45 protein-coding genes and 1 tRNA gene (2 of these 46 running past the window's edge) are annotated in these 57671 nt (G+C 63.9%); 27 read left to right on the plus strand and 19 right to left on the minus strand.

The window, feature by feature from the left end; genetic code table 11:
• Positions 1 to 418, plus strand: the end of a protein-coding gene (gene norR, locus LQ232_RS21570; RefSeq protein ID WP_230182457.1) for a nitric oxide reductase transcriptional regulator NorR. 1118 nt of this gene lie to the left of the window's left edge; only the last 418 of its 1536 coding nucleotides appear in the window; its start codon lies off the left edge, out of view; its stop codon occupies positions 416 to 418.
• Here norR and LQ232_RS21575 read toward each other — a convergent pair.
• Positions 393 to 713, minus strand: coding sequence for a DUF2845 domain-containing protein (locus LQ232_RS21575; RefSeq protein WP_230182458.1), 321 nt, complete (start codon positions 711 to 713; stop codon positions 393 to 395). The two genes, norR and LQ232_RS21575, sit on opposite strands and share 26 nt — an antisense overlap.
• Before the next feature lie 170 nt (positions 714 to 883).
• Here LQ232_RS21575 and LQ232_RS21580 point away from each other — a divergent pair, with 170 nt between their 5' ends.
• Positions 884 to 1678 carry an EcsC family protein gene (locus LQ232_RS21580; protein ID WP_230182459.1) on the plus strand — a complete coding sequence of 265 codons (795 nt, stop codon included), beginning with the start codon at positions 884 to 886 and terminating at the stop codon, positions 1676 to 1678.
• Here LQ232_RS21580 and LQ232_RS21585 read toward each other — a convergent pair.
• Together LQ232_RS21585 and LQ232_RS21590 are read right to left on the minus strand one after the other, a co-directional pair.
• Positions 1668 to 1919 carry a hypothetical protein gene (locus LQ232_RS21585; protein ID WP_230182460.1) on the minus strand — a complete coding sequence of 84 codons (252 nt, stop codon included), beginning with the start codon at positions 1917 to 1919 and terminating at the stop codon, positions 1668 to 1670. The genes LQ232_RS21580 and LQ232_RS21585 overlap by 11 nt on opposite strands.
• Before the next feature lie 56 nt (positions 1920 to 1975).
• Positions 1976 to 2899, minus strand: coding sequence for a LysR family transcriptional regulator (locus LQ232_RS21590; RefSeq protein ID WP_230182461.1), 924 nt, complete (start codon positions 2897 to 2899; stop codon positions 1976 to 1978).
• Between the two features lie 124 nt (positions 2900 to 3023).
• On the opposite strand from LQ232_RS21590, the gene LQ232_RS21595 reads away from it, so the two are divergent.
• Genes LQ232_RS21595 through pbpC form a run of 4 tightly spaced genes read left to right on the plus strand, consistent with a single transcriptional unit; the run spans position 3024 to position 12976 of the window.
• A complete protein-coding gene (locus tag LQ232_RS21595) occupies positions 3024 to 3650 on the plus strand; it encodes a glutathione S-transferase family protein (protein WP_230182462.1) in 627 nt (208 codons plus the stop codon).
• Positions 3647 to 4588, plus strand: coding sequence for a pyridoxamine 5'-phosphate oxidase family protein (locus LQ232_RS21600; protein ID WP_230182463.1), 942 nt, complete (start codon positions 3647 to 3649; stop codon positions 4586 to 4588). The genes LQ232_RS21595 and LQ232_RS21600 overlap by 4 nt, the downstream gene beginning before the upstream one ends.
• A gap of 38 nt (positions 4589 to 4626) precedes the next feature.
• Positions 4627 to 10734 (plus strand): alpha-2-macroglobulin, encoded by a 6108-nt coding sequence (locus LQ232_RS21605; protein ID WP_230182464.1) that lies wholly within the window; start codon positions 4627 to 4629, stop codon positions 10732 to 10734.
• 4 nt (positions 10735 to 10738) lie between these two features.
• The gene (gene pbpC, locus LQ232_RS21610) at positions 10739 to 12976 is read left to right on the plus strand and encodes a penicillin-binding protein 1C (RefSeq protein WP_371820353.1); all 2238 of its coding nucleotides are present in this window, start codon (positions 10739 to 10741) and stop codon (positions 12974 to 12976) included.
• Here the strand turns inward: pbpC and LQ232_RS21615 are convergent.
• The 5 genes from LQ232_RS21615 to LQ232_RS21635 form a co-directional block, all read right to left on the minus strand.
• A complete protein-coding gene (locus tag LQ232_RS21615; RefSeq protein ID WP_371820354.1) occupies positions 12938 to 14230 on the minus strand; it encodes an RNA polymerase sigma factor in 1293 nt (430 codons plus the stop codon). The genes pbpC and LQ232_RS21615 overlap by 39 nt on opposite strands.
• Positions 14230 to 14643, minus strand: coding sequence for a VOC family protein (locus tag LQ232_RS21620; protein ID WP_230182465.1), 414 nt, complete (start codon positions 14641 to 14643; stop codon positions 14230 to 14232). Before LQ232_RS21620 ends, LQ232_RS21615 begins: the two co-directional genes overlap by 1 nt.
• Positions 14640 to 15170 carry an SRPBCC family protein gene (locus LQ232_RS21625; RefSeq protein ID WP_230182466.1) on the minus strand — a complete coding sequence of 177 codons (531 nt, stop codon included), beginning with the start codon at positions 15168 to 15170 and terminating at the stop codon, positions 14640 to 14642. The genes LQ232_RS21620 and LQ232_RS21625 overlap by 4 nt, the downstream gene beginning before the upstream one ends.
• A 14-nt stretch (positions 15171 to 15184) precedes the next feature.
• Positions 15185 to 15544, minus strand: coding sequence for a YciI family protein (locus LQ232_RS21630; RefSeq protein WP_230182467.1), 360 nt, complete (start codon positions 15542 to 15544; stop codon positions 15185 to 15187).
• Positions 15545 to 15645: 101 nt separating this feature from the next.
• Positions 15646 to 16002, minus strand: a complete 357-nt coding sequence (locus LQ232_RS21635; RefSeq protein WP_230182468.1) for a YciI family protein — start codon at positions 16000 to 16002, stop codon at positions 15646 to 15648.
• Between the two features lie 166 nt (positions 16003 to 16168).
• Between LQ232_RS21635 and LQ232_RS21640 the strand changes: the two genes are divergently transcribed.
• The 11 genes from LQ232_RS21640 to LQ232_RS21690 all read left to right on the plus strand — a co-directional run bounded on the left by LQ232_RS21640 (position 16169) and on the right by LQ232_RS21690 (position 35216).
• A complete protein-coding gene (locus tag LQ232_RS21640) occupies positions 16169 to 16381 on the plus strand; it encodes a heavy metal transport/detoxification protein (RefSeq protein ID WP_230182469.1) in 213 nt (70 codons plus the stop codon).
• 66 nt (positions 16382 to 16447) lie between these two features.
• Positions 16448 to 17056 carry a DUF2239 family protein gene (locus tag LQ232_RS21645; protein WP_230182470.1) on the plus strand — a complete coding sequence of 203 codons (609 nt, stop codon included), beginning with the start codon at positions 16448 to 16450 and terminating at the stop codon, positions 17054 to 17056.
• Between the two features lie 52 nt (positions 17057 to 17108).
• Entirely contained in the window at positions 17109 to 17696 is a 588-nt protein-coding gene (locus LQ232_RS21650) for a TetR/AcrR family transcriptional regulator (protein ID WP_230182471.1), read from the plus strand.
• A 62-nt stretch (positions 17697 to 17758) separates the two neighbouring features.
• Positions 17759 to 18466: an SDR family oxidoreductase gene (locus tag LQ232_RS21655; protein WP_230182472.1), complete on the plus strand. Its 708-nt coding sequence runs from the start codon at positions 17759 to 17761 to the stop codon at positions 18464 to 18466.
• A 30-nt stretch (positions 18467 to 18496) separates the two neighbouring features.
• A complete protein-coding gene (locus tag LQ232_RS21660; protein ID WP_230182473.1) occupies positions 18497 to 19921 on the plus strand; it encodes an MFS transporter in 1425 nt (474 codons plus the stop codon).
• 167 nt (positions 19922 to 20088) lie between these two features.
• Positions 20089 to 21342, plus strand: coding sequence for a glucose-1-phosphate adenylyltransferase (locus tag LQ232_RS21665; RefSeq protein WP_371820355.1), 1254 nt, complete (start codon positions 20089 to 20091; stop codon positions 21340 to 21342).
• 3 nt (positions 21343 to 21345) lie between these two features.
• Positions 21346 to 23502, plus strand: a complete 2157-nt coding sequence (glgX, locus tag LQ232_RS21670) for a glycogen debranching protein GlgX (protein ID WP_230182474.1) — start codon at positions 21346 to 21348, stop codon at positions 23500 to 23502.
• Complete coding sequence (gene treZ, locus LQ232_RS21675; RefSeq protein WP_230182475.1) at positions 23499 to 25373, plus strand: malto-oligosyltrehalose trehalohydrolase; 1875 nt, start codon at positions 23499 to 23501, stop codon at positions 25371 to 25373. Before glgX ends, treZ begins: the two co-directional genes overlap by 4 nt.
• Positions 25373 to 30538 (plus strand): malto-oligosyltrehalose synthase, encoded by a 5166-nt coding sequence (locus tag LQ232_RS21680; RefSeq protein ID WP_230182476.1) that lies wholly within the window; start codon positions 25373 to 25375, stop codon positions 30536 to 30538. The genes treZ and LQ232_RS21680 overlap by 1 nt, the downstream gene beginning before the upstream one ends.
• Positions 30535 to 31977, plus strand: coding sequence for a glycogen synthase GlgA (glgA, locus tag LQ232_RS21685; protein WP_230182477.1), 1443 nt, complete (start codon positions 30535 to 30537; stop codon positions 31975 to 31977). The genes LQ232_RS21680 and glgA overlap by 4 nt, the downstream gene beginning before the upstream one ends.
• Positions 31978 to 32144: 167 nt before the next feature.
• Positions 32145 to 35216 carry a transglycosylase domain-containing protein gene (locus tag LQ232_RS21690; protein WP_230182478.1) on the plus strand — a complete coding sequence of 1024 codons (3072 nt, stop codon included), beginning with the start codon at positions 32145 to 32147 and terminating at the stop codon, positions 35214 to 35216.
• Positions 35217 to 35219: 3 nt separating this feature from the next.
• On the opposite strand, the gene LQ232_RS21695 is transcribed toward LQ232_RS21690, so the two are convergent.
• Positions 35220 to 36482 (minus strand): sodium:proton antiporter, encoded by a 1263-nt coding sequence (locus tag LQ232_RS21695; protein ID WP_230182479.1) that lies wholly within the window; start codon positions 36480 to 36482, stop codon positions 35220 to 35222.
• A gap of 106 nt (positions 36483 to 36588) precedes the next feature.
• Between LQ232_RS21695 and LQ232_RS21700 the strand changes: the two genes are divergently transcribed.
• Entirely contained in the window at positions 36589 to 37950 is a 1362-nt protein-coding gene (locus LQ232_RS21700; RefSeq protein ID WP_230182480.1) for an ethanolamine ammonia-lyase subunit EutB, read from the plus strand.
• Positions 37947 to 38780: an ethanolamine ammonia-lyase subunit EutC gene (gene eutC / locus LQ232_RS21705; protein WP_230182481.1), complete on the plus strand. Its 834-nt coding sequence runs from the start codon at positions 37947 to 37949 to the stop codon at positions 38778 to 38780. Before LQ232_RS21700 ends, eutC begins: the two co-directional genes overlap by 4 nt.
• Here eutC and LQ232_RS21710 read toward each other — a convergent pair.
• From LQ232_RS21710 to ureE, 5 genes are all read right to left on the minus strand, one after another.
• Positions 38764 to 38838 (minus strand) — tRNA-Arg (locus LQ232_RS21710). The two genes, eutC and LQ232_RS21710, sit on opposite strands and share 17 nt — an antisense overlap.
• A gap of 17 nt (positions 38839 to 38855) precedes the next feature.
• On the minus strand, positions 38856 to 40076 hold the full coding sequence (locus tag LQ232_RS21715) for an acyltransferase (protein ID WP_230182482.1): 1221 nt from the start codon (positions 40074 to 40076) through the stop codon (positions 38856 to 38858).
• Positions 40077 to 40199: 123 nt separating this feature from the next.
• Positions 40200 to 40847, minus strand: a complete 648-nt coding sequence (gene ureG, locus LQ232_RS21720; protein WP_230182483.1) for an urease accessory protein UreG — start codon at positions 40845 to 40847, stop codon at positions 40200 to 40202.
• A complete protein-coding gene (locus LQ232_RS21725; RefSeq protein WP_230182484.1) occupies positions 40844 to 41599 on the minus strand; it encodes an urease accessory protein UreF in 756 nt (251 codons plus the stop codon). The genes ureG and LQ232_RS21725 overlap by 4 nt, the downstream gene beginning before the upstream one ends.
• Complete coding sequence (gene ureE, locus LQ232_RS21730; protein ID WP_230182485.1) at positions 41599 to 42225, minus strand: urease accessory protein UreE; 627 nt, start codon at positions 42223 to 42225, stop codon at positions 41599 to 41601. The genes LQ232_RS21725 and ureE overlap by 1 nt, the downstream gene beginning before the upstream one ends.
• A gap of 111 nt (positions 42226 to 42336) precedes the next feature.
• Here ureE and LQ232_RS21735 point away from each other — a divergent pair, with 111 nt between their 5' ends.
• Positions 42337 to 43113 carry a DUF72 domain-containing protein gene (locus tag LQ232_RS21735; protein WP_230182486.1) on the plus strand — a complete coding sequence of 259 codons (777 nt, stop codon included), beginning with the start codon at positions 42337 to 42339 and terminating at the stop codon, positions 43111 to 43113.
• Here the strand turns inward: LQ232_RS21735 and ureC are convergent.
• From ureC to ureA, 4 genes are all read right to left on the minus strand, one after another.
• A complete protein-coding gene (ureC, locus tag LQ232_RS21740; protein WP_230182487.1) occupies positions 43110 to 44837 on the minus strand; it encodes an urease subunit alpha in 1728 nt (575 codons plus the stop codon). The genes LQ232_RS21735 and ureC overlap by 4 nt on opposite strands.
• Before the next feature lie 22 nt (positions 44838 to 44859).
• Positions 44860 to 45165 carry an urease subunit beta gene (locus LQ232_RS21745; RefSeq protein WP_230182488.1) on the minus strand — a complete coding sequence of 102 codons (306 nt, stop codon included), beginning with the start codon at positions 45163 to 45165 and terminating at the stop codon, positions 44860 to 44862.
• An 11-nt stretch (positions 45166 to 45176) separates the two neighbouring features.
• Positions 45177 to 45815, minus strand: a complete 639-nt coding sequence (locus tag LQ232_RS21750; protein ID WP_230182489.1) for a HupE/UreJ family protein — start codon at positions 45813 to 45815, stop codon at positions 45177 to 45179.
• 73 nt (positions 45816 to 45888) lie between these two features.
• On the minus strand, positions 45889 to 46191 hold the full coding sequence (ureA, locus tag LQ232_RS21755; RefSeq protein WP_230182490.1) for an urease subunit gamma: 303 nt from the start codon (positions 46189 to 46191) through the stop codon (positions 45889 to 45891).
• Positions 46192 to 46261: 70 nt separating this feature from the next.
• On the opposite strand from ureA, the gene LQ232_RS21760 reads away from it, so the two are divergent.
• The 3 genes from LQ232_RS21760 to LQ232_RS21770 all read left to right on the plus strand — a co-directional run bounded on the left by LQ232_RS21760 (position 46262) and on the right by LQ232_RS21770 (position 52499).
• The gene (locus tag LQ232_RS21760; RefSeq protein ID WP_230182491.1) at positions 46262 to 49807 is read left to right on the plus strand and encodes an ATP-binding protein; all 3546 of its coding nucleotides are present in this window, start codon (positions 46262 to 46264) and stop codon (positions 49805 to 49807) included.
• Positions 49804 to 50763, plus strand: a complete 960-nt coding sequence (locus tag LQ232_RS21765) for a response regulator transcription factor (RefSeq protein ID WP_230182492.1) — start codon at positions 49804 to 49806, stop codon at positions 50761 to 50763. Before LQ232_RS21760 ends, LQ232_RS21765 begins: the two co-directional genes overlap by 4 nt.
• 134 nt (positions 50764 to 50897) lie before the next feature.
• A complete protein-coding gene (locus LQ232_RS21770) occupies positions 50898 to 52499 on the plus strand; it encodes a DUF342 domain-containing protein (RefSeq protein WP_230182493.1) in 1602 nt (533 codons plus the stop codon).
• Between the two features lies 1 nt (position 52500).
• Here the strand turns inward: LQ232_RS21770 and LQ232_RS21775 are convergent, their stop codons facing one another.
• Positions 52501 to 53241: a fused MFS/spermidine synthase gene (locus LQ232_RS21775; RefSeq protein WP_230182494.1), complete on the minus strand. Its 741-nt coding sequence runs from the start codon at positions 53239 to 53241 to the stop codon at positions 52501 to 52503.
• Positions 53242 to 53375: 134 nt separating this feature from the next.
• On the opposite strand from LQ232_RS21775, the gene urtA reads away from it, so the two are divergent.
• From urtA to urtD, 4 genes are all read left to right on the plus strand, one after another.
• A complete protein-coding gene (gene urtA, locus LQ232_RS21780; RefSeq protein ID WP_230182495.1) occupies positions 53376 to 54653 on the plus strand; it encodes an urea ABC transporter substrate-binding protein in 1278 nt (425 codons plus the stop codon).
• Between the two features lie 168 nt (positions 54654 to 54821).
• A complete protein-coding gene (gene urtB, locus LQ232_RS21785) occupies positions 54822 to 56384 on the plus strand; it encodes an urea ABC transporter permease subunit UrtB (protein ID WP_230182622.1) in 1563 nt (520 codons plus the stop codon).
• A gap of 80 nt (positions 56385 to 56464) precedes the next feature.
• Positions 56465 to 57520 carry an urea ABC transporter permease subunit UrtC gene (urtC, locus tag LQ232_RS21790; protein ID WP_371820364.1) on the plus strand — a complete coding sequence of 352 codons (1056 nt, stop codon included), beginning with the start codon at positions 56465 to 56467 and terminating at the stop codon, positions 57518 to 57520.
• Positions 57517 to 57671 carry the 5' portion of an urea ABC transporter ATP-binding protein UrtD gene (gene urtD, locus LQ232_RS21795; RefSeq protein WP_230182497.1) on the plus strand. The gene runs 745 nt beyond the window's last position, so 155 of the gene's 900 nt are visible here — the first part of the coding sequence; its start codon is at positions 57517 to 57519; its stop codon lies off the right edge, out of view. Before urtC ends, urtD begins: the two co-directional genes overlap by 4 nt.

Consider the following 57671-nt stretch of genomic DNA (forward strand, 5'->3'; position numbering starts at 1 on the left):
CCTGGGGGCACGCAATCTGCGTTTGTCACCCCAGGCCAAAACGGCGTTGCTGGCCTATGACTGGCCGGGCAATGTTCGCGAGCTGGAGCATCTGATCAACCGCGCTGCGCTGAGGGCCCTGTCCGAGCAAGGGCGGTCTGCAAGGTGGGTGGCCATCGACCCGGTTCACCTCAACCTGGGTGAAGCCGCCCACGCAGAGCCGGCACTGAGAGCATCAGGGCATGAAGCGCCGCCAACTGTGGTGCTGGATGGCGAAGGGCTGCGGGTTGCCACCGATGCCTTTCAGCGGCAGTGGATTGAGGCGGCCTTGGCCAAGCATGGCGGTGCCATGGCGGCGGCCGCACGCGAGGCGGGCATGGACCGCAGCAACTTCCACCGCCTGGCCACGAGGCTCAACGTGGGCTTCGGCCGTAGCTGATGGTCTGCACCACGCCGGCCCTGAAGCGCACCGTGGCCATCAGGTTGCCCTCACCGCGGTCATAGAGCCACTCCTCCACCGGTTGGCAGGGGATCACCACGCTGGCAAACGGTTGGGGTACCGGCATCAGCGTCGGGGCGTAGTACACCGGGGCGCAAAAGCTGTCGGCCAGCACCGGTTGGCCGCACTTGTACAGAACGGACATGCGGGAATCGCCTTCGGAGGCGATGTTGCCGTTGCAGCGCAGCGACTCGGCCATGGCGGGCGTGCAGTGCCCGACCGCGAGGGTGGCCATGATGAAAAGGCGGCGAAGAAAACCTGGAGCGCACGCGTCATGCATGGTGCGCAGGATACCTTTGCCGCGAAGTTGCAAGCCAGGCAGGGTTTTGTCGGGCGCAAAAGGGTGCAGTGGGCCACCACGGGCGCATCATTTGCTAGCCAAGCATGCAACCAAAGGATTCGACCATGCCACTTTCTTCTGCCGACCTGGGCGAACTGCGCCAAGCCAAGGCCTTGCTTGAAAACCCAGGCCTGGTGGCCCGGATCAGCGATGTGCTGGGCACGCCCCTGGAAAAGGGCTACGGCATGCTGCCCAAAAAATGGGCTTCGGTGGTCAACGAGGCGGCCAGCAAGGCCATTGCCAAAGCCATGGACGTGGCCCTGAGTACCATGAACAGTTTGCCCGCGAGTCATTCGTCCAACGGGTGGCACAAGCTGGCCGTGGGGGCGTCGGGCGCTTTGGGCGGTGCCTTTGGCCTGTCCACCTTGTTGATCGAGTTGCCGGTGTCGACGACGATCATGTTGCGCTCGATCGCCGATGTGGCGCGCAGTGAGGGCGAGGATTTGAGCACGCCGGAGTCGCAGCTTGAATGCGTGCAAGTGCTGGCGCTGGGGGGCCGCTCGGGCCAGGACGATGCAGCCGAGGCTGGCTACTTCGCGGCCCGTGCAGCCATGGCCCAGGCGGTGTCAGAAGCCGCTCGGCACGCGGCGCAAAAGGGTTTGGTTCAGCGCAAGGGGACCGCCTTGGTGCAGTTCATCGCGCAAGTCGCTTCGCGCTTTTCAGTCAACGTGTCTGAAAAGGTGATGGCCCAGGCCGTGCCCATCGTGGGCGCGGTGGGCGGGGCGGTGATCAACACCTTGTTCATGGAGCACTTCCAGCGCATGGCCCGTGGACACTTCATCGTGCGGCGGTTGGAGCGCACGCACGGTGTTGAAGAGGTCAGGGTGGCCTACGCCGGCATCACCGGGTTCAATGCCTGACGTGTTCCTTGTTGAAGCCGCCGCTGGGGGCGATGGTGCGGGGGCGGTCGTCGGGCGTGGAGCAGGGGGCTTGCCATTCTCGCAGTTCACGCTCGAGCAATTGGTGGCCGTGGTGCTTTGCCAAGTCAATCAGGGCGAAGACGTTGTCGTCGTTGACCAGTTCATGGCCAAGGCCCTTTTCCAGCTGGCGGTAGATGGTCTGGATCTCGGGCGTTGCAGAGTCGGGCACTGTTGTTGCCATGGCAAGTCTCCTGCTGAGGGGGTGGCCGGAATGGCCACCTGAAGCTTCAGCTGCAATCACTGTGCCCGTGGTGGATCAACATCGTTGAGAGCAGGGTGGGCGCGCAGCCGTGCCGCGGCAAAGTCCAGGAAGGCGCGGACCTTGGCGGCGGCGTGCCGGCCTTCGGGATGCACCAGGTGCACGGGCACGGGCACGGGTTCGCAGTCGGCCAGCACGATGCGCAGGTGACCACGGGCCACATCTTCGGCCACCTGGTAGGACATGGTTCGGACCAGGCCATGGCCCGACTTGGCCGCCAGGATGGCCACTTCGCTGGCGTTGACGGTCAGTTGCACGCGGGGAGTGGGCGCCGGGTGGAGATCGCGGTGGGCAGCGCCCGGTCGCGCGAACTGCCAAGGCGTGAATGGGCCACCAGATGTGGAGATGCCGATCGCATCGTGCCGCGCGAGGTCGTCGGGCGACAGTGGCTCGCCGTGGCGCGCGAGGTAGTCGGGCGAAGCCACGATCACCCGGCGCACGGTGCCGACCTTGAGGGCGGTGAGGGACGAATCGGGCAGGTGCGCGATGCGCAGGGCCACGTCCACACCTTCGTCGATCAAGTGCACCAGGCGGTCCACGAACATGGCCCTGGCGCTCAGGCGCGGGTGCTCTTTCAGAAAATCGAGCAACAAGGGCGCCATGTGGATGCGGCCAAACAGCACGGGCGCAGTGATCTTGAGCTCGCCCTGTGGATCGACGTGGGCGCCACTGGCCACGGCATCGGCTTCGTCCAGCTCGGCGAGGATGCGGCGGCAATCGGCCACGTAGCGCTCGCCGGCCTCGCTCAGGCGCAGGCTGCGGGTGGTTCGGTGCAGCAAGCGTGCGCCCAGGTGCTGCTCCAGGGCGGCCACCGCGCGGGTGACGGCGGCGGGTGAGCATTTGAGCAACCGGGCGGCGCCCGCGAAGCTTTGGGCGTCGGCCACGGCCACGAATACGCGCATTGAATCAAGCTGGTCCATCGTCCATTGTTGCGCAAATTGCAATGATGACTTGTCTGCCACGCCCATTCACATGGCCGATCTCTGGCCATAAGCTGAGGGCACTGTTCAACCAAGGAGCCCTCACATGTCCATCCGCCTGCATGATTTCGCCCTGTCTGGCCACGCCCATCGTGTGCGCTTGTTCCTGTCTTTGCTGGGTTTGTCCTTCGAGCAGGTGCCGGTCGATCTGCGCGGGGGCGAACACAAAAGCGCGGCTTTTTTGAGCAAGAACCTTTTTGGCCAAGTGCCCGTGCTGGAAGACGGCCCGCTGACCTTGGCCGACAGCAACGCGATCATCACCTACCTGGCCTTGAAGTACGACCCTCAGCGGCAATGGTGGCCCGAGGCGCCAGCGCAGATCGCCGAGGTTCAGCGGTGGCTGAGCGCGGCCGCAGGCCCATTGGCGCATGGTGCGGCCAAGGCGCGTTGGACCACGCTGGTGGGCGGCACCCCGGACAAGGCCGTGCTGGACACCGCCAGGCAATTGCTGTTGGTGATGGATCAGCGCTTGAGCGGCCAGCGCTTTCTGGCCTCCGAGCAGCACCCGACGGTGGCCGATGTGGCCATGTACAGCTACACCGCCCGCGTGCCCGAAGGTGGCATTGCGCTGGAAGACTATCCCCAGGTGCAACGGTGGTTGGCCGAGGTGGAGGCCTTGCCAGGCTTCGTGCCCATGCCATCCACCCAGCCTTTTAGCAAGCCTGCAGCATGAACGCGCCCGGGGCCGACTCGCCTTTCCATGCCGGCGAGCAGCACATGCAAACCCTGGCCGGCGTGCGCGAGGTGATGGAGTCCAGAGGGCGCCAGTTCATCCGCGATCACATGCCCCAGCAGCACCGCGACTTCTTTGCCACCTTGCCTTTCCTCATCATCGGGGCCTTGGATGCGCAAGGCTGGCCGTGGGCCTCGATGATGGCGGGGCCGCCGGGGTTCATGGTCTCGCCCGATCCCCAGGTGTTGCACTTGCGGGGCGGCTTGTTGGCCGACGACCCCCTGGCTGGCAGCTGGCAAGCCGGTGCGCAAGTGGGTTTGCTGGGCATCCAGCCACACACGCGCCGACGCAATCGCATGAATGGCGTGTTGATGGCGGTGGACGAAGTGGGCGCCTCGGTGGCGGTGCGGCAGAGTTTTGGCAACTGCCCCAAGTACATCCAACCTCGGGAAGCGGTCTGGCAGCCCGAAGGGGCGGCAGCCGGCATGGCCCAGGTGTTGACGGAGGGTGCGCATCTGTCGGCCACGGCTCGGGCCATCATCGAGCAAGCCGACACGTTTTTTGTGGCCTCGGCGTCGGCCCATGCCCAAGGTGGTGATGTGCCCCGAAGCGAAGGGGTGGATGTTTCGCACCGGGGTGGCCTGTCTGGTTTCGTGAAGGTGCGCGAAGCCACGGATGGCACGGTGTTGACGGTGCCCGACTACACCGGCAACTTCATGTTCAACACGCTGGGCAACATCGTGAGCAACCCCCGGGTCGGCTTGCTGTTCATTGACTTTGCCAGTGGTGCCTTGCTGTGGTTGCAGGGTTTGGCGAAGGTCGAGCATGACAGCCCGGAGCAAGCCGAGCATGCCGGCGCACTGCGCCTTTGGCGCATTCAGGTCAAACAAGGGCGCCTGCATGAAGGAGGGTGGCCGCTGGCCTGGTCCGAAGGCTGATATCGTGCCTGCCACGACAACACAGCAGAGGACGCCCCATGAGTCAACATTGGTTTCGCCGCAGCATGCCCAAGGCACTGGCCTGGACGGCGTTGGCCTTGACCACGGGGGTGTTGTCCGCAGCCACGGTGCAGACCTTTTCGCCGCAGGGCGAGGTGGCCAAGGTGAGGCAGGCGCGGGCCACGTTCACGGAATCGATGGTGCGTTTTGGCGATCCCAAGTTGCCATCGCCGTTCGATCTGGCTTGCCTCAACAGCACGCCGCCAGCGGGCTCGGGCCGTTGGGTGGATGACAAGACCTGGGTGCATGACTTCACGCAGGACGTGCCGGCAGGCACCAAGTGCAGCTTCAAGTTGAAGTCTGGCTTGAAGACCTTGGCCGGTGATGCGGTGCAAGGCCCGGCCGCTTACGATTTCAGCACGGGTGGCCCAACGATCGTGAGGGCCTACCCCGTGGCGGGCGAGGGCAGTCGGATCGAGGAAGAGCAAGTGTTTGCGCTGCTGCTCACTGGCGCGGCCACGGCGGCCAGCATTGAGCGGCATGGGCGCTGCGAGGTCGCGGGCCTGGGCGAACAACTGCCCTTGAAAGTGGTGACGGGTGCCGTGCGCGACGCGATTCTCAAGGCGGTTGACCTGTTGCCGCAGCAGGCCCGTGTGGCCACGGTGCAGTGCGCGCGGCCTTTGCCCAACGATGCCCGGGTTCAGGTGGTCTGGGCGCGCGGCATTGCCACGCCATCGGGCGTGCCCAATTCGAACGACCGCACCCTGGACTACGCCGTTCGCCCGCCGTTCAGCGCCAGCTTCACTTGCGAGCGCACGAGTTCGCGCGCGGATTGCCTGCCCATCAGGCCGATGCGGATCGAGTTTTCATCGCCCGTGCCCCGCAAGCTGGCCGAGCGAATCGTTCTGATCGCGCCCGATGGCCAGCGCAAGCCTGAGGTGGAGCAGCAACGTGGCGAGACCAAAGAGCAACTGCTGTCGGTGGTGCGGAACGGCATCCGCCAGTTCTTCTACCTGTTCAGCCGCAAGAAGGGTGAGGTGGGCATCGACCCGTCGGACAGTGGCGTCAGCGCCGTGGAGTTCAAAGGCCCCTTGCCTGAAAGCGCCGACATCCGCATCGAGCTGCCCGCCGACCTGCGTGACGATGCGGGCCGTGTGCTGAGCAACGCCAGCGCCTTCCCTTTGAAGACACGCACGGCCGAGGCCCCGGCCTTGGCCAAGTTCCCCGCGGCCACGTTTGGCATCTTGGAACTGAACGCCGAGCCGATGCTGCCCTTGACCGTGCGCCGCATTGAAGGTGATCTGAAGGTGAAAGGCCTGGCCACGCCGGGCAGTGCGGTGCGCGATCTGAAGCTGGCCGATGACCAGGCCATCATCGACTGGCTGGCCAAGGTCAAGCGCTACAACGAGGGGCGTTTGCCTCGCGACGAAGTCCAGTCGGAGTTGGGCATCAAGTTGCCGCCACCCGTTAAAAAAGCCAAGCCGGCGCGACCCGCCAAGCGATATGGCGAAGCGGTGCCCGAGGATGAGGAAGACGACAACGCAGATCGGCCCGATGTGGTCCAGACCCGCACGGTGAGTCTTCTCAACCGCGAAGCCGACGCGAAGAAGCTGAGCTTGCCGTCCGGCGATGCCAAGGTTGATGCCCGGCCATTCGAGGTCATCGGCATTCCCATGAACCAGCCCGGCTTCCACGTGGTGGAGGTTGAATCGGCCAAGCTGGGCCAGGCGCTGCTGGACCGCGATGCGCCCATGTTCGTGCGCACCAGCGTGCTGGTCACCAACCTGGGCGTGCATTTCAAGACCAGCACCAACAACTCGCTGGTGTGGGTGACGACGCTGGACAAAGGCAAGCCGGTGGAAGCTGCGCAGGTGCAGATCTCGGATTGCCAGGGCCAAGTGGTGTGGTCTGGGCGCACGGACAAACTGGGCTTGGCCATGGTCAAAAAAGAGTTGCCGCGCCTGACCTGGGAGTATTGCCAGAGCGGTGCTTCGCGCAACGAGAACGAAACAGGCTACTTCGTCAGTGCCCGCAAGACGGATGCGCACGGCCGTGCCGACATGGCCTTTGTGTGGTCGACTTGGAACCAGGGCATCGAGCCCTGGCGCTTTCATGTGAACACCAGCTGGTCGGACGTGCCATCGCCCAGCATCTACCACTCGGTGCTGGACCGCACCTTGTTGCGCGCTGGCCAGACCGTGTCCATGCAGCACCACGCCCGTCTTGAGAAGCTGACGGGCCTGGGCCTGGTCGACCCCCGTGAGCTGCCGCCCACGCTGACCATCGTGCACGAGGGCACGGGCCAGGAGTTCTCGCAAGCACTGAGCTGGCGCGGCCGCCATGCCGAATCCAGCTTCGCCATCCCCGAAGACGCCAAGCTGGGTGTCTACAACATCCAGTTGGTCCGCGATGGCCAGCGTGTGAGCACGGGCAGCTTCCGCGTCGAGGAGTTCCGCCTGCCGGTGATGACCGGCCGCATCATCCCGCCCAAGGCCGCGCTGATCCAGCCCAAGGACGTGAGCCTGGGTTTGCAGATCAACTACGGCAATGGCGGCGGCGCGGCGGGTTTGCCGGTGCGCGTGTCGGCCCAATGGCGTGATGCGAACCTGGAGTCGGCTTTGCGCACCGAGCGCTATCCCGGCTTCCGCTTCAACCCACCACGCGAGCCACGCGATCCCAATGCCAAGTCTTTCTTCTCGGAAGACTATGTGGACGAGGGCGATGAGGAGTCGTCGGTCTACACGCCTGAAGAGCGCGCCAAGCTGGTGGCCGACAAGCTGCCCGTGACGTTGGACAAGAATGGTGCTGGCAATGTGCTGCTGCCCAAGCTGCCCGCCACCAAGGTGCCGCGCGAGATGCTGGTGCAGGCCACCTACGCCGACCCCAATGGCGAGGTGCAGACCTTGAGCCAGACCGTGCCCGTGTGGCCCGCCGGCCTGGCGCTGGGCGTGCGCACCGAGGAATGGGTGTCGGTGAAGCAGAAGGTGGCCACGCAAGTGGTGGTGCTGGACACCGCTGGCCAGCCCAAGGCGGGCGTGAGCGTTAGTGTGCGCGCCGTCGCCCATCGCACCAACTCCACCCGCAAGCGCCTGGTGGGCGGCTTCTATGCCTATGACAATCAGAATGCCGATGAAGACCTGGGTCAGGTGTGCAGCGGCACCAGCGATGCGCGCGGCCTGGTGCTGTGCGAGGGCACGCTGAAGTCCGCTGGCGAGGTTGAACTGATCGCGCAAGCCAATGACGCCGCCGGCAACACCGCGCGCTCGGCTGCCTCTGTTTGGGTAACGCGCCAGGGTGAACTGTGGTTCGGTGGCGAGAACCAGGATCGCATGGACGTGATCCCCGAGCAGCGCAGCTACGAGCCGGGCCAGACCGCGAAGTTCCAGGTGCGCAGCCCCTTCCGCCATGCCACGGCGCTGGTCGCCATCGAGCGCAACGGCATCATCGAGACCCGCACGCTCGAACTCAACGGCAAGGACCCGACCATCTCTCTGGACGTGAAGGCCGAGTGGGGCCCTAATGTGTTCGTGTCCGTGCTGGCCGTGCGTGGCCGCGTGCACGAGGTGCCCTGGTACAGCTTCTTCACCTGGGGCTGGCGCTCGCCCACTGAATGGTGGAAGGCCTTCAATGACGATGGCCGCGACTACCAAATGCCCACCGCGATGGTCGATCTGTCCAAGCCGGCCTTCAAGTACGGCATCGCCGAGATCGAGGTGGGCACGGCGGGGCACCGCTTGAAGGTCGAGGTGCAGCCAGACAAGGCGCGTTACCCGATCCGCGCGACCAGCCAGGTGCGCGTGAAGGTCAGCTTGCCGAACGGCCAACCCGCGCCTGCCGGCACCGAAGTGGCCCTGGCCGCCGTGGACGAAGCCTTGCTGGAACTCAGCCCCAACGACAGCTGGGATCTGCTGGGCGCCATGGTGCGCAAGCGCGGCTATGGCGTGGACACCGCCACCGCGCAGATGCAGATCATCGGCAAGCGGCACTTCGGCAAGAAGGCCGCGCCACCGGGTGGTGGGGGCGGGCAGTTCCCCACGCGCGAGTTGTTCGACACCTTGCTGTTGTGGAACCCGCGCGTGGTGCTCGATGCCAAGGGTGAGGCGGTCGTCAAGGTGCCCTTGAACGATTCGCTCACGTCCTTCCGCATCGTCGTCATCGCGGATGCGGTGCAGGGCGCCAACGCGGGTTTGTTCGGCACAGGGCGCGCCAGCATCGCTGCCACGCAGGATCTGCAGATCGTCTCGGGCGTGCCGCCGCTGGTGCGCGAGGGTGACCGCTATCGGGCCATGTTCACCTTGCGCAATACCACGGCCCAGGCCATGGAGGCCTCGTTCACCGCGCAGGTCGGCACTGATACCTTGCCCGCGCAGCGCATTCGCATCGAACCCAACGCTGCTGCCGAAGCGGGTTGGGACGTGACCGTGCCCTTCAATGTCAAGCAGCAGGAATGGACGGTGTCGGCCGAATCGGGCGCCGTGCGTGACCGCATGAAGGTGACGCAGAAGGTGGCCGAAGCCGTGCCCGTGACGGTGCAGCAAGCCACCTTGATGCAACTGGACAAAGGCAGCGTCAGCATCCCCATCGGTATGCCCGCCACGGCCCTGGCCGATGCGCAAGGCGTGCCCCGCGGCGGCATCGAAGTCGCCTTCAAGCCCAAGCTGTCTGACGGCCTGCCCGGTGTGCGTGACTTCTTCGAGCGTTACCTGTGGGATTGCCTGGAGCAACGCGCCTCCATCGCCATCGGCCTGCGCGATGTCGAGGCTTGGCGCAGCCTGGCCAGCCGCATCCCGCTGTACCTGGATGACGATGGCCTGGCGCATTACTTCCCGCCTTCGGCCAGTTCGGGCCGCACCGGCAGCGACAGCCTGACCGCTTACCTGCTGGCCATCAGCGATGAAGCCAGCAAGCTGGGTTACGACTTCAGCCTGCCCGACGACACGCGCCTGCGCATGGAGCGCGGTTTGGCTGCTTTTGTCGAAGGCCGCATCAAGCGCGACTTCTGGGTGCCGGCCTTTCTGAAGAACGGTGATTTGGACGTGCGCAAGCTGGCCGCGATCGAGGCGCTGTCGCGCACGGGCAAAGTGCAAGCGCGCATGCTGGACTCGGTGCAGATCCTGCCCAACCAGTGGCCGACCAGCGCCGTCATCGATTGGCTGTCCATCCTGGATCGTGTGAAGGACATCCCCGAGCGCGACAAGCGCATGCTGGAGGCCGAGCAGATCCTGCGTGCGCGTTTGAACGTGCAGGGCACGCGCCTGGGCTTCTCGACCGAGCGCGATGACAGTTGGTGGTGGCTGATGGCCAATGGCGACGTCAACAGCGTGCGCATGATCTTGGCCACTTTGCCCAAGGCCGCCTGGAAAGACGACCTGCCGCGCCTAGTCACCGGCACCTTGCAACGCCAGCAGCGCGGCCGTTGGTCCACCACGGTGTCCAACGCCTGGGGTTCGGTCGCCATCGAGGCCTTCTCGAAACGCTTTGAGCGCGATCCGGTCACCGGTACGTCGAAGGTTGGCTTCGAGCCCGGGCCGGCGCCACAGAACTTTTCGTGGAGCCAATCGCCCGATGGCGGCAAGGTGGCGCTGGGCTGGCCCAAGCCCGTGGCTGGCAGTGCATCAAGCCCGGCAGGCAGCAACGTCAAGGTCACGCACGAAGGCACGGGCAAGCCATGGCTTACCTTCACCAGCAAGGCCGCCATCCGCCTGACCACGCCTTTCAGCAGCGGTTACCGCATCACCAAGACCATCACGCCGGTGGAGCAGAAGGTGAAGGGCCAATACAGCCGGGGCGACGTGCTGCGCGTGCACCTGCAGATTGACGCGCAGGCCGACATGACCTGGGTGGTGGTCAACGACCCTATCCCTGGTGGTTCGACCTTGCTGGGCTCGGGGCTGGGCCGCGACGATGCCATGAGCACAACCGATGAGCGGCAGGACAGCCGTGGTTGGCTGGCCTACCAGGAGCGCAGCTTCGAAGCCTTCCGTTCCTACTACCGCTACCTGCCCAAGGGCCCGTTGGTGCTGGAATACACGGTGCGCTTGAACAACCCCGGCACCTTCGGCCTGCCGCAAACGCGCGTCGAGGCCATGTACGCGCCCGAGATGTTCGGCGAGTTCCCCAACGCGCCCGTGGCGGTGGGGCCTTGAGGCCATGATGGGCAGCACTTGGCGTTCATGGTGTGTGCTGGCGGCTGGGGCCATGGCCTGCACCGCCGCGCTGGCCTTGCCCAGCTTCGAGCAGGTCAAGGCGCGGTACCGGTCGTCGGATGCCGTGCTGCTGGACCGCCATGGCGAGCCCGTTCAGCAGCTGCGCGCCGACACACGCGCCCAGCGGTCGGATTGGGTGCCCTTGGCGCAGGTGTCGCCCGCTTTCCGGCAGGCCTTGCTGTTCTCGGAAGACAAGCGCTTCTACGAGCACGGTGGCGTTGATTGGTCTTCCGTCGGTGCTGCCGCGTGGGCCAACCTGTGGAACACCCGCACGCGCGGCGCCTCTACCGTGACCATGCAACTGGCCGGCCTGCTGGACGCCGAACTGGCCACGCCCAAGGGCGGCCGGTCGCTGAGCGCGAAAGTGGGCCAGGTCAGCACCGCCTGGCAGTTGGAACGCCAATGGCGCAAGGACCAGATCCTGGAGGCCTACGTCAACCTCGTCGGCTTCAGGGGCGAGTTGGTCGGCATTGGGGCCATGTCAGCCCGCTTGTTCCAGAAGTACCCGAGTGGCCTGAACGCCCAGGAGGCGGCCATTGCCGCAGCCTTGGTGCGCGCCCCCAACGCCAAGCCCCTGGCCGTGTCCAGCCGCGCTTGCGGCATCCTCACCGCGCAAGGCCGGGCCAAGGCGTGCGTGTTCTTGTCCACCTACACGGAACAGGTCCTGGCCAGCCGCCCCGCTGAACGTCTGGACGCTGACCGCCAGATCGCGCCTCATCTGGCACGCCGGCTGTTGGCCTTGAATGCAGCCACCGCAAGCGCGGCCAAGCCAGTCTCTCTCAAGAGCACCTTGGATGCGCGTCTGCAGCGCTTCACCCGAGACACCTTGCGCCAGCACCTGGCAGGCCTGCAAGAGCGCCATGTGGAAGACGGCGCCGTCATCGTCATCGACAACGCCTCGGGCGATGTGCTGGCCTGGGTGGGCTCCAGCGGCGGCGGCCTGTCGCAAGCGGCCGAGGTCGATGGGGTGATGGCCTTGCGTCAGGCGGGTTCCACGCTCAAACCCTTTCTGTATGAGATGGCCATGGAGCAGCGCTGGATGACCGCCGCCTCCATCCTGCACGACTCGCCGGTGGACTTGTCGACACCCGGCGGCCTCTACATTCCGCAAAACTACGATCGCCACTTCAAGGGACCGGTGTCAGTGCGCACTGCCTTGGCCGCCTCGCTCAACGTGCCGGCCGTGCGCACCCTGGTCATGGTCACGCCCGAACGTTTCGCGCAGCGCTTGAAAGCCCTGGGCCTGCCTCTTAAACGCAATGGCGATTACTACGGTTACAGCCTGGCCTTGGGCTCGGCCGAGGTCACCCTGGCCGACCTGAGCAACGCTTACAGGTCCCTGGCCAATGGCGGCGTTCACACGCCACTGCGCATGCGCGCCACGGACCCGGCGCTGGCCCCGAAAGCCGTGATGGACTCCGGCGCCAGCTTCATCGTCAGTGACATCCTGGCCGACCGCGAAGCCCGTGTGCCCACCTTTGGCCTGGACAACGCCCTGGCCGCGCGCTACTGGGTGGCCGCCAAAACCGGCACCAGCAAGGACATGCGCGACAACTGGTGCATTGGTTTTTCAAAGCGCTACACCGTGGGGGTTTGGGTGGGCAATGCGAGCGGCGAACCCATGTGGGATGTGTCGGGCGTAAGCGGCGCTGCGCCGGTGTGGCGCACGGTGATGGACGAGCTTGAGCGCCGGGCCGGGCCCTTGCTGCCACAGGCATCGGGTGCACCCGCCAGCGTCGTTCAAACCGCGGTGAGCTTCGATCGGCAACTGGAGCCTCCGCGCCAGGAGTGGTTTTTGGAGGGTACGCAACAAAGCCACATCCAGCTGGCCAGCCTGTCGGGCTCGGCCCGCTCACTGATCACTGCCCCGGCTGACCGCACCGTCATCGCGCTGGACCCCGACATCCCGCCCCGGTCGCAGCGCTTGACTTTGAGCGCCGCGCCGGGCGTGCCCTCTCAATGGGCCTGGCGCCTCGACGGCAAGCGCCTTGGCCCCGCCAAACCGATGCTGTGGACCATGTGGCCAGGTCGGCACCATCTGGCCTTGATTGATGCGCAGGGCCAGACCATGGCCGAGGTGAAGTTCGAGGTGCGCGGTGCCGGGCTCAAGCCCGACAAGCCGGGGCAAAGGTTGGCGGCCAGTTCAAGGCAGGTCCGGCCCCAAAGCCCGGGCACGTTCTAGCAGTAACTCACGCTCGCGCGCATTGCCCGCCAGTTCGGCCGCGCGCTCGAACTCTGCGCGGGCTTCCAGCGTGCGGCCCAGCTTGGCCAGCAAGTCGCCACGCACGCTGGGCAGCCATTGGTAGCCTTGCAGTGAGGGATCCTGGCGCAACTCATCCACGATCTGCAGGCCCGCGGCCGGCCCGAAGGCCATGCCCACCGCCACCGCCCGGTTCAGCTCCACCACGGGTGAGGGCGCGGCCTGGGCCAGGGCGTCGTACAAAGCGGCGATGCGCGTCCAATCGGTCGCATCGCCGGTGCGGGCCCGACCATGGCAGGCCGCGATCGAGGCTTGAAGGGCGTAGGCGCCCAGCGCTTGCCCCGTTGATTCGGCCAGCGCTTCGGCACGGGCCAGCGCGTTCAGCCCGCGCCGGATCAGCAGGTGGTCCCAACGGGTGCGATCCTGGTCCAGCAGCAAGACCGGCTTGCCCGATGCATCCACCCGGGCGGCCACCCGCGATGCCTGCAATTCCATCAAGGCGATCAGTCCATGCGCCTCGGCCTCGTGGGGGGCAAGCTCCGCCAGCATGCGGCCCAGCCGCAAGGCTTCATCGCACAGGGCTGGGCGCATCCAGTCTTCGCCGCTGGTGGCGGTGTAGCCCTCGTTGAAGATCAGGTAAACCACCTCCAGGACGGAGGCCAGGCGTTGCGCCAGGTCTTCGCCGCGTGGCACTTCGAAAGGCACCTTGGCCGCCGTCAGCGTGCGCTTGGCGCGGACGATGCGTTGCGCGATCGTGGGTTCGGACACCAAAAAGGCCCGGGCAATCTCCTCGGTCGTCAGCCCGCCCAGCAGCTTCAAGGTCAGTGCCGCGCGCGCCTGCGTGGACAACAGCGGGTGGCAGGCAGTGAAGATCAGCCGCAGCAGATCGTCGCCGATTTCGTCGGCCCGGGCAGCATCCAGCGCTTCCACGAAATCAGGCACGATCAAGGCCTCCTGGGCTTGCAGATCATGGCCAAGCTCTTGCAGCTTGCCCTCGATCATCTTGGCTCGCCGCAAACGGTCAAGGGCCCGGTTCTTGGCTGTGGTCATGAGCCAGGCGCCCGGGTTGTCCGGAACACCTGAGCTGGGCCAGTGCTCCAGTGCCGTGACCAGGGCATCCTGGGCAAGCTCTTCAGCCAGGCCGATGTCGCGCACCATGCGCGCGATCCCCGCGATGATCTTGGCCGATTCGATGCGCCAGACCGCCTCGATGGCTTGGTGCGTGGCCGTTGCCATCAGAACTGGGGCGGCGCGGCACTCAGGTCCATGTGCATCACCTCCCAGAGGTGGCCGTCCAGGTCTTCAAAGCCATGCTCGTACATGAAACCGTGGTCCTTCGCCTCCTTGGACGCCTTGCCACCGGCGGCGATGGCCTTCGCCACCATCTCATCGACCTCGGCACGGCTGTCGCACGACAAGCACATCAGCACCTCGGTGCTTTGGTGGGCATCGGCCACCGCCTTGCGGATGAAGCTCTTGAAGAAGTCCTCGACCAGCAACATCACGTAGCTGTGGTCTTCCGAGATGACCATGCAGGCCGCTTTCTCGTTGGTGAACTGCTGGTTGAAGCCAAAGCCCAGGCTGCTGAAAAATGCCTTGGTCTTGTCCAGGTCGCGGACGGGCAGGTTGACGAAGATTTGACGGCTCATGATGTTTGCTCCGCTTTGGTTTTCAGATTGGCCAGGCCGGTCTCGAAATCACGGCCCACCATCTGGTCCATGTTGATGAAGATGCCCACCAGCTTGTACATGAAGGGCGCGGCGCCGCGCATGGCCCAGGTCACCTGGGCGCCATCGGCAACCGGCGCGAGCGTGAACTCGACCTGGTTGTGGCCTTCGAAGGGTTCGATCATGTCCAGCCGCATCGAGACCTTGTCGGGCGCCGAGGCGGTGATTTCAATGCTCCCTTTGCCGACGTCCTTGTTGCCCTCGAAGTAGTAGTGCGCGCCGGGCCCCGCCGCCGGCCCGCGGTAGGCGCCCTTGATGGCGGGATCCTTCAGGTTGTAGGGGTTCCAGGTGTTGAACTGGTGCAGGTCGTTGATGAGCGGATGCAGCTTGGTGGCTGGCGCCTTGATGCTGACGCTGCGCTGGATGGTGAAGGTGTCGGGCTTGCTAGCTGCGTAAACCAGCAGGCCGGCCACGCCCACGGCCGCCACGATGAGGATGGTCTTGACCACGTCGTGCTCCTTGTTCATTGTTCGTGCAGCTGGCGGGCCTCGATCTCGGCCCCCATGCCCTCGCCCGCGGGGGCTGGAAACCGACGCGACCATTCCAGTGCTTCGGCGCGCGAGCGCACCTGGATCAGCGCATAGCCAGCCAACAGCGTTTGGTGGCCGGTGGACGACGGGCCATCAAGCACCGTGCCTTGTCCGCTGGCGCCGTAGCGCACCTGCCAGCCCGTGGATGAAGGCTGCAAACCCGATGCGTCCAGGAGCACGCCGGCCTTGGCCAGTTGCTCGTGGTACTGGGCCATCGAGGCGAGCATGGCCGCGTCGGATGTGACGCAGTCCCCACTGTCGGACGTCGATTTCACCATGATCATGAATCGCATCTGGATGCTCCTGGTTTGCCGTGAATCCCTCAGGCCACTTCAGCCCTTCATCCACACGACGAACCAGGCGACGCGGTTTCGACACCCGCCTCGCTCATTTTTTAATCTTGGTAACAGGGGGCAAGGGCGCGCACTTCGATCTCGCACCATTCGGCCGCCGGGCATTGCGCGGCAATCGCGATGGCTTCATCGCGGGTCTGGCAATCCAGCAAGAAGAAACCGCCGATCATCTCCTTGGCTTCGGCGAAGGGGCCATCCAACACGCGGCGCTGGCCACCTCGCACGGCCACGCGCGCGGCGCCATTCTGCGATTGCAGGGATTCGCTGGCCAGCAGCAGCCCACGCTCCTTCAAGTCGGCGCCAAAGCGAACCATGCTGGCATACGCTTCGCGGCCTTCGGCTTCCGTGCGGGTGAGCCGTTGTCCAACGGGCTCAACGATCAGCAACATGTAGGGCATGGCGGTGTCCAGAAATGGGGTTGAAGAAAGGCAGATCAAGCTGCCCGGAATGATATCGCCCAACCCCCTGTGAGGCCTTGTCTTGACGGTCCGGGCGAAAAGGTCGACAAGGAAAGTCCAGCACGCCAAAAGCGTTTTTGATACTCAACCCAGAAGGAGCAAGACCATGACCATTGGTTCAGAAGTCCATGTGAATGTCCGTGACCTCGCGGGCCCGCAATGTGTGCAAAAGGTGACCCAGGCCATCCAGAAGCTCGACCCGACTGCCCTGGTGCAGTTCGATTTGCAACAAGGGTTTGTGGACGTGGTCACCACGCAACCCGAGAAAGCCGTCCTGATGGCCATTCAGGAACAAGGATTTCATCCACAGCTGTCTTGACGGCCATCGAATAAATTTACCCGGGTTTAATTGACAAAGTTGTTTTATCCGGGTAATATTCCTTGCATGGAACATTCATCACACAATTTGGCCACCGCCTTCGTAGGGCACCGCCTGCTGGCCACCGGCTCACTTCCTGAGGTCGCACTCGCTGTGAAAGCAGCGGGCGACACAGTCGATTCGATCCTGGTGTTCAAGGACGCCACGGGCGCGCTCGTCGATCTGGACCTTCGTGGTTCTGAGCAAGACATCTTGCGGCGCCTGGAACCAGCGCCGAGCGCGCCGCCCTTCGGGGCTGACGAAGCGGCTACCGTGGAGCCCCGTGGCCGCGGACGGCCGCGTTTGGGCGTGGTGGCGCGCGAGGTGACCTTGCTGCCCCGCCATTGGGAATGGCTCAACGCCCAGCGGGGCGGTGCCTCCGTGGCCCTGCGCAAGCTGGTGGAAGAGGCGCGGCGCGCATTGCCTGATCAGGAGCGCAAGCGCCAGTCGCAAGAGGCCGCTTACCGGGCGATGTCTGCCTTGGCAGGCGATCTGCCCAATTTCGAAGAGGCCAGCCGCGCCTTGTTCGCCGATGACGCCGCACGACTGGCTGATTTGGCACAGGCCTGGCCTGACGACATCCGTCGCTACGTTCTGCGCCTGGCAGGGCAGCAGGACGAACATTCATTTGCCTGAGTCATGCTTTGATGGATATGATGACCATCATAAATTGTGCTAGCATGGTGACATGGACGCTAAACCCAGCCGCCGCGAAGTTACCCACGATCGCATAGTCGAAACCGCCTCACGGGCCATCCGGCGTGCGGGTTACCAGGGTGTGGGCGTGGCCGACATCATGAAAGAAGCCGGCCTCACGCACGGTGGCTTCTACGCCCACTTCGCCTCTCGCAACGCCTTGCTGGTCGAGGCGCTGGAACGCGCGGGCCAAGATGGCGCGGCCCACATGAGGCGCCGCATGGCCGAGCGTCAGGCCCAGGGCGCCAGTGAGTTCCGTGCCCTGGTCGAATCCTATTTGTCAGATGCCCACCTGGGCGGTGCAGAGCATGGCTGCCCGGTGGCGGCCTTGTGCTCCGAAATGCCCCGGCAGGCGCCCGAGGTGCGCGAGGCCTCGGCGCAGCGCGTGCAAGGCATGGTCAGTTTGGTGAAAAAGGCACTGCCCGCCAACACCCCTGCCAGCACGGCCATGGTGGTTGCCAGCACCATGGTGGGCGCCTTGCAAATGGCCCGCGCTTTGGGCGACAACGCTCAAGGCAAGGCGCTGCTCAAGGCCAACCGCCAAAGTTTGATCACGCAGTACGAGCCGTCCGGTGGATAAGCCGGTGGCTTTTTTTTAACCCGAAAATATGATGATCATCATAAATTGTTAAGGACATCACCATGAAACTCGACAACGCTGTGGTTCTCGTCACCGGTGCCAACCGGGGCCTGGGGTTGGCATTCGCCAAAGAGGCGCTCGCCCGTGGCGCCCGCAAGGTGTACGCCGGTGCGCGTGACCCTTTGTCGGTCACCCTGCCTGGCGTCATCCCTGTGAAGCTGGACGTGACCAACCCCGCCGATGTGGCCCGGGTGGCCGCCGAATTGGGCGACGTCACCTTGCTGGTCAACAACGCGGGCATTGCCAACTTGGGCGGCTTTTTGGCGGCCAACAGCGTGGCATCCGCCAGGGCACACATGGAGACCAACTTCTTTGGCCCCTTGATGTTGAGCCAGGCTTTCGCGGGCGTTCTGGCCGCCAACGGCGGTGGCGCCATCGTGAACGTGCTGTCCGTGGTCAGCTGGATCAACTCGCCGGTGCTGGGTGTTTACAGCGCCAGCAAATCAGCAGCATGGGGGTTGACCAATGGCTTGCGCCACGAGTTGCGTCAGCAGAAAACGCAGGTGCTGGGCTTGCACGTGGGCTTCATCGACACCGACATGACGGCCGGGTTTGACGCGCCCAAGACACCCCCTGGTGTGGTGGTGGCGCGCACCTTCGATGCGCTGGAAGCCGGTGCCGACGAAGTGTTGGCCGATGAGTTCACCCAACAGGTCAAGCAAGGCTTGTCGGCCGAACCGGGCGTGTACCTGGCTCCGGCCGACGCTTGACCACAACACCACCCTGACAGGACCGCCGCCATGCGCTCAGCAGCCAGCCACCTCGCCATCCATGTGGTACCGCCACACCCGCCAGCCCCGGCAGCCTCACCTTGGCCGGCCTTCTGGATCGCCAGCGTGGCGGTGTTCCTGGTCTCGCTGGACAGCACCATGCTGTTCGCGGCATTTGGCGCCCTGCGCAACGCCTTCCCGCAGGCCTCGGCTGCGGACATGTCGTGGGTGCTCAATGCCTACACCGTGGTCTACGCCGCCATGTTGATCCCCGCGGGTGGGCTGGCCGACGCCCACGGGCGCAAGCGCGTGTTCATGTTCGGCGTGGTGCTGTTCCTGGCCGCCTCGGCGGCCTGCGGCTTGTCGGGCAGCGTGGGCTGGCTGATCGCGGCGCGCGTGTTGCAGGCCATCGGCGCGGCCTTGCTGACGCCCGCCTCCTTGTCCATTGTGTTGGCGGCGTTTCCACAAGACAAGCGCGCCGTGGCCATCAGCCTGTGGGGAGCGGTGGGTGGCCTGGCGGCGGCCATCGGGCCCAGCCTGGGCTCCTTCGTGGTGGATGCCGTGGGTTGGCAGTGGGCCTTCTACCTGAACCTGCCCCTGGGCGCGATCGCGTTGTGGCGTGGCGCCTCCAGGCTGACCGAATCGGTTCGTCCAGACACCCGGCGCCGCGTTGACATGGTGGGAGTGGGCCTGCTGATCGTGGCGGTGGGCACGATTGCCTTGAGCATCGTGCAGTCGGATGCGCCCAGCTGGCACCGGACCGATCTGGTGATGACCTTTGCCACGGGCGTGATCGCCTTCATTGGCTTCATTGCCTGGGCCCGCTTCACGCCCGCGCCGTTGGTGGATCTGGGTCTGTTCAGGCACCGCACCTACAGCTACGTCAACCTGGCGACGCTGGCGTTTGGCATCGCGTTTTCAATGATGTTCTTCGCCTTCTTTTTCTACATGACCGGTGTGTGGCACTACACCTTGCCACGCGCGGGTCTGGCCATCACCCCGGGGCCTTTGCTGGTCATGCCGGTGGCGATCATCACGGGGCGGCTGGCAGGGCGCCTGGGGCATCGGCCTTTCCTGGTGGGGGGCGGCTTGGTCTATGCGGCGAGCGGCTTGTGGTTCTTGCTCGTGCCAGGCGAGACGGTGAACTACCTGCGTGATTGGTTGCCGGGCTTGCTGCTCAGTGGCGTGGGTGTGGGCATGGTGTTGCCTTCATTGTCGGCCGCGGCCGTGAACAAGCTGCCGCCGCAGCACTATGCGGTGGGCAGCGCCGTCAACCAGGCAACGCGCCAGATCGGCTCGGTGCTGGGGGTGGCGATCACGGTGGTGTTGATCGGCCATGGCAGTGCGCAGCATGCCGACTTCCAGCCGGTGTACATCATCCACGTGGCTTTGGCCTTGATCACGGCGGCGCTGTGCTGGCCCGTCAACACGCGGCCCGAGCCGCCCAAGCCTTGACGCGCAGCTTTTACAGGCGCGCACGACAGGATTACACGCGAGTCCCCCAGAGTTTCCAGTTTTACGCCATGGAATAAATGGGCACGCCAATTGCCCCAGTAGGTCATCGATCTACAAGGACTTTTGGCCATGACTGCAAACCCTAACCTGACTCAGCGGAGGCTGCCATGATTGCTGGCAAAAACGTGCTGGCTTTCGTGATGGCAGGCGGGGAGGGCACGCGCCTGCACTCGCTGACCGCCGATCGGTGCAAGCCCTCCGTGCCGTTCAACGGCAAGCATCGAATCGTGGATTTCGTGCTCAGCAACCTGGTCAACTCCGAGATCTATTCGGTGTACCTGCTGGTGCAGTACAAATCGCAGTCGCTGATCGAGCACGTTCGGCAGTCGTGGACCATGAGCCGGTTCATCCCCAACCATTTCATCACCGTCGTGCCGCCGCAGATGCATTCGGGCAAGGAGTGGTTTCAGGGCACGGCCGACGCCATCTTTCAAAACATCCATTTGATTGAAAGCGCCCAGCCCGACCTGGTGGCGGTGTTTGGGGCCGACCACATCTACCGCATGGATGTGCGCCAGATGGTGGAGTTCCACCTCAAGACCCAGGCCGATGTGAGCGTGGCGACCTTGCCGGTGCCCCTGTCGCAAAGCCCATCGTTTGGCATCGTCGAGACGGATGACGAGCACCGGGTAGTCGATTTCATTGAAAAGCCGCCTACCGCCAAGTCCATGCCGGGACGCCCCGGGCATGCGCTGGCCTCAATGGGCAACTACATCTTCAAAGCCGACGTGTTGCTGAAAGAGTTGAAGCGTGCCAAAGAGCTGGGGGAAAGCGATTTTGGCAAGCACATCCTGCCGCGCATGATGAAGACGCACAAATTGGTGGCCTACGACTTTGCCACCAACGAGATCCCTGGCACCCAGCCTTATGAAGAGGCGGCCTATTGGCGAGACGTCGGCACCATCGATGCGTACTTTGAAGCCCATTTCGACACCCTCGGCGCCAAGCCGCGCTTTCGCATGAGCAACCCTCAGTGGCCCATTTATTCAAGCAACGATTCCGCTGAGTCGGCCCAGATCGAAAACGGCATGATCAACCGGTCTGTGGTGGGGTCGGGCAGCGTGATCAATGGTGCCCGACTTGACCATGCCATGCTGCGCCGTTCGGTCATCGTCGAACCCGATGCGCAGCTGGAGCATTGCATCGTGATGGAGCGCTCGGTGATCAGTGCTGGTGCCCGCATCAAGCGCGCGATCATCGACCAGAACAACCACATTCCGCCCGGCGAGTTGATCGGGCATGACCTGGAGAAAGACCGCCAACGCTTTCATGTCAGTGAAGGCGGGGTGGTCGTGGTGCCCCGAGGGTACTTTTCGGGCACGGTTCCCGTGGAGCGAGAACTCACCAGCCGGCACGCCTGAGCAATGAAAAAATCTTCGGGAGACAAGAAGGCAGCCAAGGCGGCGCATGGGTGGCACCTGGAGGCTGGTCAAGCCTATCCGCTGGGGGCCACCTTCGATGGCAGTGGTACCAACTTCGCGCTTTACGCCAGCACGGCCGACCGGGTCGAGTTGTGCTTCCACGCGCCTGATGGCCACGAAATCCACCGTGTTGAGCTGACGCGCAAGCTGCACCATGTCTGGCACGGCTATGTGCGCGGTTGCCCTGCAGGCACCCTTTATGGCTACCGGGTGCATGGTCCGCACCGGCTTGAAGAGGGGTTGCGCTTCAACCCCAGCAAGTTGCTCATCGATCCCTACGCCAAGGCCATCGTCGGGCCGGTGAATTGGTCTCCTGCCCACTACGACTACGAACTGGACGCGGTCGACGAAGACCTGGCGCAGAACAACGACGACAGCGCGCCAGGCATGCCGAAGTCGCAGGTGGTGGACGAATCATTCGACTGGGGCGATGACCGATCTCCGCAAGTGCCTTGGCGTGACACCATCTTCTATGAGGTTCACGTCAAGGGCCTGAGCCAGCGGCACCCTGACGTGCCCGAGGCCCATCGGGGCACCTACGCGGGCCTGTCATCACCCGCAGTGATTGACCACTTGAAGAAGCTGGGCGTGACCTCGATCGAGTTGCTGCCAGTGCACGCCTTCATCGACGACCAGCGCCTGGTCGAGTCCGGCCTGCGCAACTACTGGGGCTACAACACCATCGGCTTTTTCGCACCCGAGATGCGCTACAGCGCCACCGGCTCGATCAACGAGTTCAAGCAGATGGTCAAGGACCTGCACGCCGCAGGCCTGGAGGTGATCCTGGACGTGGTCTACAACCACACGGCCGAGGGCAATCACCTGGGCCCCACGCTGTGCTTCAAGGGCATCGACAACGCAACTTACTACCGCCTCAGCCCCGAGGACCCGCGCTACTACGTGGACTACACCGGCACCGGCAACACCCTCAACAGCCACCACCCGGTGGTGTTGCGCCTGATCATGGACAGCCTGCGCTATTGGGTGACGCAGATGCACGTGGATGGTTTCCGGTTTGACCTGGCGACCACACTGGGCCGCAGCGCATCGGCCTTTGACCACCACAGCAGCTTCTTCGCGGCTCTGGCGCAAGACCCGGTGCTGTCGCGCGTCAAGCTGATCGCCGAGCCCTGGGATCTGGGCGACAACGGCTACCAGGTGGGTGGGTTTCCGCCAGGTTGGGTCGAGTGGAACGGCCTGTACCGCGATGCCGTGCGCGATTTCTGGCGTGGCCAGGAGCACACCGTGGCCGAACTCTCGCGCCGCATGTGCGGCTCCAGTGACCTGTACGAGCACCGGGGCCGCTGCCCCACTGACAGCGTCAACCTGATCACTGTGCACGATGGCTTCACCCTGCGAGACCTCGTTAGCTACAACGACAAGCACAACGATGCCAATGGCGAAGACAACCGCGATGGCGAAAGCCACAACCGCAGCTGGAACTGCGGTGCCGAGGGCGACACCGACGATGAAACGGTTCGCGCCTTGCGCCTGCAGCAGCAACGCAACCTGCTGACCACCTTGTTCCTTTCGCAAGGCACGCCCTTGCTGCTGGGTGGCGATGAAATGGGGCGCTCGCAAGGGGGCAACAACAACGGGTATTGCCAGGACAGCGAGATCAGCTGGTTTGACTGGAACCTCACGCCAGAGCAACAAGGCCTGCTGTCCTACGTGCAGCGCCTGATCGAGTTCCGCAAAGCCCAGCCCGGCTTGCGCCGCACCGATTTCCTGGACGGGCACATTGACGAAGACGGCCACCGCGACGTCACCTGGTTCGATGCCGAGGGCCGCGAGATGACCACCGAGGCCTGGGAACAACCAGAGGCCCGCACCGTGGCGTCCATGTTCTGCGGCCGACACACCGGTGAGTACGATGAGCACGGCCGGCGCGCCAATGCCGAGACGCTGTTGATGCTGATCAACGGGCACCACGAGGACGTGCCATTCATCCTGCCCGCGCACTACGAGCAAAAGGACTGGACCGCGCGCTTTGACACCAGCCACGACAGCGGGCAACCCGACCAATTGGCCTGGCGGGCGGGCGATACCTATCCCTTGGCCGCCCGGTCCATGGTCGTGTTCACGCAGGAACCCGGATGAGCACCCGCCATGCCCATGCCATGCGCTTTGGCGCCCAAGTGCGCGAAGGTGGCGGCGTTGATTTTCGCCTCTGGGCACCCGGTGCCAAGCGTGTCGAACTGGTCCTGAAAATCCTGGTGGCCGAAGGTGACGAGGCGCGCTTCATCGAAGCCCATGGCAATGCCTGCCAAGGCGATGAAGATCCCGCCCGGGAGTGGTACGAGTTGCATGTGCCCGAAGCCACGGCGGGTAGCCGTTACCGTTGGCGCATCGATGGCGAGCTGGACGTGCCAGACCCGGCATCGCGCAACAATCCCGATGGCGTGCATGACTTCAGCGAGGTCGTTGATCCGCTGAGTTTCGAGTGGGCCCACTCGCAGGGCTGGCAAGGCGTGCCCTGGCACGAGGCCGTGATGTACGAGATGCACGTGGGCGCCTTCACGCCCGAAGGCACTTATGCGGCGGCCCAGGCGCGCTTGCCTGAACTGGCCCAACTGGGCATCACCACCGTGCAGTTGATGCCGCAGGCCAGCTACCCCGGGCGCTTTGGCTGGGGTTACGACGGCGTGCTGTTGTTCGCGCCGCAATGCAGCCATGGCAGCCCCGACGACCTGAAGCGCTTCATCGACGCGGCCCACGGCCTGGGCCTGATGGTGATGCTGGACGTGGTCTACAACCACTTTGGTCCGGATGGCAACTACCTGTCCCGTTACGCGCCCGGCTTCTTCTCGGAGCGACACCACACGGCGTGGGGCGCGGCCATCAACTTCGACGGGCCGGGCAGCGCCACGGTGCGCGACTTCTTCATCGACAACGCCCTGTATTGGCTGGAAGAGTACCGCTTCGACGGACTGCGTTTCGATGCCGTGCACGCCATGCTGGACGACTCTCGGCTTGACATCATGGCGGCCTTGTCAGTCAGGGTGCGCCAGGCCTTTCCGCAGCGCCACATTCACCTGGTTCTTGAGAACGACAGCAACGATGCCTCGCGCTTAGACAAGCCCGGCACACCCGGCCGGTTCGAAGGGCAGTGGAACGGCGATTTTCACCATCCCGTGCATGTGCTGTTGACCGGCGAGCGGGATGGCTATTACGCCGAATACGCGGACGACACCCTGGGCCAACTGGCCACCAGCCTGACAGATGGCTTGGTCTGGCAGGGCGGCCCCCACAACTGGGAGCATGCTCAGCCCAGGCGGCGAACGACCTCGCCTCAGCCCTTGATGAACATGGTCAACTTTTTGCAGAACCACGACCAGGTGGGCAACCGGGCCATGGGCGATCGCCTTGGCCAGTTGGTCAGTGAACCCGCCTTGCGCCTGGTCACCGCCATGCACTTGCTCAATCCCGCGCCGCCCTTGCTGTTCATGGGTGAAGAATTTGGCGCGGCCACGCCGTTTCTGTACTTCAGCGATTGGAGTGGCGAGCTGCGCCAGGCCGTGACCGAAGGCCGGCGCAAGGAGTTCGCGCAGTTCCCTCAGTTCTCGGATGCGCGAACGCAGGCCTTGATCCCCGACCCCTGCGATGAGGGTACCTTCCAACGCAGCAAACTGGATTGGGCTGCCGCAAGCCAGCCGCAAGGTCAACGCTGGCAGAGCTTTTACCGTGAGCTGCTGGCCTGGCGCCGCCTCCATGTCGCGCCTCACACGACCACGCTGCTGACCGGCGAGCACCATGCGGAGCGCATCGGTGAGCGGGCGCTTTCGGTGCGGTGGGCGCTGGGAGATGGGGCTGCGTTGCGCATGGCGGTCAACCTGTCCGAGCAGGCGATGAGCTGGCCTGCTGCCGCGCCCACCTTACCGGCGTCTGGTGCAGTGGTGGAGGGCGAAGTGTCTGCCCGTGGGCTTGGACCGTGGGCGGGTGTTTGGTGGATCGATCGGACCGCAAACTGATGGACAACGCGTCAATCTCCCCAGGCCTTGAGGCACTGTGCGCACATGTCGGGTTGGCCACCCGCTATGACGATTTTTGGGGTCAGGCGCGCCAAGTGCCCGAAGCTTCGCTGCGCAAACTGTTGAAGGCCATGGGCCTGGAGGCCGACAGCGACGAAGCGGCGCACAACACCTTGCTCAAGCTGAAGGGCAGCGAGGAACAACGGATCCTGCCTTCGACCCTGGTGCTGCGCCAGGGCCAGCCCGCCAGCATCGCGGTCACGCTGCCAAGGCAGCCCCAGTTTGGCAACTCGGACAAGCGCTACACCTGGGCGTTGGAGTGCGAGAACGCCGAACGTTTTGGCGGCCTGATGTTTGCTTCCCTCGATGGCAATCCCGAGGCGATCCATCTGCAGATTGACCTGCCTCAGGCTCTGCCATTGGGGTACCACCAACTCACCCTGAGATCGGCCGCGCAAGCGTCTGGCGATTTGGCACGCACGCGGGTCATCGTGTGCCCGCCGCGGTGCCACGAACCCAAGGTGCTCAAGCAGGGCGAGCGCCTGTGGGGGCCGAGCATCCAGCTTTATGCCCTGCGGTCGAACGACAACTGGGGCATTGGCGATTTCTCCGACCTGAAACGGTTGCTGGAGATCGTGGCCGGGCAGGGCGCGTCCTTTGTGGGGTTGAACCCCTTGCACGCCTTGTTCCCGCACGAGCCCGAGCGGGCCAGCCCCTACAGCCCGTCCAGCCGCAACGCCATGAACGTGCTGTACATCGACGTGACGGCCGTGCCTGATTATGCCGAGTGCCGTTTCGCGAGCGACCTGGTCAACAGCGTGGTGTTTCAGCAGCGCTTGCAGGCTTTGCGCGAACCAGAGATCGTTGATTACCAAGCGGTGGCTGCGGCCAAATTCGAGGTGCTGGAGATGCTGTTCAAGCACTTCCATTTGCGCCATTTGTCGGGTGACACCCGCCGCGGTCGCGCATTCAGGGCCTACCAGAAAGAGCGCGGTGGTGAGCTGCGCCGCCAAGCCTTGTTCGAGACCTTGCAAGCGCATTTCCACGCGCAGGATGCGTCGGTGTGGGGGTGGTCTCTGTGGCCACCAGCCTACCGCGATCCCAACTCGCCCGAGGTGGCCGAGTTTGAGCGCGAGCACGAGGCGCATGTCGAGTTCTTCGAGTACCTTCAATGGCAGGCCGAGGTGCAGCTTCAGTCTGCCCAGGCGCGGGCCGAGTCGCTGGGCATGGCCATCGGCCTGTACCGTGACCTGGCCGTGGGCGTGAACGAGGGTGGGGCGGAAACCTGGTCCAGGCGCAGTCTGTACGCCATGGCGCTGCACGTCGGCGCGCCGCCTGAAGAGTACAACCTGGCAGGCCAGGATTGGGGCCTGCCGCCGATGATCCCATCGCGTTTGCGCGAGCAGGATTTTCAGCCCTTCATCGACACCTTGCGTGCCAACATGCGATGCGCGGGCGCTTTGCGCATCGACCATGTGATGGCCCTGATGCGCTTGTTCTGGATCCACCCTGAAGACGGTGCCAAGTCGGGCGCCTACATGAACTATCCCTTCGACGAGATGATGGGCATCCTGGCGCTGGAAAGCCATCGCCACCACTGCCTGGTCATTGGCGAAGACCTGGGCACCGTGCCACCGCGCATGCGCGAGGCCATGCGCGAGCAGTACCTGCTGTCTTACTGCCCTCTGTTCTTCGAGCGGACGCACGACGGTCGTTTCAAGCGGCCCGCGGAGTGGTCACCCCATGCCCTGGCCGTGGTCAGCACCCACGACCTGCCCACGCTGCGTGGCTTCTGGAACGGCAAGGATGTGGACCTGCGGACCGAGCTGGGTCTGTTTCCCAATGACGAGGTGAGGGCCCAGCAGGTGGTGGGCCGCGCGCAAGACCGGGCCCAATTGCTGCTGGCTCTGGAACAAGAAGGCCTCATCCCCGAGGATGGCAGCGTGCATCCTTCTATGACGGACGACACCTCGCCGGCGTTCACCGACGCGGTTTACAGTTTCCTGGGTCGCACGCCCGCTCAGCTGGTGGGCGTACAACTGGAAGACGTCACCCAACAGCTCATCCAGGTCAACATCCCGGGCACCAGCGAATCGCAATTCCCCAACTGGCGGCGCAAGCTGGCCGTCACCCTGGAGACGTTGGCCAGCGATCCTCGCCTGCAGTCGGTCAGCGAAGCCCTGCGCAAAGCGCGGCCCAGCGATGTGGCGCCTCACGGCTTGCAGGACGAGTTGCCGCCGATGTCGACCGCGGTGATCCCTCGCGCCACCTACCGGGTGCAATTGCACAAGGACTTTCGCTTCAGCGACGCCACGGACATCGTGCCTTACCTGGACGCCTTGGGAATCAGCCATCTCTACACATCGCCCTACCTGCGGGCCAGGGCGGGCAGCACGCACGGCTACGACATCATCGACCACAGTGCGCTCAACCCCGAGATTGGCGACGAAGCCGATTTTGAGCAACTGTGCGTCTGCCTGGCCCGCCATGGCATGCACCAGTTGATCGACATCGTGCCCAACCACATGGGCGTGCTTCAGGCCGACAACGCCTGGTGGCTGGACGTGCTGGAAAGCGGCCCCGCCTCCCTGCATGCGGAGACCTTCGACATCGAGTGGAACCCGCCCGCGCCCGAACTGTCAGGCCAGGTGCTGGTGCCGGTATTGGGTGACCACTATGGCAAGGTGCTGGAGGCTGGCGAGCTCAAGCTCTCATTCGATGTCACGGCCGGCGAGTTCTGGATCCACTATTACGACCATCGCTTCCCCATCGACCCGCGCCACTATGCCGACATCATGGCCATGGCGCCTGCCCCGGCACCTGCTGACGAGTCGGCCGGCGAAGAGGTTCAGATTGTTCAGTCGCTCTTGCACGCCCTGGCCAGCCTGCCGCAGCGAGATGATCTGACGCCCTCGCAACGGGCGGTACGCCACCGTGACAAGGGCATCCACAAGAAGCGATTGGCCCAGTTGGCTGGCCGATTCAATTGGCTGGCGCCTTGGGCAGAGGCGTGCCTGGCCGTCATCAATGGCACGCCGGGCGATGCCGCCAGCTTCGACGCTCTTGATGCGCTGATCCAGAAGCAAGCCTACCGCCTGGCCTTCTGGCGGGTGGCGGGTGATGACATCAACTACCGCCGCTTCTTCGACATCAACACGCTGGCCGCCGTGCGCATGGAGCGCGAAGCCGTGTTCGAGGCCACGCACCACACCATCTTCCAGTGGTTGCAGGCACGCAAGGTGGCGGGCCTGCGCATTGACCACCCGGACGGCCTGTGCGACCCGAAGGGCTATTTCACCCGGCTGCAATCGCGCTACCTCAGCACCATGAGGGCCGCCGATGAACCGGATGAGGCGCCCAGGGCCTTGTTCCTGGCCGTGGAAAAAATCCTGGCCGACCATGAGCGTTTGCCGCCCGACTGGCCCGTGCATGGCGGCACGGGCTACCGGTTCTCCAACCTGGTCAACGGGCTGTTCGTGGATGGCGAGCACGAAGAGGATTTCGACCGCCTTTACACCGATTTCATCGGGCACAAGCTGGTGTTCGATGAGGTCTTGTACCAAGCCAAACTCGACATCATCGCCACCTCCCTGTCCAGTGACCTGGAGGTGCTGACCGAGGCCTTGCACCGCATCGCCCTGGGCGACCGGCGCACTTGCGACTTCACCCGCAACCGATTGCGCGTGGCCCTGCGCGCCGTCGCTGCGGCTTTTCCCGTTTACCGCACCTACATTGGCGAGCGCGGCTTCAGCGACGCCGATCGCCAGCACATCGACTGGGCCACGGCCGCCGCCAAGCGCCGCAGCCGGGCTTCGGAGGTCAGTGTCATCGACTACCTGCGCGACGTCATGCTGGGCGCGCCCACCGAGCCGAATCCTGATCGCCGACAAGCCATGCTGAATCTGGTCTACCGGTGGCAGCAGTTCACCGCGCCGGTCATGGCCAAGTCCATGGAGGACACGGCGTTCTACCGCTACCACCGCCTGGCGTCGCTCAACGATGTGGGTGGTGACCCGCGCCACTTCGGCCTGTCGGTCAGCGCTTTCCATGCGGCCAACCAGCACCGGGCCCGCTTCACGCCGCACAACATGTTGGCCACCTCAACGCATGACACCAAGCGTTCCGAAGACGTGCGCACCCGCATCGATGTGCTGTCGGAAATGCCAGATGTGTGGCAAGGCGCCATCGAGCGGTGGCAAGCCATGAACCACAAGCGCACGGCCCGCATCGAGGGCGTCCTCGCCCCGACGCGCAACGACGAGTACCTGCTGTACCAGACCCTGGTGGGCATGTGGCCGCTGGAGCCGGTCACGCGCGAGTCGCTGGCCGACCTGTGCCAGCGCGTGCAGGCCTACATGCTCAAAGCGGTGCGCGAGGCCAAGGAGCAGACCAGTTGGATCAACCCCAACCAGGAGTACGAAGCAGCCCTGGCGCGTTTCATCGACGCGCTGCTGGGGCAGCTCGAGCCCAATCCCTTCTTGAAGGACCTGCAATCACTCGTGGACCAGATCACCCCGTTTGGCGCGCTGAACAGCCTGGGTCTGGTGACCTTCAAATTGACCGCACCGGGTGTGCCAGACATCTACCAAGGCTGCGAAACCTGGAACTTCAGCCTGGTGGATCCCGACAACCGCCGCTCCGTGGACTTCAAGGCCTTGAAAGCTCGGCACGCTCAGGTGCAATCGCTGTTCGCCGGTGGCCAGGCCGATGAGCGCGCCTTGAATGAGCTGCGCGAGAACTGGCGCGATGGTGGCCCCAAGATGCTGTTCACCTGGCGGCTGTTGCAGTTGCGCGCGCGCCATCCGGATTTGTTCAGCCGAGGCACTTACCAGACATTGCCCGTGACCGGCGCGGCCGCGCCCCACGTGGTCGCCTATGCCAGGGCGCTGGATGGCCAGCAATGCCTCACCGTGGTGGGCCGTTTGCTGTATTCGTTGGCCCAGGGCGATGTCTGTGCCTTGCGGCAGACCGAATGCTGGGGCGATGCGCGCCTTGGCTTGCCGGTCGATGCCCCGCTCCGGTGGCGGGATGTCCTCACAGGCCGGGTCATCGGGGTCACCGATGGGCCGTCTGGCGGCTTGCCCTTGGCTGATCTGTTTGCCCATTGGCCAGCTGCCGTGCTGGTCCCTGCCGACCAGGCGCCGGCCGAGTCATCCCTGTCATGAAAATCTTGTTCGTCACCCCTGAATGCGCCCCCTGGATCAAGACTGGCGGCTTGGGCGAGGTGTCTGCAGCCTTGCCCAAGGCGCTCGCCGAACGCGGTTTGGACGTCAAGGTGCTGATGCCTGCCTACACCGCTTTGCGCCAATTGGTGGACGAGGGCCAGGTGCTGGCCAACATACCCGCCCAGGGCGTTTGGCCCGCGGCGCGATTGGTGCAGGCCGCGCCCGCCGTGAACCAGGCCGCCGGCTTCACACTGTGGCTGCTGAACTGCCCGGAGTTGTATGAGCTGGCCGGCGGCCCCTACCAGAACGAAAGCAGCCAGGACCACACCACCAATGCCGTTCGCTTTGCCTGGCTCAGCCAGGTGGCGGCACGCCTGGGCAGCCAGCTCAGCCCCGTGCCTGGCTGGCAAGCAGACATCGTTCATTGCAACGACTGGCCCACGGGTCTGGCGCCCGCTTACCTGGGCCGCCTGCCGGGCCGGGCCGCCAGCATCATGACCATCCACAACCTGGCTTTCCAAGGGCTGTTCCCGCTGGATGAGGCACACAAGCTGGACCTGCCCGATGAATGGCTGTCGGTCAGTGGCCTGGAGTACTGGTCGCAGCTGTCCTTCATGAAAGGGGGGCTGCAGTTCGCCGATGCGATCACCACCGTCAGCCCCACCTATGCCCGTGAGATCCAGGAAGAGTCGCTGGGCTTTGGCCTGCAAGGCGTGCTGCGCGACCACGCCGATCGGCTGCACGGCATCCTCAACGGCATTGACACCGAGGTCTGGAATCCAGCCTCGGACACCTTCATCCCGCAGCGCTACGACGCCGCGACAGTGAAAGCCGGCAAGCGGGCGAACAAGGCCGCGCTGCAAAGCCGCTGCCAGCTGCCCCCCGATCCCGATGCGATGCTGTTCGGCGTCGTCAGCCGCTTGACGCAGCAAAAAGGCAGCGATCTGATCCTGCAGGCCGTGCCCCAAGTCATCAGCGAAGGCGGTCAGCTGGTCATGCTGGGCAAGGGCGACGCGGGTCTGGAGGATGCCCTGCGGGCCATGGCCCAGCAGCACCCCGGGCGCGTCCACGTGAGCATCGGTTTCGACGAAAGCCTGGCCCACCTGATCGAGGCGGGCGCCGACTGTTTTTTGATGCCGTCACGGTTTGAGCCTTGTGGCCTGAACCAACTCTACAGCCTGGTCTACGGCACCCCGCCCATCGTGCATGCCACGGGCGGCCTGGCCGATTCCGTGGTGGACGACGCCACCGGATTCGTCTTTGCCCCACCCACGGCCGATGCGCTCAGCGCGGTCATCGAGCGCGCCTTCAGCCGCTACCGCGATCCGCCTGCCTGGGAGCGCCTGATTCAGAGCGGCATGGCGCAGTCGCTTGGCTGGGCTGGCAGCGCCGCTCGTTACGAATCCGTCTACCGGATCGCGCGCTTGAGGGTAATTTGAGCAAGGGGCCGTTGCGCCCAACACACATCGTGCGGTGCAACACCAAAGAAGCGGGAAAGCCACAGCCATTTTTAATGATGAAAAAGGCCGATCCGCTTTATGCTGGATTTCGCGAATTGCCCGTATTGGCCGCTCGCCAGCGGCCTGTTTTCCCAGCTGAGTGACCCTTGACCGATTCTCAACCCAAGTCCCCCCGAATACTGGCGCGGCTGCTCATCGGCGGCGTCGTGGTGCTTGTCATCGCGGCGGCCGCGTATTTCGTTTCAGACGAAGTGCAAACTTCGCGCTTGCAAGCGCGTTACCTGAGTGGCCTGGCCCAGGGCCTGACCTACAAGGTGGAGCCAGGACCGAGTAGCGCACTCAGTTTTCCTCAGCCAGGGCCTTATGACGACCGGCTTGGCTACAGCCACATTCCCGATTTTGTGAAACGCCTGGGCGTGCAGGGCTACCAGGTCAGCGCGCAGGCGCGCATGTCGGCCGACTTGCTGCGCGTGACCGACAAGGGCATTTTCACGGCCTACCACGAGCCATCTCAAGCCGGCCTGCAGATCCTGGATTGCAGCGGTCAGGCCATGTACGCGGTGCGTTTTCCCGAGCGTGTCTATCCCCGCTTCGAGGCCATCCCCGATCCCCTGGTCGATGCCTTGTTGTTCATCGAGAACCGCGAACTGCTCGATGCCACTTACCCGACCCACAACCCGGCCATCGAGTGGAGCCGCCTGGGCAAGGCCGTGATCACCCAGGTGGCCCGGCACGTCAGCGATGCACAGGGGTCGGCAGGTGGCAGCACCTTGGCCACGCAGATCGAGAAATACCGGCATTCGCCCGACGGCCGCACTTCGTCCATGAAAGAGAAGCTGCGCCAGGTGGCCTCGGCCTCCGTGCGCGCTTACCTGGATGGCGAAGACACCCGCCCCGCGCGCCGCCGCATCGTCCTCGACTATGTCAACTCCGTGCCTTTGTCGGCCAAACCGGGCGTGGGCGAAGTCCATGGCGTGGGCGATGGACTGTGGGCCTGGTACGGCCGCGATTTCGCCGAGGTCAACGCTTTGCTGAACGCCGCCGTCAAATCGCCGGCAGCCTCCGGTCCCGAATTGCAGCGCCAGGCCGAGGCCTACAAGCAAGTGCTGTCGCTGTTCATTGCCCAGCGACGTCCTTCGTACTACCTGGTGGATGGCCACGAAGACCTGCAAAGGCTGGCCGACAGCCACCTGCGCCTGCTGGCCAGCGTCAACCTGATCCCCATCGCCCTGCGCGATGCGGCCTTGCCCATCAAGCTCAAGCTGCACCCCGTGCAGCCCACCGAGCGGCCAGTTTCTTTCGTGGACCGCAAGGCCATCACGGCGATGCGCTCCACGCTGTCCACCATGCTCAAGGTGCCGAGGCTGTATGACCTGGACCGCCTGGACCTGAAAACCAACAGCACGCTGGATGGCGAGTTGCAGCGCACGGCCACCCGCCTGCTCAGTGACCTCAAGGACCCCAAGCTGGCCAAGGCGCAAGGCCTCTATGGCTTCCACATGCTGCAAGAGGGCGATGACCCCAGCAAGCTCACCTTGAGCTTCACCTTGTTCGAGCGCAGCGGCCAGGCCAATCTGTTGCGCGTGCAAAGCGACAACCTGGACCAGCCCTTCGACATCAACGAAGGTGCCAAGCTCGACCTGGGCTCCACCGCCAAGCTGCGCACGCTGATTTCCTACCTCAAGGTCATCGCCGATCTGCATGGGCAGTACAGCCCCATGAGTGAAGAGGACCTTAGCGCGGTGACCGTGCAGCGCAAGGATGTGCTGCGCCGCTGGGCGCGCGACTACCTGCTGGATGCCAAGGACAAGAGCCTGCCAACCATGCTGGAAGCCGCCATGGACCGCCGGTATTCGGCCAGTCCGGGCGAGACCTTCTTCACAGGTGGCGGCGCGCACCACTTCAACAACTTCGAATCCGAAGAAGATGGCCGGGTGATGGACCTGCGCGAGGCCTTCCAGCATTCCGTCAACCTGGTGTTCATCCGCCTGATGCGTGACGTGATCTACACCTACATGGCCAACAACAGCAAGGCCGACAGCGACTTGCTGGAAGACCCGGACGACCCGCGCCGCCAAGAGTATCTGGCCCGTTTTGCCGACAGCGAAGGCCGCGAGTTCCTGCGCCGTTTCTACAAGAAATACAAGGGCAAGTCACCTGACGAAGCGCGCGCCCAGCTCATCAAGCGCGCCAACTTTGCCCCGTCACGTTTGGCTGCCACATACCGGGGCATCGACCCGCAGGCCACCTTGGCCGAGTTCACGGCCTTCATGAATGAACAGTTGCCCGAGAAGGATTTGGGCGAGGCCAAGCTCCTGCGTCTGTACGACGACTACGCGCCCGACAAGTTCTCCCTGGCCGACCGGGGCTACATCGCCCGCGTTCACCCGCTTGACCTCTGGCTGGTGGGCTACTTGAAAGCACACCCCACGGCCAGCTTGACGGAGGTGATGGAAGCCAGCCGCGACCAGCGGCAGGAGGTCTACGTCTGGCTGTTCAAGACCCGCCACAAGACCGCGCAAGACTCCCGCATCCGCAATCTGCTCGAGCGCGATGCCTTCACCGACCTCAACCGCGACTGGCGTCGTTTGGGTTACCCGTTTTCCAGCTTGACGCCGTCTTACGCCACCGCCCTGGGCGCATCGGGCGATCGCCCGGCCGCCTTGGCTGAGCTGATGGGCATCATCGTCAACCGGGGCATGCGCATGCCGGTCAGCAAGCTGCAGCGCCTGGAGTTCGGCGCGGGCACGCCCTTCGAAACCCGGCTTGAACAAACCACCGCCAAAGCCGAACGCGTCTTGCCCGAAGAGGTGGCCGACGTGGTGCGCCGCACCTTGCTGATCGTTGTGGAGGGCGGCACGGCCAAGCGCCTCAAAGGGGCATTTGTGCGGCCCGATGGCAGTGTGATCGACGTGGGCGGAAAAACTGGCACGGGCGATCACCGCTTTGATGTCCACGGACCCGGTGGTGCTCTCATCTCATCGCGCGTGGTCAACCGCTCGGCCACCTTCGTCTTCCTGATTGGCGACCGTTTTTTTGGCACCTTGACCGCCTATGTGCATGAGCCCTACGCGGCCAAGTACACCTTCACCAGTGCACTGTCGGCCCAGGTCCTCAAGTCACTTGCACCGGCCCTGATGCCCCTGGTGCAAGAGAAGGCTCCCGATGGCCCAGGCAGCTGCCGTAAAAAAGAGCCCTTGGTCGCCTCCGGGCGCTGAAGCTCAGCTGCTGCCTGACTTGGGCTGGCGCCTTCTGAGGCGCATATAGCGGCTCATCAGGGGTGTGGCGGTGATGCCGTGGGCCAGGATCGATGTGAATATCGTGATCATGACCGCGCTGGTCAAAGTGCGCGCGACAGTGCCGTCGATGCCATGGTTGATGGCGTAAGCCAGGTAGTACACCGATCCCACCCCCCGGATGCCAAACCAGGCCACCAATCGCCGCTGCGGTTGGTCGATCAGGCGCAAAGGCACTGTGGCCAGAACCGACACCGGGCGTGCCACCACCATCACCAGCAGCGCGAACGCCACCGTGGCCCAATGCCAGTCGACCGATGCCAGTGAGGCCCCGATGATCAACACGATGGCCACCTCGGCCAAGTGCTCGCTTTGCGCGCTGAAGTGGATCAGGCGGGACGAGTGCGCCCCATCCTGGTGGGGAACAGGAATTTTGTCGGCCCGCAAGGCGCGCTCGCAATAAGACAGCGCAGCGCCCGCCGCGAACACGGCCAGGAAGCCATAGGCATGGATTGCCAATGCGGCGCCGTACACCAGCGCGATCACCCCAAAGGCCAGGAATTCCTCTGCCTCCAGCGCATGCCCGCTTTGCCGCAAGGCATGGACGGATCTGCCCACGGCATAGCCGCACAACCAGCCCAACAGCAGGCTGGAAGACACTGCCCACACCACATCGATCGCCAGCCAACGCCAGCCCATATCGCCGATCTCATGCAAGCCCATCAAACCCAGCGCCAGCATGACGCCCGGGAACGCCATCCCATCGTTGAGCCCCCCTTCGGCGGTCAGCGAAAATCGCAAACCATCGCGGTCATCGGGGTGCCGTATCTGCACCTCGGAGGCCAGCACCGGGTCGGTGGGTGACAGGATGGCTCCCAGCAACAGCAAGGCGGGCCAAGGCAAATCCAGCAGTAGCCAACCGGTCAAGGCGATGCAGGCCGTGGTGATGACCATGCCCGCCGTGGCCAGGCGCAAGGGCACCGCCCACGCTGACAGCGAAAAAGGCACGCGCAAACGCATGCCCACGGTGAACAGGGTGATCAGCACGGCCACTTCCGTGAGCAGTTCAAGCCAGGGCATGCTGTCCTGTGGCGACAAATCCAACATGCGGGCGCCCAGCGGGCCGACCAGGGCGCCAACGCCGAGGTAAAGGATGGCTGGAGACAGAGGCAGTCGCTTGACCAGGTGGCCGGAAAAAGCCATGGCAATCAGAACGGTGCCCACGAGCACGAACCAGGCAATGTGCATGTGGAATACGACCCATGAATCGGTGGAGCATGCAGACCAGCAAAGCGGGTGCCGCCTCGCGCAAAATCAGGCAGACTGTGGCGGTCTGGGTTGAATTTGTCTCGCCATGACTGCATTTCGCGACCTCAAGGACCTGATGGCCAAGGCCACGCCCGCGCGATCGGGCGACCTGTTGGCGGGCATTGCCGCGCAAACGGCACAAGAGCGGGTGGAGGCACAGATGGCCCTGGCCGATTTGCCCTTGCGCACTTTCTTGAGCCAGGCGCTGATTCCTTACGAGGACGACGAGGTCACGCGCCTGATCATCGACACCCACGATGCCCAGGCCTTTGCCCCGATTTCCCACCTCACGGTGGGAGATTTCCGGAACTGGCTGTTGCAAGACGAGACTGACTGTGAGACCTTGGCTGCGGTGGCGCCCGGCATCACACCCGAGATGGCAGCGGCCGTTTGCAAGATCATGCGCAACCAGGATCTGATTCTGGTGGGCCAGAAGTGCCGGGTGGTCACGGCTTTTCGCAACACCATCGGGTTGAGAGGCCGGCTGGCCACCCGCCTGCAGCCCAATCATCCCACCGACGACGCCAGTGGCATCGCGGCCAGCCTGATCGATGGCTTGCTGTATGGCAGCGGTGATGCCGTGATCGGCATCAACCCAGCCACCGACAACGTGCCTCAGGTCATCAAATTGGTGGCGATGATGGCCGAGCTCATTGACCAATATGCCATCCCCACCCAATCCTGCGTGCTCACTCACGTCACCAACACCCTGGCGGCCATGGAGCGCGGCGCGCCGGTGGACCTGGTGTTCCAGTCCATTGGCGGGACCGAAGCCACCAACCGCAGTTTTGGCATCGACCTGGCTTTGCTGGGCCAGGCGCAAGAGGCTGCGCTGGCCTTGAAGCGCGGCACGGTGGGCCACAACGTCATGTACTTCGAGACTGGCCAGGGCAGCGCCTTGTCGGCCAACGGTCACCACGGTGTGGACCAGCAAACCTGCGAAGCACGCGCCTACGCGGTGGCACGGCACTTCAAGCCATTGCTGGTGAACACGGTGGTCGGCTTCATTGGCCCCGAGTATCTGTACGACGGCAAACAGATCATCCGCGCCGGGCTGGAGGACCATTTTTGCGGCAAGTTGCTGGGCTTGCCCATGGGCTGCGATGTTTGCTACACCAACCATGCCGAAGCCGACCAGGACGACATGGACGTGCTGCTCACTTTGCTGGCCACGGCGGGCTGCACCTTTGTGATGGGTGTGCCTGGTTCGGACGACATCATGCTCAACTACCAGAGCACCTCTTTCCATGATGCGCTGTATGTGCGCCGGGTGCTGGGCTTGCGGCCGGCCCCCGAGTTCGAGGCCTGGCTGCAGCGCATGCAGATCATGCGGGGCGAGGGCGCGGGCTTTCGGCTGTTGGATGAGTTGCCGCCCGGTTTTCAGCATGCCTTGCTGGGTGCGCCATGAGCCAGCCTCCTGTCACCCACAACCCTTGGCTGGCGCTGCGCCGGTTTACCCAGGCGCGCATCGCCCTGGGTCGGGCCGGTGTGAGCTTGCCGACTGCGCCGCAGTTGGCGTTTCAGTTGGCGCATGCGAAGGCGCGCGACGCAGTGCACTTGGCGCTGGACGTGGTCGCGCTCCAATCAGCGCTGAGCGTCCTGGGCCAGGAGACGTTGGTGTTGCACAGCGCGGCTGCCGACCGGGACACTTATCTGAAGCGACCCGACCTGGGGCGAAGGCTGGACGCTTCATCGAGGCGAGCGCTGCTGGACCGCGCGAAAGGTACAAAGCCCGATGGCTCACAGGCAGACAGGCGCTCACATGACGTTGTTTTCATGATTGCTGATGGGCTGTCGGCGCTGGCGGTGGGCTTGCATTCCTTGCCCTTGCTCGACCGTGTGTTGCCTTCGCTCAGGGCCGAGGGTTGGTCCATGGCACCCTTGGTCATCATTGAGCAGGGCCGGGTTGCCATTCAAGACGAGGTCGGCGAGTTGTTCGGCGCGCGTTTGGCCGTGATCCTGATCGGTGAGCGGCCTGGCTTGAGTTCGCCCGACAGCATGGGCCTTTACATGACGTGGATGCCGCGCCCTGGTTTGACCGATGCCGACCGCAATTGCATCTCAAATGTGAGGCCGGAAGGACTGCCATGCGAGCAGGCCGCTGAGAAGCTGCTCCACTTGCTGCGCGAGTCAAGGCGATTGAACATGTCGGGTGTTGGCTTGAAGGACGAGCACCCATCTTTGACAGCGAGCCCTTCACCGCTGCTTGGCCCTGGTCAGATGGTCCCCCCGCCATGAATCGAACATGGATCTGACCCTTAGGAGGGGCCCGTACTATCCGTTGTACTACGGAGGGTGACCAAGCCTGCTAGTTTACCTTTTGTTCGCAGCGGTTTTGCCCAGGTGTGCATGTGCCGTGCCTTTAAGCCGGGGCTCCTGGGCATCGCCATCTCTTTTGAACAACGAGGCTAAATTGGCCCTGATGCTGTTGGTGTGGCGTTCGAAACTCAAATAGTTGAGATAGCAATAAAGGTAGAGCGTGGTGGTCAGGCCTGCAAAATAAACCAGACCTGGAAGGTGAGGTTGCTGTTGGAAATTCAAGCCACTTAACTGGTGCAGCAGTGCCACCAAAAAAACCATCATGGGGAAATGGCAAAGGTAGGTGGAGTATGAAAAATCGGCCAGGGCAGCATGCAGCTTGACATGGCGGGGAGTCCTTGAAAGCTTGCTTGCACTGACAACGGCAAGGAGGTAAGCCACTCCCACAAAAATATCACGTGAAAGCGAAGCGGTCAGAGATTCATGATTTTCAAGGTTGTCGACATTGTGGCTGAGGCGAGAGAGCACCAATGCCCCGATGAACAAGCTCATTCCCACCAGAGGGTGGGGTATCCATTTCTCGAATTTTATCCAGGCATGAGCAAAAAACCCCAGAATCCATAGGCTGCCCAAAAGGACGATTTCCTTGGGCAAGACTGCTGTCAATGACAATGCAGCGATTGCATAAGCTATTTTCTTTGTTCCTGTGCCAGTGATCGCGGCGCCTGCCAAGGCAAAAATGCAGTAATACCACCACTCATAAGACAAACTCCAAAGGGGGCCATTGCTTCCAAAAGGTCCGGTGAGAATTCCCTGGAGGTTGAACAGATTTCCAAAAAACGTGGACATGTTCAGCGCATCGTCTATTTTAGTGCTCAGGGAGCTTGTGTTGTAACGGGCTGAGTCGGTGTACAACTCGCTTGAGTTGACCCAGTTTGTCCCGATCCAGTCAAGCGCTGCGCCAATCAACAATGCAGGCACCAGTACGGTGTAAATTCGGCTTATGCGAGCGGTAAAGAAGCTCAGCATATTGGGCCCGCTGGATTTCCAGCGTTCAAATGTCAAAGCGCCGACCAAATAGCCGCTGATGATGAAGAACATGACCACCGCTTCGTGCCCGAAGCCGGTGATGAAATAAAATCCTTTGATAAGGATGGTTTTATCAACGACGTCTTTGTAATCAACCAGCAGCAAATGCCTCACGTGGCCAATAACCACCAACAATGCGGCAACCCATCGAGATAAATTTAGGAAATTCGACAACGCCGGATTCATGCTCACCCCCTGAATATTTTATTTTCGCATTCTGGCATTCAGGGGCCGGCAGGTGCATCCCCCGAATCAGGTGAGTCGGCGAATGAAAAATTCAGGGCTGGGGTTTTCCCTGGTTTTGCACATTCAGCTTTTTAGCAAGCCCTTGGTCTCGATGAAAGCGATGACTTCATCCAGCCCGGCCTTGGTCTTGAGGTTGCTCATCACAAAGGGCCGCGCTGCGCGCATGCGCTTGGTGTCGGCCTCCATCACCTCCAGGTTGGCCCCCACGTGCGGCGCCAGGTCGGTCTTGTTGATGACGAACAAATCGCTCTTGGTGATGCCCGGACCACCTTTGCGCGGGATCTTCTCGCCCGCCGCCACATCGATCACGTAGATGGTCAGGTCGCTGAGCTCCGGGCTGAAGGTGGCGGCCAGGTTGTCACCGCCGGATTCGATGAAGACGATGTCGGCGTTGGGGTACTTGGCCAGCATGCGGTCGACGGCTTCCAGGTTGATGGAGGCGTCTTCGCGGATGGCGGTGTGCGGGCAACCGCCGGTTTCCACGCCCATGATGCGGTCGGGTTCCAGGGCGCCGGCCACGGTCAGCAGGCGTTGGTCTTCCTTGGTGTAGATGTCGTTGGTGACGACGACCAGGTCGTAGGTGTCGCGCATCCCCTTGCAGAGCATTTCAACCAAGGTGGTCTTGCCAGAGCCGACCGGGCCGCCCACGCCCACGCGCAAGGGGGGCAGTTTTTTGGTGCGGTTCGGGATGTTGTGCAGATTGGTGTTCATGATCGGAATAGGCGTGAGTATTGGGTTTCATGCTGGCTGCTCAGGATGGCCAGCATGGGTGCAAAGGCTTGGCGCTGGCTGTCGGGCAAGGCGCAGGCGTGGTCAATGGCCGCGGGGATCTCGTCAATCAGACTTTGCAAGATGCGTTGGCCGGCGCTTTGGCCCAGGGGTACAGATTTGATGGCGGCCTGCACCATGTTTTCGGCCCAGCCAAAGGCAAAGCTCAACAAAGTGTCCTTGACGATGTGGCTGTGAGAGGCCGTGCTGCCAGGGGTGTCGGGCAGGCACTGGGCCACGGCCAAGGCGAAGGCCACGGGCCAGGTGGGCGCGGGTTTCAATCCGGCGCATTGGGCCAGGCGCGGGTCGTTGGGGGCCACGGAGGCGCCGCGGTTGCGCACCCATTCCATCAGCGAGCGGCCCATCTGTTCGGCCTGCAGTTTCAACTCGGTGGTTTCGCGCGTGTGCGCCACCCAGTCGTTGAGCTCGGTGACGCGGCCCAGATCGTGGCGCTGCCAGGCGGGCAGGGCCTTGGCCACCACGGCCAAGTCGGCGCGGGCCAAGCTGAGGTGCAGTTGGTCGCGCAGCCAGGCGCCGGCGGTGGCCTCGTTGGTGACTCGGCCTGATTCGACGGCGGCCTCCAGCACTTCCGAGTAGCTGAAGCCGCCCACGGGCAAGGCGGGCGAGGCCAGCCACATCAGTTGGAGTCGGGCCGCGGCGCTCAAGGGCGCGGCGGCTGCCAGGACCTTGGGCATCAGTGATCGTGGCCGTGGTTGCAGCCGGGGCCGTGAACGTGCGGCGCGGCGGTGGATTTCACGGCGATGCCAATGGGCTTGCCGCGCGCGGGTGCGTCCGGGGCGGCATGGCCGTGGTCGTGATGATCATGCGAATGGGCATGGCCTTCATGGCCATGAGCGTGTCCGCCACCGGCCGCATAGGCCCCGCCTTCTGGTTCGAAGGTGGTAGTGGCTTCGACCACGGTGAGGTGCATGGACCGCAGCATGTCGGCCAGCACATGGTCGGGCTCGATCTTCAGGTGATCCGGCTGCAGTTCGATCTGCACATGGCGGTTGCCCAGGTGGTAGGCGGCGCGGGTCAGGTCAAAAGCGCTGCCATGCTCCGAGCAGGGCGTGATCACCAGCACCGGCTGAGGCTTGGCGGTGACGCGGATCAGCGAGCCGTCTTCGGCCACCAGCACGTCACCGCCGCGCACGGCGGTGCCACGGTTCAGAAAAATACCCAGTTGGCGGCCGGCGCTGTCGGTGGCGTCGAAGCGGCTTTTCTGGCGCACATCCCAGTCCAGCTCGACGGTGTGCGCGCGCTTGAGCAGCGCGTTGGCCAGGCCTTGGCCCTGAGGGAGAAGTTTGTTGACGGTCAGCATGGCGAGCCCATTCGATACCTGTGCGGAGAGAGGGATAGTGTAAATACGGCAGGCCCTGCGCGCTGGGTGGTCATCATCGACCCTGGTAGTGTTTGGCCCATGAGGACTGACATGCACGGCGCATGCCACTTTGATGCAGGGCGATGCCACATCGGATGCGCGGGCTGGGCCTTGCCCAAGGACGCGCAGGGCGCGTTCGCGCCTGAGGGCAGCCACCTGGAGCGTTACGCCAGCCGCTTGAACGCTGTGGAGATCAATTCCAGCTTCTACCGGTCGCACAAGCCGGCCACCTACGCTCGTTGGGCCGCCAGCGTTCCGCCGGCATTCCGCTTTTCCGTCAAGCTGCCCAAGGCCATCACCCACGAGCGCCGTCTGGGGGATTGCCAAGATCTGCTGGACACCTTTTTGACAGAGGCCGGGCAATTGGGCGAGAAGCTGGGATGCCTGCTGGTTCAATTGCCACCCAGCCTGGCTTTGCAAACCAAACAGGGCAACACATTCTTCGCCTCGCTGCGTGAGCGCCATGCGGGCCCCGTGGTGATCGAGCCCCGGCACACCAGTTGGTTCGGGCCGGAGGGCTCGGCACTGTTGTCTCAGCATGGCATTGATCTGGTTCTGGCCGATCCGGCCCCCTGCGCTGGCGCGGCCTGGCCCTTGGTGCCCGAAGGCGGCCCATCTTCTCGCGTCGCCTACTATCGTCTGCATGGTTCACCGCGCATTTACCACGATGCCTATGGCCAGGCCTATCTGCAGGCCTTGGCGCATCGGTTGCGGGCCGTTGCGCCACACTTTGCATCGGTCTGGTGCGTGTTCGACAACACTGCCCTGGGCGCGGCGATCTTCAATGCGCTGGAGCTCTTCAGCTCGCTGAACCGAATGCCGCCTTAGAACAAGAAATAGCGCTGCGCCATCGGCAGCACCGTGGCCGGCTCGCAAGTCAGCAACTGGCCATCGGCGCGCACCTGGTAGGTTTGCGCGTCAATCTCCATCACCGGCAGGTAGTCGTTGTGGACCATGTCCATCTTCTTGACACTGCGGCAGCCCTTGACGGCGGACACGGTTTTCTTCAAACCATATTGCTCGGGCAGGCCCGCGGCCACACCAGCCTGGCTCATGAACGTCAAGGAGGTGCGGGGCAGGGCGCCACCATGCGATCCGAACATCGAACGGTAATGCACCGGCTGCGGCGTGGGGATGGAGGCGTTCGGATCACCCATGGCGGCGGCCGCGATGAAGCCGCCCTTCAGGATGAGCGAAGGCTTGACCCCAAAAAATGCTGGGCGCCACACCACCAGATCGGCCCATTTGCCTTCTTCGATGCTACCGACCTCGTGCGAGATGCCGTGCGCCAGCGCCGGGTTGATCGTGTACTTGGCCACATAGCGCTTGATGCGGGCGTTGTCGTGGCGGTCGGAGTCGCCAGGCAACTTGCCGCGTTGCGACTTCATCTTGTGGGCGGTTTGCCACGTGCGCATGATGACCTCGCCGACGCGGCCCATGGCCTGCGAGTCGGAACTGAACATGCTGATGGCGCCCAGGTCGTGCAGGATGTCTTCGGCGGCGATGGTTTCGCGGCGGATGCGGCTTTCGGCGAAGGCCAGGTCTTCGGCGATGGAGGCGTCCAGGTGGTGGCACACCATGAGCATGTCCAGGTGCTCGTCGATGGTGTTGACCGTGAAGGGCCGCGTCGGGTTGGTCGATGAAGGCAACACATTGGGCTCGCCCACCACCTTCATGATGTCGGGCGCATGCCCGCCGCCAGCGCCCTCCGTGTGGAAGCTGTGGATGGTGCGGCCCTTGAAGGCGGCCACTGTGTCTTCCACAAAGCCGGATTCGTTCAGGGTGTCCGAGTGGATGGCCACCTGGATGTCGGTCTCTTCGGCCACGCTCAGGCAGGTGTCGATGGCAGCGGGCGTGGTGCCCCAGTCTTCATGCAGCTTCAGACCGATCACGCCGGCCTCGACCTGCTGGCGCAGGGCCTCGGGGCGGCTGGCATTGCCCTTGCCCAAAAAGCCCAGGTTCATGGGGAAGGCGTCGCCAGCCTGCATCATCAGCTTGATGTTCTCGGGGCCGGGCGTGCAGGTGGTGGCGAAGGTGCCGGTGGCCGGGCCAGTGCCGCCGCCGATCATGGTGGTCACCCCGCTCATCAGCGCTTCTTCGATCTGCTGTGGGCAGATGAAGTGGATGTGCGTGTCGATGCCACCAGCGGTCACGATCATGCCTTCAGCCGCGATGACCTCGGTGCCGGGGCCGACGACGATGTCCACGCCCGGTTGCACGTCGGGGTTGCCGGCCTTGCCGATCTTGAAGATGCGTCCGCTGCGCAGGCCGATGTCGGCCTTGACGATGCCCCAGTGGTCCAGGATCAAGGCATTGGTGAGCACGCAATCGACCGCGTCCATGGGGCCGGGGCCGTTGATGCGCTGGCTCTGGCCCATGCCGTCGCGGATGGTCTTGCCGCCGCCGAACTTGACTTCTTCGCCATAGCCGCCAGCGCGCAAGGTCAGGTCTTGTTCCACCTCGATGACCAAGTCGGTGTCGGCCAGGCGCAAGCGGTCACCCACGGTGGGGCCGAACATTTCAGCGTAGGCACGCCGTTGGATGGTTGCCATCAGAAAAAGTCCTTCGCCAAAATCAGAGGGGGCCTTGGGTCAGGCCACGGAATCCATAGACGATGCGGTCGCCGGCGTAATCGACCAGTTCAACGGTGCGCTGCTGGCCGGGCTCGAAGCGCACGGCGGTGCCCGAGGCGATGTTCAGGCGCATGCCATGGGCAGCGCCCCGGTCAAATCGCAGGCCGGCGTTGGTTTCGCTGAAGTGGTAGTGCGAGCCGACCTGGATGGGGCGGTCGCCCGTGTTTTCAACGACCAGGGTGATGGTGCGCCGGCCGGGATTGATGTCGTGGTCAGGGCCGTCGGTGATCAGTTCGCCAGGGATCATGGTGGGCTCCTTCAGAACACGACAGCGATAGCGGGGCTCAGGAGACCAAGGCCGAAGGTGGCGACACCGATGCCTGCGACGCGGGGCAACCAGCGGCTGTGTTGGCGCAAAGCCAGCCCGAGGCCGATGCCGGCTGCGTGCAGGACCAGGGTGCTCAAGACCATGCCGGTGAGCGCGGTGCCGGCCTGGCCGCCCAGCTCCTGGCCGTGCGCCAGCCCGTGGAAGAGGGCGAAACCGGCCACCAGTGCGGCGCCGATGCCGGTTGGCAGCTCGATGCGCGCGGCCACCAGCAGCCCCAGCGCCAGCAGCGAGGCGGCAATCATGGGTTCAACACCGGGCAATGCGACGCCGTTCAGGGCCATCAAAGCGCCCAACAACAAGGTGGTGGCAAACGCCAGTGGCACGGACAAAAGGCGCCCCGGACCACCCATTGACGATGTCTTGCCGCCCAGGCTCAAGGCACTCCACAAGCCCACACTGACCATGGCGGCTAAGTGGTCCAGGCCCGTCAGGGGGTGGGCGATGCCGACCATGAAGCTGCCCAAGGTGTCATGGGCGTGGCTCAATCCATCAGCCCCCATGTGCGCTTCGGCGGTAGACGCCAAAAAAGCAGTGGCCAAGATGGTGCGGTGAGCAAGGTGTTTGAGCATGTCGTTGATCCGGGGCTGAAACAGGGATGGCCTGATTGCACTTAAATGGTGCAAAAAGATGATTGAAAGGCGCTTAGGCGATAGGTTGGTGCACTGTCACCAATTTGGTGCCATCGGGGAAGGTCGCTTCCACCTGTATTTCAGGCACCATGTCGGCCACGCCGTCCATGACGTCATGGCGGCTCAGCACGGTTTTGCCTTCGCTCATCAAGGTGGCCACGGTTTTGCCGTCGCGGGCGCCTTCCATGATGGCGGCGGTGATCAAGGCCACAGCTTCCGGGTAATTCAGCTTGAGACCTCGGGCCTTGCGCCGCTCGGCCAGCAAGGCTGCCGTGAAGATCAGCAGCTTGTCTTTCTCTCGTGGGGTCAGTTCCATTGTTGTTCTCGGCACCGAAATTGCGGCAGCGGCCGTTGATGAAGTGCCCACTATGCAAGACACACGCCAAATGAGTCCAGCCGCCGAACGGCGTATTGATGAACTGCCCGCCGCCGAAGAGGAGTCTTCCGCCGATTTGCTGGGAGACCAGGCCCTGCAACGCGTGGTCAAGGTGCGGCGCGACTACAACACCTGGGTTGGCAGCGAGACGCTGGAAGACTACGCCCTGCGCTTCACCCCCCGGTCTTTCCGGAAATGGAGCGAATGGCGGGTGGCCAACACCGCCTTTGGCGCGGCGTCCTTTCTGGTGCTGGAGGCCGTTGGCGCGACTCTGATGGTGGAGCACGGCTTCATCAACGCCTTGTGGGCCATCCTGGCCACGGGCTTGATCATCTTGCTGGCCGGCTGGCCGATCAGTGTTTACGCGGCCCGTCACGGCGTGGACATGGACCTGCTGACGCGCGGTGCGGGCTTTGGCTACATCGGCTCCACCATCACCTCGCTGATCTACGCCACCTTCACCTTCATCTTCTTCGCGCTGGAGGCCGCGATCATGGCCTACGCGCTGGAGTTGGCCTTCGACATCCCACCCGCCTGGGGCTACCTGATCTGCGCGGTGGTGGTGGTGCCGCTGGTCACGCACGGGGTCACGGTCATCAGCCGATTGCAGGTGTGGACGCAACCGCTGTGGTTGGTGATGCTGGTGCTGCCTTACATCTACGTGTTCAAGGCGAACCCGCATGTGTTGAGCGACCTGGTGGGCTATGGCGGAGCGCAGGGGCAGGCGCCGGGTTTCAACCTCATGTCGTTTGGCGCGGCCATGACGGTGGGTGTGGCCCTGATCACGCAAATGGGCGAGCAGGCCGACTACCTGCGCTTCATGCCCGAGCGGCAGGCCCAGCACAAGGCGCGCTGGTGGTTCAGTGTGTTCATGGGCGGGCCGGGTTGGGTGATTCCGGGCGTGCTCAAGATGCTGGGGGGCACGGTGCTGGCCTACCTGGCTTTGAGCATGTCGGTACCGGCCGACCGCGCGGTCGATCCCAATCAGATGTACCTTTTGGCCTACGAGTCGATGTTCTCGAATCTGAGCTGGGCGGTGGCCGCCACCTGCCTGTTCGTGGTCATCTCGCAGCTCAAGATCAACGTTACCAACGCCTATGCCGGCTCGCTGGCCTGGTCCAACTTCTTCGCGCGCATCACGCACAGCCACCCGGGGCGCGTGGTCTGGGTGGTGTTCAACACCATGATCGCCTTGATGCTGATGGAGCTGAACGTGTTCCAGGCCCTGGGGCGCGTGCTGGGGCTGTATTCCAACATCGCCATCGCCTGGATGATGGCCGTGGTGGCCGACCTGGTGATCAACAAGCCCATGGGTTGGTCGCCCAAAGGCATCGAGTTCAAACGGGCTTATCTGTATGACGTGAACCCGGTGGGCGTGGGCGCCATGAGCGCGGCGTCCATCCTGTCGGTGACGGCCTACCTGGGCTGGCTGGGGCCGATGGCGCAGGCCTTCTCCGCCTTGATCGCGCTGGTCACGGCTTTGGTCACTTCGCCGCTGATCGCCTGGTTCACCCAGGGGCGTTACTACATCGCCCGCCAAGCCGAACTCAAGGCACCCGGTTGCGAAACCTGTCCGTCCCGGCAAGGCACCAAGGGCGTTTACCGCTGCACGGTGTGCGAGCGCGAGTATGAAGGCGAGGACATGGCCCATTGCCCGGCCTACCAGGGCTTCATCTGCTCGCTGTGCTGCTCGCTGGATGCGCGCTGCCATGATCTGTGCAAACCGGAAGCGCGCTGGTCGGTGCAGTGGCGGGCCGTGGGGGAAAAGCTGCTGCCGGCCTTTGTCTGGCAACGTCTGGACACCGAGCTTGGCCATTTCATGCTGTTGATGGGTGGCTTGGTGCCCGCGCTGGCGCTGCTGTTCGCCCTGATCTTCAACCACGAGTTGCGCGCTTTGGACCAACCGGCTACTGCAGGCTTGACCGATGCGCTGCAGAGCGGTTTCCTCAAGGTGTTTGCCGTGCTGTTGGTGATCTCGGGGGTGGTGGGCTGGTGGCTGGTGCTGGCGCACAAAAGCCGCAAGGTGGCGCAAGAAGAGTCCAACCGCCAGACTCACCTGCTGGTGCGCGAGGTGGAGCTGCACCGACGCACCGACGAAAAACTGCAGCAGGCCAAGCGCACCGCCGAGCAGGCCAATCAGGCCAAGAGCCGCTACATCTCGACCATCAGCCACGAGCTGCGCACACCGCTCAACAGCATCCTGGGCTACGCGCAGTTGCTGGACGAGGACCAGCGCCTGCCCGAGCACGCCAGGCATGGGGTGGAGGTGATCAAGCGCGGAGGAGACCATTTGCTGTCCTTGATTGAGGGCACCCTGGACATCGCCCGCATCGAAAGTGGCAAGCTGACGCTGGACGTCAAGCCCATGCGCCTGTTCGAGTCCCTGCAACAGATCATCAACATGCTGCAACCTCAGGCCTTGAGCAAGGGCCTGAGCTTTGAAGTGGAGCTGGACGCGGCCTTGCCTGAGGTGGTGCGGGCGGACGAGCGCCGCGTGCGCCAGATCCTGTTCAATGTGCTGGGCAACGCGGTGAAGTTCACCTCGCAAGGCGGCGTGAAATTCCGTGTCAGCTATGCGCGCGAGATTGCCTTGGTCGAGGTCATCGACACCGGGCCGGGCATCCCCATCGACGAGCTGGAGCGGGTCTTCGAGCCTTTTGCTCGTGGATCTTCCGTGGCGGGCTCATCGGTGGCGGGCACCGGCCTGGGGCTGACCATCAGCAAGATGCTCACCGACCTGATGGGCGGCGAGATGAAGGTCAGCAGTGTGGAGGGGCAGGGCACGGTGTTCCGCATTCGCCTGTTCCTGCCGCAGGTGCGGCTCACGCAGGCCGACCGCTCGGTGCCCTTGGGCGTGCGCACCGGCTATGTGGGCGACCGCCGCCGCGTCTGGGTGGTGGACAATGAAGAGGCCGACCGTGGCTTGCTGGTGCGCATCCTGGAGCCTTTGGGCTTTGACGTCACCCCGCTTGCCTCCGGTGTCGAGTGCTTGGCCCTGTTGCGCAGTTGCCCGCAGGCGCAAGAGCCCCATGCGGTGCTGATGGACCTCGCCATGCCGGGCATCGACGGCTGGACCACGATCCGCACGATCAAGCAGGAAGGCTTGAGCCGCGCGCCGATCGCCATCGTGTCGGCCAATGCCTTTGACAAGGGCATGGACAATGACGTGGGCATCGCCTTCGAAGATTTCATCGTCAAGCCCGTGCGCAAGGCGGAATTGCTGGATTGGCTGGGCCGGCGGCTGACTCTGCAATGGATCGAAGCGCAGCGCCCCACCATTGGCACGCCCATGCTGGAGGCGGCTGCACAAAGTGCCGCGGGCGATGGCATGCAGGTGCTGCCATCGCTCAAGGCCTTGCAAAGCCTGGAAGAACTGATCGACGCGGGCTACGTGCGCGGTGTGCACAAAACACTGGACCAGATCGCGGCGGCCGAACCCCAATGCGAAGCCTTTGTTCAAAACATGCGCCACCTGGCCAGACAGTTCCAGCTGGACGCCTTGGCCGATGCCGTCAAGCGGGCGCTGGTGCAGTTCCATGCACAATCGCGCCCATGATCCCGATGCTTGACCGACTCGACCGCAGCCGCACCGACGTCGTGCTCATCGTCGATGACGTGCCCGACAACCTCTCGCTCTTGCACGACGCGCTGGACGAGGCGGGCTACACGGTGCTGGTGGCCACGCATGGCGAAGCGGCCTTGCAGCGCGCCAGCCAGTCGGTGCCCGACATCATCCTGCTGGACGCCCTGATGCCCGGCATGGACGGTTTTGAAGTGGCGCGCCGCCTGAAGGCGCAGCCCGAAACCAGCCACATCCCCATCGTCTTCATGACTGGCCTCACCGAGACCGAGCACGTGGTGGCCGCCTTCGACGCTGGTGGCGTGGACTACGTCACCAAGCCGATCCGGCCTCGAGAAGTGCTGGCACGCATCGTTTCTCACATGGCCAGCGCCCGGCAGGCGCGCCAGGCCCGCAATGCCCTGGACGCTTTTGGCCACGCATCGATGACGGTGCGCTTGTCTGATGGCCGCGTGATGTGGCAGACGCCCTTGGCGCGCAAGCTCTTGCAGCAGTACTTCGAGACGCCCGAGACCGTGGCGCCCGATGAGCTGGTGGCGTGGCTGCGCCAGGTCACGCCCAGCGCTTTGGCCGACATGGCCACGGGCAAGCCGCCACCATCCTGGCTGGTGCAGCAAGGTGGCCGGCGCCTGAGCTTTGCCTTGCACGAACCCACGGGCGACGACAACTGGTTGCTGGTGATGCGAGAGACTTCAGACGAAGCGGCGATTGAGGCCTTGACCCAGGAGCTCAAACTCACGGCCCGCGAAGGCGAGGTGCTTTATTGGGTGGTCAAAGGCAAGACCAACCGCGACATCGGCGACATCCTGGGCACCAGCCCGGCCACGGTCAAAAAGCAGCTGGAACACGTGTTCGCCAAGCTCGGCGTTGAGACCCGCACCGCGGCGGCTGGCCTCGCCATGAGCCGCGTGGGCCAACTGAAAATGCGCTGAGCGCCCCTCATGCGCAGGCAAGTCGTGATCAATTGACCGCAGAAGGGTCTTTCTGCTACGGCCAGTTCAACTCTGCTGGCTACACTGATCTGCACTGACGCCTGGGACCTCGTCCCGACTGGAAAGGGCTGCGGATGTCGGGTTTTCCCGGTGTTGATCTGATCGAAGCCAAAGGGCAACTCTGGTTGCACCACCGGCCTATGCCTGACCGTCCCGCTTTGACCGTCGAGGTGGCCAGGGATTTGATCAGCCAAGCCGGGCATGCTCACTGGTTCTTGCTGGGCGATCAACTGCAGCAGGCCGCGAGCCGCTCCGCCAGCGAGGAGACCTTCCAACTCCCTGTCGCCGAGCCGCGAGACGCCCGTTTCGAGCTGGAGATAGCGCCCGATGCCATGAGCGCCTGGGTGACGGTCACGCCGGCACAAGGCGGCAGCCCTCTGAACGTGAGCGACATGGTCCAGGCCCTGGCCCAGGGTGGCGTGCTGTTTGGCGTTGACGATGCCGCCTTGCAACAAGCCTGTGCGTCGGCCGAAGTCAGCCGGGTGTTGGTGGCCCAAGGCAAACCCGCCCGCAATGGCGAAGACGCCCGCTTCGAGATGCTGGTCGATGTCACGCGCGATCGCAGCCCGAAGGTGGGCGAGAACGGCTTGATCGACTTCCGGGAGCTGGGCGACATCCCGGTGGTCGAGGCCGACCAGGCCTTGATGAGGATCATCCCCGAGACCGTGGGGTTTCTGGGGCGCAACATCCGCGCCGAAGTGCTGGAGCCGGCGCGTGGCCAACCGGTGGCTTTTGCGGCCGACCTGCCTGGCGCGCAAGTCGATGCCCAAGACCCGAGGCTGCTGCGCGCGGTGTTCAAGGGGCAGCCGGTGCGCGTCGGTGATGGCGTCATGGTCGAGAAGGTGGTGTTTTTCAAAGGTGCCAGCATGGCGTCGGGCAACATCGCTTTCGACGGCACGGTGCATGTCGAAGGCGACGTGCTCACCGGCATGAAAGTGCAGGCCAGCGGCGACATCATCGTGACCGGGACTGTGGACGGTGGGCACCTGGAGGCCGGTGGCAGCATCAAGGTGGGGGGCGGCATCATCGCCCTGGCCAGCGCGCGTGCAGGCGATTCGGTCTCGGCCCGGTTTGTAGAGCATGCCAGCGTGGATGCCGGTGTCGGCATCGCCATCGACAGCATGGCGCTGCAAAGCCAGTTGCAGGCCGGCAACCAGATCATCGTGGGCACGCAATCACCGCAGCGTGGGCGCCTGGTGGGCGGCTCTGCCCGCGCCATGATGCTGATCAGGGTGCCCCTGCTGGGTGATCCTGCCAGCATGGTCACCCAGGTGCTGGTGGGCGTCAACCCGGTGCTGGAGGCCCAGTACCAGGAGGTGTTGGGCCTGATCGCCAAGCAAAACCAGGAGGAAGAAAACCTCAGCAAACTCGTTCAGCACCTGACCCGCCAAGGCGACAAGACCGGGGTGCTGGAGAGGGTGCGGTCCACCTGGGCGCAGGCTTTGCAGGCGCTGGGTTTGCTGCTCGTGCGCAAAGACGAGCTGGAAAAGCAAATGGCTTTGTTCGGCAACGCACGTGTCGAGATTGGCGCGGGTCTGTCGGGCGCGGTGGACCTGGCTTTTGGCAAGACGCAGCGCCGGCTTCGCCGCTCTTATGACATCGGTTATTTCTCGGTGGACAAGGGCGTGGTCCTGTTCACCCCACCGGATGGCGAACCCATGGTGGTGGACGGCTGAGTCAGGCCACCGGATACCGTTTGATCAGCGCGCGCTCGATGCGCGTGGAGCACGCGCCCAGGGTTTTCTGATGGGCTGGTGACAACGATGCCCAGCATTGCTCAAATGCCCTGGCGGTGCGGGCCAAGGCCGTGCCCGAGCCGGCCAGCACCACGCGGTTGTCGCCATCGTCGGTGGCCACCGAGACCGCGTGGCCGCCAAAACAGCGCTCAATGCGCTGGGTCAATTCGCCACAGCGCGGCATCTCGGCGTGCAGGTTGACCACCAACAGGCCTTCATCGGTCAACGCCGCCCTGCAGGCGTCATAGAAGGCGCGTGAGCACAAGGCTTCGGGCTGGCCTTCGCCCGTGAAGCCATCCACCATCAGCACGTCATGGCACTGCGTGGCCTGGGCCACAAAAGCCGCCCCATCGGCGCAGATCACCCTGAAGCGCTCGCTGTCTGCCGGGATCATGAACTCATCGCGCAGGGCGATCACCTCTGCGCTGATCTCGACCGTGGTGATGTCGGTGTCCGGCAGGTGCTGGTGGCAATACTTGGGCACTGATCCCCCGCCCAAGCCAATCATCAAGATGGAGCGTGGGCTTGGGTTGAACGGCAGGAATCCCATCATGGCGCGGGTGTAATCCAGGATCAGCGCGGTCGGGTCATCGCGGCGCATGCAGCTCTGGAGCAGGGGCGAGTCCAGGCTCAGCGACAGCGTTTGCCTGTTCTTGTGGAGGGAGGGGGACTGCTTCGACACGGTGCGGGCAGTCTCTCACACGCCACGATCTGGCCGCCGATACGCCATGTGGCGTATTCCTGGAAAACAGGCGGCTCGGCACACTGGGTTCACTGATTTCCTAACCCCACTTGTGTCTACCAGGAGCTTCATCCATGAACATCTCTCGTCGCAATGCCACCCAATCGCTGACGGCCGTCGCTTTGGGCGTGGCCGGCCTGCTCGTCGGTTCCCTGGCCCATGCCGCCGACACGATCAAGGTCGGTGTGCTGCATTCGCTGTCGGGCACCATGGCCATCTCGGAAACCGTCCTGAAGGACGTCGCCCTGATGACCATCGATGAAATCAACGCCAAGGGCGGCCTGCTGGGCAAGAAGCTGGAACCCGTGGTCGTTGACCCTGCGTCCAACTGGCCCCTGTTCGCCGAAAAGGCCAAGCAACTGATCAGCCAGGACAAGGTTGCCGTGACCTTCGGCTGCTGGACCTCGGTGAGCCGCAAGTCGGTGCTGCCAGTGTTCAAGGAACTCAACAGCGTGCTGTTCTACCCCGTGCAGTACGAGGGTGAAGAGCTGGAAAAGAACGTGTTCTACACCGGCGCTGCGCCCAACCAGCAAGCCATTCCCGCCGTTGAATACCTGATGAGCAAGGACGGCGGCAGCGCCAAGCGCTTCGTGCTGCTGGGCACCGACTACGTCTATCCCCGCACCACGAACAAGATCCTGCGCGCCTTCCTGAAATCCAAGGGCGTGAAGGACGAGGACATCATGGAGGAGTACACCCCCTTCGGTCACTCGGACTACCAGACCATCATCGCCAACATCAAGAAGTTCGCCTCCAGCGGCAAGAAGACGGCCGTGGTCTCGACCATCAATGGCGATTCGAACGTGCCTTTCTACAAGGAGCTGGGCAACCAGGGCCTGAAGGCGTCGGACGTGCCCGTCGTGGCCTTCTCGGTCGGTGAAGAAGAACTGCGCGGCGTGGACACCAAGCCCCTGGTCGGCCACCTGGCCGCCTGGAACTACTTCATGAGCATCAAGAACCCGACCAACGCCGAGTTCATCAAGAAGTGGTCCGCCTACGCCAAGGCCAAGAACATCGCTGGCCACAAGGACAAGCCCCTGACGAATGACCCGATGGAAGCCACCTACATCGGCATCAACATGTGGGCCCAGGCCGTCAAGAAGGCCGGCAGCACGGACACCGACAAGGTCATCGCCGCCATGGCCGGCCAGACCTTCAAGGCGCCCGGTGGCTTCACCTCCACGATGGACGCCAAGAACCACCACTTGCACAAGCCCGTGTTCATCGGTGAAATCAAGGCCGACGGCCAGTTCAAGGTGGTCTGGAAGACCCCTGGCCCGATCAAGGCCCAACCCTGGAGCCCCTACATCGCCGGCAACGACGTGAAGAAGGACGAGCCAGAAACCAAGTGATCCTTGGTTCCGCCATTCATGCGGATGGCGGGTTGATTTTCGAAGCAGAGCGGTTCGCCCCGTTGGGGGGTCACCCAACGGGGCGCTTTTATTGGCCGCACCTTACTCAAAAAACGACTGGAACACGCTGTGAAACGATTCGACGCAGCACGCACGCTGAGCCTGGCCATGCTGGTCACCCTCGGCTGCCTGACAAGCCCGGCGCACGCCTTGACGCCGGAAGAAGCCCACGCGGTCTCGGCTGGCGACAACGACGCCCGCATCCAGGCCTTGCAAAAGCTGATCCCCAAGAACGACGCGCGCCTGCCCATCCTGGTCCAGGCGCTTTTGAACGACAGCGTCAAGGTTTCGGGCGACAAAACCTACATCCTCGAAGACGACAAGGTGCTGGACGCCGCCACCGGCCAGCCCACTACCTTGCCCGAAGATGCTGAAGACGTCACCAACAATGGCCGCATGAGCGGCGAGCTGGAAGCGGTGCTGGCCGTGGGCAAGCTGCTCTCGCCAGACGTGGCCGTGCGCGCTGAGGCCATCAAGACCATCGCGCAGAGCGTAGACGAGGCCAAGCTGCCGATGATCGACAAGGCCTTGGCTTCGGAGTCCGATCCCCAACTCAAGACGCAGCTGCAGAACCTGCGCGCCAAGGCACTGCTCAGTGGCACTGATGCCGCCAAGCGCATCGAAGCCGCGCAGGAACTGGCTGCCAGCGCCGATCCTGAAACCAAGGCCCTGCTGATGGAGCGCCTGCAAGACGGCGTCGAAACCGATCCTCAGGTCAAGATTGAGGTGCAGAAGTCGCTCGACTCCATCGCCAGCCGCCTGGCCTGGGGCGACCGCGCTGGCGTGCTCTTCACCGGCATCAGCCTGGGTTCGATCCTGCTGCTGGCCGCGCTGGGCCTGGCCATCACCTATGGCCTGATGGGTGTGATCAACATGGCCCACGGCGAGCTGATGATGATCGGCGCTTATGCCACCTACGCCGTGCAGAACCTGTTTCGCAGCCACCTGCCGGGCGCCTTCGACTGGTACATCCTGGCCGCCATCCCCGCATCCTTCATGGCCGCGGCCCTGGTGGGCGCGGTGCTGGAGCGCACCGTGATCCGCTTCCTCTACGGCCGCCCGCTGGAAACGCTGCTGGCCACCTGGGGCATCAGCCTGGTGCTGATGCAAGCGGTGCGCGGCCTGTTTGGCGCACAGAACGTGCAGGTCGAGAACCCGGCCTGGATGTCGGGCGGCTTCAACGTGCTGAGCAACCTCACGCTGCCCTACAACCGCCTCGCCATCATCGCCTTTGCAGGCCTGGTGTTGCTGGGCATGACCTTGCTGATCGCCAGGACGCGCATGGGCCTCTTTGTGCGCAGCGTGACGCAGAACCGTCCGATGGCCGCCTGCGTGGGCGTCAACACCGCCCGCATCGACACCATGGCCTTCTCGTTGGGCGCGGGCATCGCCGGCCTGGCGGGTTGCGCGCTGTCGCAGGTGGGCAATGTGGGCCCGGACCTCGGCCAGAACTACATCGTGGACTCGTTCATGGTGGTGGTGCTGGGCGGCGTCGGCCAGATCGCAGGCACTGTGTACGCCGCGATGGGCCTGGGCATCTTCAACAAGCTGCTGGAAGGCTGGGCCGGTGCGGTGCTGGCCAAGATCATGGTCCTGATGTTCATCGTCGTCTTCATCCAGAAGCGTCCCCAAGGTTTGTTTGCCATGAAGGGCCGGAGCGCCGAAGCATGAGTGCCGTTCTTACATCCCCCAAGCTGTCGCAGATCACCGTGCCCCACAGCGCCCTGGGCGCCAAAGGCTGGAGCGGCGTCATGCTGGCCATCATCGTGGTCTGCCTGCTGGTGCCCGTGCTCAACCTGATGGTGCCGGTCGATTCGGCCTTCCACCTGTCGGATTACGCCGTGGGCCTGGTCGCCAAGATCATGTGCTACGCCATCTGTGCGCTGGCCATGGATTTGATCTGGGGTTACACCGGCATCCTGTCGCTGGGCCACGGTTTGTTCTTTGCGCTGGGCGGCTATGCCATGGGCATGTACCTGATGCGCCAGATCGGCCGCGACGGCAGCTACAAGTCTGATCTGCCCGACTTCATGGTCTTCCTGGACTGGAAGGAAGTGCCCTGGCACTGGGCCTGGAGCGAGTCTTTCATCGGCCAGATGCTGCTGGTGATCCTGGTGCCAGGCCTGCTGGCCTTCATCTTCGGCTTCTTCGCCTTCCGCTCGCGCATCAAGGGGGTGTACTTTTCGATCATCACCCAGGCGATGACCTACGCGGCCATGCTGCTGTTCTTCCGCAATGAAACTGGTTTTGGTGGCAACAACGGCTTCACCGATTTCAAGCGCATCCTGAACATCCCCCTGCAGCAACCCTCGACACGCATGGTGCTGTTCATCATCACGGGCTTGACGCTGGTCGGCTTCTACCTGATGGCTCGATGGCTGGTGAACACCAAGTTCGGCCGTGTGCTGCAGGCCATCCGCGATGCCGAGAACCGGGTCATGTTCTGCGGCTACAACCCGCTGGCCTACAAGCTCGCCATCTGGACGTTGTCGGCCGTGATGTGCGGCATCGCAGGCGCCTTGTACGTGCCACAGGTCGGCATCATCAACCCGGGTGAAATGTCGGCCGCGGCGGGCATCGAGATGGCCATCTGGACGGCCGTGGGCGGGCGTGCCTCGCTGATCGGCCCCATCGTTGGCGCCTTCTTCGTCAACGGCGCCAAGAGCTGGCTGACGGTCGCTTACCCCGAGTTCTGGCTGTACTTCCTGGGCCTGCTGTTCATCCTGGTCACGCTGCTGTTGCCGCAAGGCATCGTTGGCGGCCTGAAGAAGTTGTTCAACAAAAACGCACCGGAGACCAAGGCATGACGCCCGATCTGATGGAAGCCGGGGTGCAAACCCTGAACAAGGCCAAGGGCCTGCCCGTGGCGAGCGAGTCGGGTGGCCGCGAGGCCAGCTATGGCCGCGTCCACACGCCCGGCGAGCTGGACCTGGCCCACGGCTCGATCCTCTACGTGGA

The organism is Aquabacterium sp. CECT 9606 (genome assembly GCF_918741295.1).
Taxonomy (GTDB): domain Bacteria; phylum Pseudomonadota; class Gammaproteobacteria; order Burkholderiales; family Burkholderiaceae_C; genus Aquabacterium.

What these genes read in the sequence shown, in the direction of transcription:
- LQ232_RS21575 (WP_230182458.1), bottom strand. Translation starts at nt 713, where the DNA reads ATGGCCACCCTCGCGGTCGGGCACTGCACGCCCGCCATGGCCGAGTCG.
- LQ232_RS21580 (WP_230182459.1), top strand. Translation starts at nt 884, where the DNA reads ATGCCACTTTCTTCTGCCGACCTGGGCGAACTGCGCCAAGCCAAGGCC.
- LQ232_RS21585 (WP_230182460.1), bottom strand. Translation starts at nt 1,919, where the DNA reads ATGGCAACAACAGTGCCCGACTCTGCAACGCCCGAGATCCAGACCATC.
- LQ232_RS21590 (WP_230182461.1), bottom strand. Translation starts at nt 2,899, where the DNA reads ATGCGCGTATTCGTGGCCGTGGCCGACGCCCAAAGCTTCGCGGGCGCC.
- LQ232_RS21595 (WP_230182462.1), top strand. Translation starts at nt 3,024, where the DNA reads ATGTCCATCCGCCTGCATGATTTCGCCCTGTCTGGCCACGCCCATCGT.
- LQ232_RS21600 (WP_230182463.1), top strand. Translation starts at nt 3,647, where the DNA reads ATGAACGCGCCCGGGGCCGACTCGCCTTTCCATGCCGGCGAGCAGCAC.
- LQ232_RS21605 (WP_230182464.1), top strand. Translation starts at nt 4,627, where the DNA reads ATGAGTCAACATTGGTTTCGCCGCAGCATGCCCAAGGCACTGGCCTGG.
- pbpC (WP_371820353.1), top strand. Translation starts at nt 10,739, where the DNA reads ATGATGGGCAGCACTTGGCGTTCATGGTGTGTGCTGGCGGCTGGGGCC.
- LQ232_RS21615 (WP_371820354.1), bottom strand. Translation starts at nt 14,230, where the DNA reads ATGGCAACGGCCACGCACCAAGCCATCGAGGCGGTCTGGCGCATCGAA.
- LQ232_RS21620 (WP_230182465.1), bottom strand. Translation starts at nt 14,643, where the DNA reads ATGAGCCGTCAAATCTTCGTCAACCTGCCCGTCCGCGACCTGGACAAG.
- LQ232_RS21630 (WP_230182467.1), bottom strand. Translation starts at nt 15,544, where the DNA reads ATGCGATTCATGATCATGGTGAAATCGACGTCCGACAGTGGGGACTGC.
- LQ232_RS21635 (WP_230182468.1), bottom strand. Translation starts at nt 16,002, where the DNA reads ATGCCCTACATGTTGCTGATCGTTGAGCCCGTTGGACAACGGCTCACC.
- LQ232_RS21640 (WP_230182469.1), top strand. Translation starts at nt 16,169, where the DNA reads ATGACCATTGGTTCAGAAGTCCATGTGAATGTCCGTGACCTCGCGGGC.
- LQ232_RS21645 (WP_230182470.1), top strand. Translation starts at nt 16,448, where the DNA reads ATGGAACATTCATCACACAATTTGGCCACCGCCTTCGTAGGGCACCGC.
- LQ232_RS21650 (WP_230182471.1), top strand. Translation starts at nt 17,109, where the DNA reads ATGGACGCTAAACCCAGCCGCCGCGAAGTTACCCACGATCGCATAGTC.
- LQ232_RS21655 (WP_230182472.1), top strand. Translation starts at nt 17,759, where the DNA reads ATGAAACTCGACAACGCTGTGGTTCTCGTCACCGGTGCCAACCGGGGC.
- LQ232_RS21660 (WP_230182473.1), top strand. Translation starts at nt 18,497, where the DNA reads ATGCGCTCAGCAGCCAGCCACCTCGCCATCCATGTGGTACCGCCACAC.
- LQ232_RS21665 (WP_371820355.1), top strand. Translation starts at nt 20,089, where the DNA reads ATGATTGCTGGCAAAAACGTGCTGGCTTTCGTGATGGCAGGCGGGGAG.
- glgX (WP_230182474.1), top strand. Translation starts at nt 21,346, where the DNA reads ATGAAAAAATCTTCGGGAGACAAGAAGGCAGCCAAGGCGGCGCATGGG.
- treZ (WP_230182475.1), top strand. Translation starts at nt 23,499, where the DNA reads ATGAGCACCCGCCATGCCCATGCCATGCGCTTTGGCGCCCAAGTGCGC.
- LQ232_RS21680 (WP_230182476.1), top strand. Translation starts at nt 25,373, where the DNA reads ATGGACAACGCGTCAATCTCCCCAGGCCTTGAGGCACTGTGCGCACAT.
- glgA (WP_230182477.1), top strand. Translation starts at nt 30,535, where the DNA reads ATGAAAATCTTGTTCGTCACCCCTGAATGCGCCCCCTGGATCAAGACT.
- LQ232_RS21695 (WP_230182479.1), bottom strand. Translation starts at nt 36,482, where the DNA reads ATGCACATTGCCTGGTTCGTGCTCGTGGGCACCGTTCTGATTGCCATG.
- LQ232_RS21700 (WP_230182480.1), top strand. Translation starts at nt 36,589, where the DNA reads ATGACTGCATTTCGCGACCTCAAGGACCTGATGGCCAAGGCCACGCCC.
- eutC (WP_230182481.1), top strand. Translation starts at nt 37,947, where the DNA reads ATGAGCCAGCCTCCTGTCACCCACAACCCTTGGCTGGCGCTGCGCCGG.
- LQ232_RS21715 (WP_230182482.1), bottom strand. Translation starts at nt 40,076, where the DNA reads ATGAATCCGGCGTTGTCGAATTTCCTAAATTTATCTCGATGGGTTGCC.
- ureG (WP_230182483.1), bottom strand. Translation starts at nt 40,847, where the DNA reads ATGAACACCAATCTGCACAACATCCCGAACCGCACCAAAAAACTGCCC.
- LQ232_RS21725 (WP_230182484.1), bottom strand. Translation starts at nt 41,599, where the DNA reads ATGCCCAAGGTCCTGGCAGCCGCCGCGCCCTTGAGCGCCGCGGCCCGA.
- ureE (WP_230182485.1), bottom strand. Translation starts at nt 42,225, where the DNA reads ATGCTGACCGTCAACAAACTTCTCCCTCAGGGCCAAGGCCTGGCCAAC.
- LQ232_RS21735 (WP_230182486.1), top strand. Translation starts at nt 42,337, where the DNA reads ATGCACGGCGCATGCCACTTTGATGCAGGGCGATGCCACATCGGATGC.
- ureC (WP_230182487.1), bottom strand. Translation starts at nt 44,837, where the DNA reads ATGGCAACCATCCAACGGCGTGCCTACGCTGAAATGTTCGGCCCCACC.
- LQ232_RS21745 (WP_230182488.1), bottom strand. Translation starts at nt 45,165, where the DNA reads ATGATCCCTGGCGAACTGATCACCGACGGCCCTGACCACGACATCAAT.
- LQ232_RS21750 (WP_230182489.1), bottom strand. Translation starts at nt 45,815, where the DNA reads ATGCTCAAACACCTTGCTCACCGCACCATCTTGGCCACTGCTTTTTTG.
- ureA (WP_230182490.1), bottom strand. Translation starts at nt 46,191, where the DNA reads ATGGAACTGACCCCACGAGAGAAAGACAAGCTGCTGATCTTCACGGCA.
- LQ232_RS21760 (WP_230182491.1), top strand. Translation starts at nt 46,262, where the DNA reads ATGAGTCCAGCCGCCGAACGGCGTATTGATGAACTGCCCGCCGCCGAA.
- LQ232_RS21765 (WP_230182492.1), top strand. Translation starts at nt 49,804, where the DNA reads ATGATCCCGATGCTTGACCGACTCGACCGCAGCCGCACCGACGTCGTG.
- LQ232_RS21770 (WP_230182493.1), top strand. Translation starts at nt 50,898, where the DNA reads ATGTCGGGTTTTCCCGGTGTTGATCTGATCGAAGCCAAAGGGCAACTC.
- urtA (WP_230182495.1), top strand. Translation starts at nt 53,376, where the DNA reads ATGAACATCTCTCGTCGCAATGCCACCCAATCGCTGACGGCCGTCGCT.
- urtB (WP_230182622.1), top strand. Translation starts at nt 54,822, where the DNA reads ATGCTGGTCACCCTCGGCTGCCTGACAAGCCCGGCGCACGCCTTGACG.
- urtC (WP_371820364.1), top strand. Translation starts at nt 56,465, where the DNA reads ATGCTGGCCATCATCGTGGTCTGCCTGCTGGTGCCCGTGCTCAACCTG.